The organism is Streptomyces sp. NRRL WC-3605 (assembly GCF_001509795.1).
Lineage (GTDB): Bacteria > Actinomycetota > Actinomycetes > Streptomycetales > Streptomycetaceae > Streptomyces > Streptomyces viridochromogenes.
The window spans coordinates 1-56335 of sequence record NZ_LLZN01000091.1 but is presented as its reverse complement, the minus strand read 5'-3'; the positions used below and the strand labels follow the sequence as shown (position 1 = coordinate 56335).

General features: G+C 71.9%; 53 protein-coding genes (1 of these 53 cut by a window edge). 24 read left to right on the top strand and 29 right to left on the bottom strand.

What is annotated here, in order from left to right:
- Together ADL34_RS28945 and ADL34_RS28940 are read left to right on the top strand one after the other, a co-directional pair.
- Positions 1-811, top strand: partial view of an alanine racemase gene (locus ADL34_RS28945; protein ID WP_062671535.1) — the 3' portion only. Its footprint begins 458 nt before the window's first position; the window shows 811 of its 1269 coding nt (coding positions 459-1269); its start codon lies off the left edge, out of view; it ends in the stop codon at positions 809-811.
- A gap of 13 nt (positions 812-824) precedes the next feature.
- A complete protein-coding gene (locus tag ADL34_RS28940; RefSeq protein ID WP_062671536.1) occupies positions 825-2432 on the top strand; it encodes an N-acyl-D-amino-acid deacylase family protein in 1608 nt (535 codons plus the stop codon).
- A 15-nt stretch (positions 2433-2447) separates the two neighbouring features.
- Here the strand turns inward: ADL34_RS28940 and ADL34_RS28935 are convergent, their stop codons facing one another.
- Positions 2448-3377, bottom strand: a complete 930-nt coding sequence (locus ADL34_RS28935) for a S1 family peptidase (protein ID WP_062671538.1) — start codon at positions 3375-3377, stop codon at positions 2448-2450.
- Positions 3378-3626: 249 nt separating this feature from the next.
- A complete protein-coding gene (locus tag ADL34_RS28930) occupies positions 3627-4334 on the bottom strand; it encodes a hypothetical protein (protein ID WP_159038996.1) in 708 nt (235 codons plus the stop codon).
- A 124-nt stretch (positions 4335-4458) separates the two neighbouring features.
- Between ADL34_RS28930 and ADL34_RS28925 the strand changes: the two genes are divergently transcribed.
- Together ADL34_RS28925 and ADL34_RS28920 are read left to right on the top strand one after the other, a co-directional pair.
- Positions 4459-5670, top strand: coding sequence for a pyridoxal phosphate-dependent aminotransferase (locus ADL34_RS28925; RefSeq protein ID WP_062671542.1), 1212 nt, complete (start codon positions 4459-4461; stop codon positions 5668-5670).
- A gap of 99 nt (positions 5671-5769) precedes the next feature.
- The gene (locus ADL34_RS28920; protein WP_062671544.1) at positions 5770-6183 is read left to right on the top strand and encodes a hypothetical protein; all 414 of its coding nucleotides are present in this window, start codon (positions 5770-5772) and stop codon (positions 6181-6183) included.
- A 226-nt stretch (positions 6184-6409) separates the two neighbouring features.
- On the opposite strand, the gene ADL34_RS28915 is transcribed toward ADL34_RS28920, so the two are convergent.
- Complete coding sequence (locus ADL34_RS28915) at positions 6410-8233, bottom strand: phosphoenolpyruvate carboxykinase (GTP) (RefSeq protein ID WP_062671546.1); 1824 nt, start codon at positions 8231-8233, stop codon at positions 6410-6412.
- Between the two features lie 328 nt (positions 8234-8561).
- On the opposite strand from ADL34_RS28915, the gene trhA reads away from it, so the two are divergent.
- The 3 genes from trhA to ADL34_RS28900 are packed head-to-tail and all read left to right on the top strand — an operon-like array spanning position 8562 to position 10723.
- On the top strand, positions 8562-9308 hold the full coding sequence (gene trhA / locus ADL34_RS28910) for a PAQR family membrane homeostasis protein TrhA (protein WP_062671548.1): 747 nt from the start codon (positions 8562-8564) through the stop codon (positions 9306-9308).
- Positions 9309-9334: 26 nt separating this feature from the next.
- Positions 9335-9985 (top strand): TetR/AcrR family transcriptional regulator, encoded by a 651-nt coding sequence (locus tag ADL34_RS28905; protein WP_062671550.1) that lies wholly within the window; start codon positions 9335-9337, stop codon positions 9983-9985.
- A gap of 12 nt (positions 9986-9997) precedes the next feature.
- On the top strand, positions 9998-10723 hold the full coding sequence (locus ADL34_RS28900; RefSeq protein ID WP_062671552.1) for a Mut7-C RNAse domain-containing protein: 726 nt from the start codon (positions 9998-10000) through the stop codon (positions 10721-10723).
- A gap of 3 nt (positions 10724-10726) precedes the next feature.
- Here the strand turns inward: ADL34_RS28900 and ADL34_RS28895 are convergent, their stop codons facing one another.
- From ADL34_RS28895 to mca, 7 genes are all read right to left on the bottom strand, one after another.
- The gene (locus ADL34_RS28895) at positions 10727-13141 is read right to left on the bottom strand and encodes a galactose oxidase-like domain-containing protein (RefSeq protein ID WP_062671554.1); all 2415 of its coding nucleotides are present in this window, start codon (positions 13139-13141) and stop codon (positions 10727-10729) included.
- Positions 13138-14325 carry a glycosyltransferase gene (locus ADL34_RS28890; protein ID WP_062671557.1) on the bottom strand — a complete coding sequence of 396 codons (1188 nt, stop codon included), beginning with the start codon at positions 14323-14325 and terminating at the stop codon, positions 13138-13140. Before ADL34_RS28890 ends, ADL34_RS28895 begins: the two co-directional genes overlap by 4 nt.
- Positions 14322-15968 (bottom strand): ArnT family glycosyltransferase, encoded by a 1647-nt coding sequence (locus ADL34_RS28885; protein ID WP_062671559.1) that lies wholly within the window; start codon positions 15966-15968, stop codon positions 14322-14324. Before ADL34_RS28885 ends, ADL34_RS28890 begins: the two co-directional genes overlap by 4 nt.
- Positions 15965-17242 carry a glycosyltransferase gene (locus ADL34_RS28880; protein ID WP_062671560.1) on the bottom strand — a complete coding sequence of 426 codons (1278 nt, stop codon included), beginning with the start codon at positions 17240-17242 and terminating at the stop codon, positions 15965-15967. The genes ADL34_RS28885 and ADL34_RS28880 overlap by 4 nt, the downstream gene beginning before the upstream one ends.
- A 191-nt stretch (positions 17243-17433) precedes the next feature.
- A complete protein-coding gene (locus ADL34_RS28875; RefSeq protein ID WP_062671562.1) occupies positions 17434-19467 on the bottom strand; it encodes a thioredoxin domain-containing protein in 2034 nt (677 codons plus the stop codon).
- Between the two features lie 247 nt (positions 19468-19714).
- Entirely contained in the window at positions 19715-19978 is a 264-nt protein-coding gene (locus tag ADL34_RS28870; protein ID WP_062671564.1) for a hypothetical protein, read from the bottom strand.
- Positions 19971-20852: a mycothiol conjugate amidase Mca gene (gene mca, locus ADL34_RS28865; RefSeq protein ID WP_079034350.1), complete on the bottom strand. Its 882-nt coding sequence runs from the start codon at positions 20850-20852 to the stop codon at positions 19971-19973. Before mca ends, ADL34_RS28870 begins: the two co-directional genes overlap by 8 nt.
- A gap of 147 nt (positions 20853-20999) precedes the next feature.
- Between mca and ADL34_RS28860 the strand changes: the two genes are divergently transcribed.
- Both ADL34_RS28860 and greA read left to right on the top strand, forming a co-directional pair.
- The gene (locus ADL34_RS28860; protein WP_062671567.1) at positions 21000-21398 is read left to right on the top strand and encodes a DUF4307 domain-containing protein; all 399 of its coding nucleotides are present in this window, start codon (positions 21000-21002) and stop codon (positions 21396-21398) included.
- 210 nt (positions 21399-21608) lie between these two features.
- Positions 21609-22109 (top strand): transcription elongation factor GreA, encoded by a 501-nt coding sequence (gene greA, locus ADL34_RS28855; protein WP_062671569.1) that lies wholly within the window; start codon positions 21609-21611, stop codon positions 22107-22109.
- Positions 22110-22194: 85 nt separating this feature from the next.
- Here the strand turns inward: greA and ADL34_RS28850 are convergent, their stop codons facing one another.
- The 3 genes from ADL34_RS28850 to ilvA all read right to left on the bottom strand — a co-directional run bounded on the left by ADL34_RS28850 (position 22195) and on the right by ilvA (position 25364).
- Positions 22195-22995 (bottom strand): ABC transporter permease, encoded by an 801-nt coding sequence (locus ADL34_RS28850; protein WP_062671571.1) that lies wholly within the window; start codon positions 22993-22995, stop codon positions 22195-22197.
- Positions 22992-23972 carry an ATP-binding cassette domain-containing protein gene (locus ADL34_RS28845; RefSeq protein WP_062671573.1) on the bottom strand — a complete coding sequence of 327 codons (981 nt, stop codon included), beginning with the start codon at positions 23970-23972 and terminating at the stop codon, positions 22992-22994. The genes ADL34_RS28850 and ADL34_RS28845 overlap by 4 nt, the downstream gene beginning before the upstream one ends.
- A gap of 162 nt (positions 23973-24134) precedes the next feature.
- Positions 24135-25364 (bottom strand): threonine ammonia-lyase, encoded by a 1230-nt coding sequence (ilvA, locus tag ADL34_RS28840; protein WP_062671575.1) that lies wholly within the window; start codon positions 25362-25364, stop codon positions 24135-24137.
- A 163-nt stretch (positions 25365-25527) separates the two neighbouring features.
- Here ilvA and ADL34_RS28835 point away from each other — a divergent pair, with 163 nt between their 5' ends.
- From ADL34_RS28835 to ADL34_RS28825, 3 genes are all read left to right on the top strand, one after another.
- Positions 25528-26037 carry a MarR family winged helix-turn-helix transcriptional regulator gene (locus ADL34_RS28835; protein ID WP_062671577.1) on the top strand — a complete coding sequence of 170 codons (510 nt, stop codon included), beginning with the start codon at positions 25528-25530 and terminating at the stop codon, positions 26035-26037.
- A 197-nt stretch (positions 26038-26234) separates the two neighbouring features.
- The gene (locus ADL34_RS28830; protein ID WP_420714274.1) at positions 26235-26732 is read left to right on the top strand and encodes a sigma factor-like helix-turn-helix DNA-binding protein; all 498 of its coding nucleotides are present in this window, start codon (positions 26235-26237) and stop codon (positions 26730-26732) included.
- Positions 26729-26980, top strand: a complete 252-nt coding sequence (locus tag ADL34_RS28825) for a hypothetical protein (RefSeq protein ID WP_062671581.1) — start codon at positions 26729-26731, stop codon at positions 26978-26980. The genes ADL34_RS28830 and ADL34_RS28825 overlap by 4 nt, the downstream gene beginning before the upstream one ends.
- Positions 26981-26989: 9 nt before the next feature.
- On the opposite strand, the gene ADL34_RS28820 is transcribed toward ADL34_RS28825, so the two are convergent.
- Entirely contained in the window at positions 26990-28147 is a 1158-nt protein-coding gene (locus tag ADL34_RS28820; protein WP_062671583.1) for a cystathionine gamma-synthase, read from the bottom strand.
- A 153-nt stretch (positions 28148-28300) separates the two neighbouring features.
- Between ADL34_RS28820 and ADL34_RS28815 the strand changes: the two genes are divergently transcribed.
- Positions 28301-29419 carry a hypothetical protein gene (locus tag ADL34_RS28815; RefSeq protein WP_062671585.1) on the top strand — a complete coding sequence of 373 codons (1119 nt, stop codon included), beginning with the start codon at positions 28301-28303 and terminating at the stop codon, positions 29417-29419.
- Between the two features lie 53 nt (positions 29420-29472).
- Here the strand turns inward: ADL34_RS28815 and msrA are convergent, their stop codons facing one another.
- The 3 genes from msrA to ADL34_RS28800 form a co-directional block, all read right to left on the bottom strand.
- Complete coding sequence (gene msrA / locus ADL34_RS28810; protein WP_062671587.1) at positions 29473-29985, bottom strand: peptide-methionine (S)-S-oxide reductase MsrA; 513 nt, start codon at positions 29983-29985, stop codon at positions 29473-29475.
- Positions 29986-30302: 317 nt separating this feature from the next.
- A complete protein-coding gene (locus ADL34_RS28805) occupies positions 30303-31460 on the bottom strand; it encodes an RNA polymerase sigma factor (RefSeq protein WP_199835655.1) in 1158 nt (385 codons plus the stop codon).
- Positions 31461-31468: 8 nt separating this feature from the next.
- Complete coding sequence (locus ADL34_RS28800) at positions 31469-31876, bottom strand: YciI family protein (protein WP_062671589.1); 408 nt, start codon at positions 31874-31876, stop codon at positions 31469-31471.
- 156 nt (positions 31877-32032) lie between these two features.
- Between ADL34_RS28800 and ADL34_RS28795 the strand changes: the two genes are divergently transcribed.
- Complete coding sequence (locus ADL34_RS28795) at positions 32033-32983, top strand: DUF5829 family protein (RefSeq protein WP_062671592.1); 951 nt, start codon at positions 32033-32035, stop codon at positions 32981-32983.
- A 106-nt stretch (positions 32984-33089) separates the two neighbouring features.
- Here the strand turns inward: ADL34_RS28795 and ADL34_RS28790 are convergent, their stop codons facing one another.
- Positions 33090-34004, bottom strand: coding sequence for a helix-turn-helix domain-containing protein (locus tag ADL34_RS28790; protein ID WP_062671594.1), 915 nt, complete (start codon positions 34002-34004; stop codon positions 33090-33092).
- A 183-nt stretch (positions 34005-34187) separates the two neighbouring features.
- On the opposite strand from ADL34_RS28790, the gene ADL34_RS28785 reads away from it, so the two are divergent.
- Both ADL34_RS28785 and ADL34_RS28780 read left to right on the top strand, forming a co-directional pair.
- The gene (locus ADL34_RS28785) at positions 34188-35228 is read left to right on the top strand and encodes an NAD(P)-dependent alcohol dehydrogenase (RefSeq protein ID WP_062671596.1); all 1041 of its coding nucleotides are present in this window, start codon (positions 34188-34190) and stop codon (positions 35226-35228) included.
- Between the two features lie 180 nt (positions 35229-35408).
- Entirely contained in the window at positions 35409-35789 is a 381-nt protein-coding gene (locus tag ADL34_RS28780; protein ID WP_062671598.1) for a VOC family protein, read from the top strand.
- A 49-nt stretch (positions 35790-35838) separates the two neighbouring features.
- Here ADL34_RS28780 and ADL34_RS28775 read toward each other — a convergent pair whose 3' ends face one another.
- The 5 genes from ADL34_RS28775 to ADL34_RS28755 form a co-directional block, all read right to left on the bottom strand.
- The gene (locus tag ADL34_RS28775) at positions 35839-39144 is read right to left on the bottom strand and encodes a S8 family peptidase (RefSeq protein ID WP_062671599.1); all 3306 of its coding nucleotides are present in this window, start codon (positions 39142-39144) and stop codon (positions 35839-35841) included.
- Between the two features lie 162 nt (positions 39145-39306).
- Positions 39307-40023, bottom strand: a complete 717-nt coding sequence (locus ADL34_RS28770; RefSeq protein ID WP_062671601.1) for an ABC transporter ATP-binding protein — start codon at positions 40021-40023, stop codon at positions 39307-39309.
- Positions 40024-40070: 47 nt separating this feature from the next.
- On the bottom strand, positions 40071-41534 hold the full coding sequence (locus tag ADL34_RS28765) for an ABC transporter permease (RefSeq protein WP_062671603.1): 1464 nt from the start codon (positions 41532-41534) through the stop codon (positions 40071-40073).
- Positions 41535-41670: 136 nt separating this feature from the next.
- Positions 41671-42930, bottom strand: a complete 1260-nt coding sequence (locus ADL34_RS28760; RefSeq protein WP_062671605.1) for a L,D-transpeptidase — start codon at positions 42928-42930, stop codon at positions 41671-41673.
- A 204-nt stretch (positions 42931-43134) separates the two neighbouring features.
- Complete coding sequence (locus ADL34_RS28755; protein ID WP_062671606.1) at positions 43135-43497, bottom strand: hypothetical protein; 363 nt, start codon at positions 43495-43497, stop codon at positions 43135-43137.
- A 109-nt stretch (positions 43498-43606) separates the two neighbouring features.
- On the opposite strand from ADL34_RS28755, the gene ADL34_RS28750 reads away from it, so the two are divergent.
- Both ADL34_RS28750 and ADL34_RS28745 read left to right on the top strand, forming a co-directional pair.
- Positions 43607-43951, top strand: a complete 345-nt coding sequence (locus ADL34_RS28750) for a hypothetical protein (RefSeq protein ID WP_063892373.1) — start codon at positions 43607-43609, stop codon at positions 43949-43951.
- A 42-nt stretch (positions 43952-43993) separates the two neighbouring features.
- Positions 43994-44797 (top strand): hypothetical protein, encoded by an 804-nt coding sequence (locus tag ADL34_RS28745; protein ID WP_199835650.1) that lies wholly within the window; start codon positions 43994-43996, stop codon positions 44795-44797.
- 71 nt (positions 44798-44868) lie between these two features.
- Here ADL34_RS28745 and hutH read toward each other — a convergent pair whose 3' ends face one another.
- From hutH to ADL34_RS28730, 3 genes are all read right to left on the bottom strand, one after another.
- A complete protein-coding gene (gene hutH, locus ADL34_RS28740) occupies positions 44869-46407 on the bottom strand; it encodes a histidine ammonia-lyase (RefSeq protein WP_062671608.1) in 1539 nt (512 codons plus the stop codon).
- 81 nt (positions 46408-46488) lie between these two features.
- Complete coding sequence (locus ADL34_RS28735) at positions 46489-47637, bottom strand: sensor domain-containing diguanylate cyclase (protein WP_062671609.1); 1149 nt, start codon at positions 47635-47637, stop codon at positions 46489-46491.
- A gap of 81 nt (positions 47638-47718) precedes the next feature.
- The gene (locus tag ADL34_RS28730; RefSeq protein WP_062671611.1) at positions 47719-48519 is read right to left on the bottom strand and encodes an enoyl-CoA hydratase/isomerase family protein; all 801 of its coding nucleotides are present in this window, start codon (positions 48517-48519) and stop codon (positions 47719-47721) included.
- A gap of 1267 nt (positions 48520-49786) precedes the next feature.
- Here ADL34_RS28730 and ADL34_RS28725 point away from each other — a divergent pair.
- The gene (locus ADL34_RS28725) at positions 49787-50302 is read left to right on the top strand and encodes a hypothetical protein (RefSeq protein WP_062671613.1); all 516 of its coding nucleotides are present in this window, start codon (positions 49787-49789) and stop codon (positions 50300-50302) included.
- A 19-nt stretch (positions 50303-50321) separates the two neighbouring features.
- On the opposite strand, the gene ADL34_RS28720 is transcribed toward ADL34_RS28725, so the two are convergent.
- Positions 50322-51446, bottom strand: coding sequence for an adenylate/guanylate cyclase domain-containing protein (locus ADL34_RS28720; RefSeq protein ID WP_062671615.1), 1125 nt, complete (start codon positions 51444-51446; stop codon positions 50322-50324).
- Positions 51447-51670: 224 nt separating this feature from the next.
- Complete coding sequence (locus ADL34_RS28715; protein WP_062671617.1) at positions 51671-52531, bottom strand: biotin--[acetyl-CoA-carboxylase] ligase; 861 nt, start codon at positions 52529-52531, stop codon at positions 51671-51673.
- A gap of 111 nt (positions 52532-52642) precedes the next feature.
- On the opposite strand from ADL34_RS28715, the gene ADL34_RS28710 reads away from it, so the two are divergent.
- The 4 genes from ADL34_RS28710 (at position 52643) to ADL34_RS28700 (ending at position 55381) form a co-directional block, all read left to right on the top strand.
- Positions 52643-54229 carry an acyl-CoA carboxylase subunit beta gene (locus tag ADL34_RS28710; protein ID WP_062671619.1) on the top strand — a complete coding sequence of 529 codons (1587 nt, stop codon included), beginning with the start codon at positions 52643-52645 and terminating at the stop codon, positions 54227-54229.
- A 17-nt stretch (positions 54230-54246) separates the two neighbouring features.
- Positions 54247-54456, top strand: a complete 210-nt coding sequence (locus ADL34_RS28705; RefSeq protein WP_062671621.1) for an acyl-CoA carboxylase epsilon subunit — start codon at positions 54247-54249, stop codon at positions 54454-54456.
- A 144-nt stretch (positions 54457-54600) separates the two neighbouring features.
- The gene (gene mmpB / locus ADL34_RS37075; RefSeq protein ID WP_086869350.1) at positions 54601-54729 is read left to right on the top strand and encodes a morphogenic membrane protein MmpB; all 129 of its coding nucleotides are present in this window, start codon (positions 54601-54603) and stop codon (positions 54727-54729) included.
- 31 nt (positions 54730-54760) lie between these two features.
- Entirely contained in the window at positions 54761-55381 is a 621-nt protein-coding gene (locus ADL34_RS28700; RefSeq protein WP_062671623.1) for a Maf family protein, read from the top strand.
- On the opposite strand, the gene ADL34_RS28695 is transcribed toward ADL34_RS28700, so the two are convergent.
- Positions 55350-55844, bottom strand: coding sequence for a hypothetical protein (locus tag ADL34_RS28695; protein WP_062671631.1), 495 nt, complete (start codon positions 55842-55844; stop codon positions 55350-55352). The genes ADL34_RS28700 and ADL34_RS28695 overlap by 32 nt on opposite strands.
- Positions 55845-56238: 394 nt before the next feature.
- On the opposite strand from ADL34_RS28695, the gene ADL34_RS35240 reads away from it, so the two are divergent.
- Positions 56239-56335: biotin carboxylase N-terminal domain-containing protein (locus tag ADL34_RS35240; protein WP_279617129.1), on the top strand; the 97-nt coding region annotated here is incomplete at its 3' end.

The following is a 56335-nucleotide window of genomic DNA, read 5'->3' as shown; positions in this document are numbered from 1 at the left end:
CGTACGGCTCATGGACGCCGCGCTGCGGGCCGCCGGGGCCGGACGACCGCTGGACGTCGTGGTGGAGCTGGCGGCCGGCGAGGGCGCGCGCACCGGGGTCCGTACGGACGAGGAGTGCGCGGCCGTCGCGGACGCGGTGGCCGCCACGGACACGCTCCGCCTCGTCGGGGTCGCCGGGTACGAGGGCGAGGTCCCGCGGGCGGACCCGGAGCGGGTGCGCGCCTGGCTGCGCCGGCTGGTGGCGCTGGCGGTGTCCTTCGACAAGGCGGGCCGGTTCGCGGGGCTGGACGAGATCGTCGTGAGCGCGGGCGGCAGCGCCTGGTTCGACGCGGTGGCCGACGTGTTCGGCGAGATCCCCGGCCTGTCCGCGCCCGTGCTGAAGCTGCTGCGCTCGGGCGCGTACGTCTCGCACGACGACGGCCACTACCGCGAGCTCACCCCGTTCAACCGGGTCCCCCAGGAGGGCGCCCTGGAGCCCGCGTTCCGGCTGTGGGCGCAGGTCGTCTCCCGCCCCTCCTCCGGGCAGGCCTTCGTCAACGCCGGCAAGCGCGACGCGGCGTACGACCTCGATCTGCCGGTCGCCCAGGTGGTCCGCCGGGACGGCGTGGAACGCCCCGCCACCGGGGTCACCGTGACCGCGCTGTCCGACCAGCACGCCTGGCTGGAGACGACCGGGGAGGCGGACCTGGAGGCCGGGGACTGGCTCGGCCTGGGACTGTCCCACCCGTGCACGGCGTTCGACAAGTGGCAGCTGATCCCGCTCGCCGAGGCGGACGGGACGGTCGTCGACTACATCCGCACGTTCTTCTGAGGAGGGGCCGGTCGTGGAAGAGCTCGTCATCCGGGACGCCGACGTCGTCGACGGCAGCGGGGGTCCGTCCTACCGCGCCGACGTGGTCGTGGACCGCGGCAGGATCGTGTCGATCGTCCAGGAGGCCGCCGCGGCCGGCTGCCAGCGGCCGAAGGCGCGCCGTGAGCTGGACGCGGAGGGGCTGGTCCTCTCCCCCGGCTTCGTCGACATGCACGCCCACAGCGACCTGGCGCTGCTGCGGGACCCCGACCACAGCGCCAAGGCCGCCCAGGGCGTCACCCTGGAGGTGCTCGGCCAGGACGGGCTGTCGTACGCGCCCGTCGACGACCGCACCCTGGGCGAGGTGCGGCGCGCGATCGCCGGCTGGAACGGCCCGGGCGACGACATCGACTTCGACTGGCGGTCCGTCGGCGAGTACCTGGACCGCCTCGACCGGGGCGTCGCGGTGAACGCCGCGTATCTCATCCCGCAGGGCACGGTCCGGGCGCTCGTCGTCGGCTGGGAGGACCGCGAGGCGACACCGGCCGAGCTGGACCGGATGCGCGCCCTGGTCGCCGAGGGCCTGGAGCAGGGCGCGGTCGGCCTGTCGTCGGGGCTGACGTACACGCCGGGCATGTACGCGCGGGACGCCGAACTGACCGAGCTGTGCCGGGTCGTGGCACAGTACGGCGGCTACTACTGCCCGCACCACCGCTCCTACGGGGCCGGGGCGCTCGAGGCGTACGAGGAGATGGTGGCGCTGACCCGGGAGGCGGGCTGCGCGCTGCATCTCGCCCACGCGACCATGAACTTCGGCGTGAACCGGGGCCGCGCCCCGGAGCTGCTGTCCCTGCTGGACAAGGCGCTCGACGAGGGCGCCGACATCAGCCTCGACACCTACCCGTACACCCCCGGCTGCACGACCCTGGTCGCCCTGCTGCCGAGCTGGGCGAGTGAGGGCGGGCCCGAGGCGGTGCTCGCGCGGCTCGCGGACGACGCGACGGCCGAGCGGATCCGGCACCATCTGGAGGTCGTCGGCGCGGACGGCTGCCACGGGGTGCCCGTGGAGTGGGAGACGATCGAGATCTCGGGGGTGGGCGAACCCGCGCTGGCGGACCACGTCGGCCGCACGGTCCGGGAGACGGCGGACGCGCGCGGCGAGGAGCCGTGGACGACCGCGCGCCGGCTGCTCCTGGAGGACCGGCTCGGCACGACGATCCTGCAGCACGTCGGCCACGAGGAGAACGTCCGGGCCATCATGCGGCACCGCGTCCACACGGGCGGTTCCGACGGCATCCTGCAGGGCAGCAAGCCGCATCCGCGTGCGTACGGCACCTTCCCGCACTATCTCGGGCACTACGTGCGGGAGTTGGGGGTGCTGTCGCTGGAGGAGTGCGTGGCGCATCTGACCTCGCGCCCGGCGGCGCGGCTGCGCCTGCCGGACCGGGGCCTGGTCCGCGAGGGCTACCGGGCGGACCTGGTGCTGTTCGACCCGGAGACGGTGGCGGCGGGCTCCACGTTCGAGGAGCCGCGCACGCCACCGACGGGCATCCCGCATGTGCTCGTGGACGGCCGTTTCGTCATCGAGGACGGCCGCCGCACGGACGTTCTGGCGGGACGGGCGGTCCGCAGGACCGGCTAGAGGGCGTACCGCCGGTCACGGCTTGGGCAGGACGCAGCCGCTCGCGCTCAGGTTCAGCTGGTTGCCGGTGCCGAAGCAGGCGGGGATCTGGTACGTCTGCTGGGCGTAGTTGATGCCCTGGCGGACGGTGACCTGGCCGTTCTCGTCGACCTCGCACGGGTTGTTGACCGTGCAGGACCGGCCGTCCTCGTTGCCGGTGTTGTTGACGGCGACGACTTGCTTGGTGGCCTGGTCGATCACCGGGGAGCCGGAGGTGCCGCCGATGGTGTTGCAGGCGGAGGTGTAGCGGACCGAGTCCTTGAAGGTCCAGTCGCCTTCCTTCAGGCGGTACACGAACCCGTCGACGTTGCAGTTGTACAGCCGCTTCCAGTAGCCGGAGGCGACGGTGATGGCGGTGCCGGCGGCCGGACGGGTGTCGGACACCGTCAGCGCGCTGATCCCGGTCGAGCTCTTGATCTGCGCGTAGGTGGAGGTGAGCTGGTAGATCGACACGTCCGTGTCGGTCATGGTGCCGTATGCGATCTTGCTGGCCCGCAGGGTGGCGACCCTGGAGCCGGACGAGTTCAGCAGGCTGAAGGTCCTGCTGGACGCGCGGTTGACGACGACCTGGCCGGGGCCCGGCATGCCGGTCTCCAGGCAGTGGCCGTTCGACATGACGAGCGCCGGGTCGCTGTCCTGCGACTTCGGGAAGCGCACGACGGAGCCGGAACAGTTGCTGAGTGCCACGGTGCCGGCGAAGTCGACGGCCCGGACGGACGGCTTGAGCGCCTGTTCGAGACCGGCGGTGACGGAGGCGACGGTGTCCCGGACCACCGAGGTGACCGAGCCCGTCCCGGCACCCTTGCCGAAGGACTGCGCGGTGTCCGCGGGAGCCGCGGCCACGGGTGCGGCGCCGGCCCCGGCTATCGCCAGGGCGAGGAGGGTGGCGCCGAGAGGTTTTCTCATGTGGGGGTCCCCTCATACGAGGAGGGTGACCGGAGAGATCTCCGGCCACCCGCGCTTTTGTCATGCGCATTCTCATTCAGCAGGGGGGTGCCCACAAGGACCAGGTGACCGGCGAGTAGGGCCGTAGGGCTTTCCCTACCACCGGATCCCGGACGTTTCGGCGGGGCGGCGCAGGACCTCCACGGGAGGGTGGCCGGATCACCACAGGCGGGGCGGCGCACACCGCACCCGGCCGGCGACGGACGACGGCTACCTGGGCCCCTTGGTGATGCCGAGGCCACGCCCGGGGTGGTCGTCGCGTCCGCCCCTCGTCGCGGACGCGGTCGCCGTTGCGGTCGGTGCCGCGGGGGCCGTGCTCGCCGCGGGGGCCGAGGACTCGCCGCCCCCGGTCCCGGTGGCCGGCGCGGAGGGGGACGACGTCACGTCCGGGGTGCTCGTGCGCGGTGTTTCGCCGCTCAGGGGCGTACCGGACGCCGTCGCACTGCCGCCCGTCCCCTCCGTGCTTTGCGCGGGATCCACCGCGGTCGGGCCCGTCCGCTCCCTCCCGCCCCGGGAGTCATCGTCGGACGGCGACCCGGACAGGGAGAAGCCCGCCACGAGCGCCGCGGAGACGACCCCCACCGCCCCGGCCGAGACCAGAACCCGCCGCGAGGGACGCGGGCGCTCCTTGCGGCGCGTCCCCCGGCGCCCGCGCGCGGCCCGCGCTCCCCCGTTCGCAGCAATACCCCCCGGCGTCCGGGGCAGTTCCTCCGTCCGGTCGTACGCGTCCTGCCAGCCGTGTGCGGCGGCGGGATCGGCGTACTCCTCGTAGGACGGGGCGGCGTCGGCCAGCGGGTGGTACACACTCGGCCCGTCCGTCGCCGGACCGCCCTGCTGGGCGGCCACTCGGCCGCCGTAGCCGTCGTGCGCGGCGTCGCCGTCGTTCATCGCCTCGTCGTTCTCCGGTGGCCTGGGCATGAGGGGGCATTTTAGAGAGGTGCGGGCGCACAGGACAGCGGCCCACGACAACCGCCCGCACCACACGTCTCACGTGGCGGAAAACACGGGCCTTCCCTAGGGGCACCGCCGTAAGCTCCCAGACATGCAGGTGATCCAGTCGACCAAGCTCGCCAACGTCTGTTACGAGATCCGGGGCCCGGTGCTCGAGGAGGCGATGCGGCTCGAGTCGGCGGGGCATCGGATCCTCAAGCTGAACACCGGCAACCCGGCGGCGTTCGGCTTCGAGTGCCCGCCCGAGATCCTGGAGGACGTCCTCCGCAACGTGTCGTCGGCCCACGGCTACGGCGACGCGAAGGGCCTGCTGGCCGCCCGCCGGGCCGTCGTCATGCACAACCAGACCCTCGGCATCGAGACCGACGTCGAGCACGTCTTCATCGGCAACGGCGTCTCCGAGCTGATCGTCATGGCGATGCAGGGGCTCCTCGACGACGGGGACGAGGTGCTGGTCCCGGCGCCGGACTATCCCCTGTGGACCGCCGCCGTGTCCCTGTCCGGCGGCACCGCCGTGCACTACCGGTGCGACGAGCAGTCCGACTGGATGCCCGACCTCGCCGACGTCGAGCGCAAGGTCACCGACCGCACCAAGGCGATCGTCATCATCAACCCCAACAACCCGACGGGGGCCGTGTACGACGAGGCCGTCCTGCGCGGGCTGACGGACATCGCGCGGCGGCACAACCTGCTCGTCTGCTCCGACGAGATCTACGACAAGATCCTCTACGACGGCGCCCGGCACACCCCGACCGCCGCCGTCGCCCCCGACCTGCTGACCCTCACCTTCAACGGCATGTCGAAGGCGTACCGGGTGGCCGGCTACCGGGTGGGCTGGATGGCGATCTCGGGCCCCCGGGCGCACGCGGACTCCTACATCGAGGGCCTGACGATCCTGGCGAACATGCGGCTGTGCGCGAACATGCCGGGTCAGCACGGGGTCGTCGCCGCCCTCAGCGGCCGGCAGACCATCAACGACCTGGTGCTGCCCGGCGGGCGGCTCAAGGAGCAGATGGACGTCGCCTACGAGCTGCTGACCGCCATCCCGGGCGTGAGCTGCGTCCGTCCGAAGGGCGCGCTCTACCTCTTCCCGCGCCTGGACCCCAAGGTCTTCAAGATCAAGGACGACCGGCGGATGGTCCTGGACCTGCTGCGCCGCGAGAAGATCATGGTGGTGCAGGGCACCGGCTTCAACTGGCCGGAACCGGACCACTTCCGGGTGGTGACCCTGCCGACGACGACGGACCTGCGGGACGCGATGGGCCGGATCGGCCGCTTCCTCGACGGATACGGCCAGCCGTGACCGTACGTAACTGTACGGTCCACTTTTTGCTTCCAACTCAACTTTAGACGAGATCTAAGCTAGGATGGCTTCCTGTCAGCGCACAGGAGGCCATCCCCCATGTACGAACCGATCCGCACCAAGTCGATCCACAGCACGATGGCCGGCGGCACCGACTTCCCCCACCGCTCGCGCGAGGAGGAGCTGGACATCCAGCTCGCCGGTCACCTCGCCGCGCTGCTCGCGGTCACGGACGAGCTGCGCGCGACGGCGCCCTCGCAGGACCTGGACCTCGCGGCCGAACGGCTCGCCGAGCAGGTGACCCGGCTCCGGGGAGGACGCCCGCCGGCCCGCTCCGCCGTCGCGGCCGGCCCGGAGCGGCTGGCGACCCTGCACCGCCGGGCGCACGCCCTGGCGGGGCGCGCCCTGGTGGTCGCCGCGTCCCGCGCGGACACCGCGGCGGCGATCCTCGCCGCCGAACGCATGGACGCGCATGCCGCGGCCCAGGCGTCGCAGGAACTGACCGGGGTCTGAGACCCCCACCCCCTGGCGCATGCGCGGGCCCTCGCCGTCAGGCGAGGGCCCGCCGCCGCTCGTCGTCCCGTCGGGGCGGACGGGAACCGGCGGCGGCAGGCCCGGGGCCCCGCACGCCGTTGTACGGGGCCTCGCCGGTCCGGGAGGCGGTCACCGCGGCCGGCCGTGACGATGTAGCTGGTCAGGGCACGATCGGAGCCGGCCGCGGCGTCTTCGGGGGCTGCGCTCAGCCCAGGCGCTCCACCAGCGCGTGGTACTCGTCCCACAGCTCCTTGGGCGTGTGGTCGCCGAAGGTGTTCAGGTGCTCGGGGACGAGCGCCGCCTCCTCACGCCAGACGTCCTTGTCGACGGTGAGCAGGAAGTCCAGGTCCGAGTCGGACAGGTCGAGGCCCGCGGTGTCGAGGGCGCCCTTCGCGGGCAGGACGCCGATCGGCGTCTCGACGCCCTCGGCCCTGCCCTCCAGGCGCTCCACGATCCACTTCAGGACGCGGCTGTTCTCGCCGAAGCCGGGCCAGACGAACTTGCCCTCGTCGTTCTTGCGGAACCAGTTGACGTAGTAGATCTTCGGCAGCTTGGACTGGTCCTTGTCCTTCGCCACGTCGACCCAGTGGGCCATGTAGTCGCCCATGTTGTAGCCGCAGAACGGCAGCATGGCGAACGGGTCGCGGCGCAGCTCGCCGACCTTGCCCTCGGCCGCGGCGGTCTTCTCGGAGGCCACGTTGGCGCCGAGGAACACGCCGTGGTTCCAGTCGAAGGACTCCGTCACCAGCGGTACGGCGCTGGCGCGGCGCCCGCCGAAGAGGATCGCGGAGATCGGCACACCCTTGGGGTCCTCCCACTCGGGCGCGATGATCGGGCACTGCGAGGCGGGCGTGGTGAAGCGGGCGTTGGGGTGCGCGGCCGGCGTGCCGGACTCCGGCGTCCAGTCGTTGCCCTTCCAGTCGGTGAGGTGGGCGGGAGTCTCCTCCGTCATGCCCTCCCACCAGACGTCGCCGTCGTCGGTGAGCGCGACGTTGGTGAAGACCGAGTTGCCCCACAGTGTCTTCATCGCGTTGGCGTTGGTGTGCTCACCGGTGCCGGGCGCGACGCCGAAGAAGCCGGCCTCGGGGTTGATCGCGTAGAGGCGGCCGTCCTCGCCGAAGCGCATCCAGGCGATGTCGTCGCCGATCGTCTCCACCGTCCAGCCGGAGATGGTGGGCTCCAGCATGGCGAGGTTGGTCTTGCCGCAGGCGCTCGGGAAGGCGGCGGCGACGTACTTCGACTCGCCCTGCGGCGGGGTCAGCTTGAGGATCAGCATGTGCTCGGCGAGCCAGCCCTCGTCGCGGGCCATGACCGAGGCGATGCGCAGGGCGTAGCACTTCTTGCCGAGCAGGGCGTTGCCGCCGTAGCCGGAGCCGTAGGACCAGATCTCGCGGTCCTCGGGGAAGTGCGAGATGTACTTGGTGGAGTTGCAGGGCCAGGGGACGTCCTCCTGGCCGGGCTCCAGCGGGGCGCCGAGGGAGTGCACGGCCTTGACGAAGAAGCCGTCGGCGCCGAGCTCGTCCAGGACCGCCTGTCCCATGCGGGTCATCGTGCGCATGGACACGGCGACGTAGGCGGAGTCGGTGATCTCGACGCCGATCGCGGACAGCGGCGAGCCGACCGGGCCCATGCAGAAGGGCACGACGTACATGGTGCGGCCGCGCATGGAGCCGCGGAACAGGCCCCGCTCCCCCTGGAAGATCTCCCGCATCTCCGCCGGGGCCTTCCAGTGGTTCGTCGGGCCCGCGTCCTCCTCCTTCTCGGAGCAGATGAACGTCCGGTCCTCGACGCGGGCGACGTCGGTCGGGTCGGAGGCGGCGTAGTACGAGTCGGGGCGCTTGATCGGGTCGAGCTTCTTGAAGGTGCCCTTGGCGACGAGCTCCTCGCACAGGCGCTCGTACTCGGCCTCGGATCCGTCGCACCAGACCACGTTGTCCGGCTGCGTCAGTTCGGCGATCTCGTTCACCCAGCTGACGAGTGCCTGGTGCTGGGTGGGAACGACGGGGGGAGCCGCGTTGTCACGCGCCACGGTTGCTCCTAAGTGAGGGATTTTGTCCTTGATATGCCCTTGTGTGCCCCGTGGGGGCCTCGACCCGGACGCCGCACTGACTGGATCGCGCCGCGCTCATCCGGTGCCGACCGCACTCATTTGATCATCCGACGCGCCCGCGCATATGTCCAGAGGGCATCACAAGTGAGCGGCGTGAGGATCGCCACTCATCCGGATGTTTCCGATCCGTCATCACGGCCTCACCCCGGGTACACACGCTCGAGGGGCCCATGAGACGATGGCCACTTCGGGCCCTCATCAGGCCGCCGCGAGGCATAAGTTACGGTTCCGTAGGTACGATTTCCCCATGACTGCGTCCGCCCCCGACGCGCCCACGGACACGCCGGCCGACGGCCGGGAATCCGGCGCGCCCTCCCTGCCGCACCAGATCGCCCACCACGCCCAGCAGCTCGGCGAGGAGATCAAACCGAGGCTCCGCGGCTGGCTGCACCTGGGCATGTTCCCGGCCGTGCTCGTCGCCGGGCTGGTCCTCACCGCCTTCGCGGACTCCCCGCGCGGCCGGCTCGCCTGCGGGATCTACACCCTCACGGCCTGCCTGCTGTTCGGCGTGAGCGCGCTGTACCACCGGGGCGACTGGAGCCCGCGCATGGACGGCGTCCTGCGCCGGCTCGACCACGCCAACATCTTCCTGATCATCGCGGGCACCTACACCCCGCTGACGATGCTGCTCCTGCCCGGCGCCAAGGGGCGGTGGCTGCTCTGGGGCATCTGGGGCGCCGCCGCGGCCGGCATCGTCTTCCGGGTCTTCTGGGTCGGCGCCCCCCGCTGGCTCTACACGCCCTGTTACATCGCGATGGGCTGGGCCGCCGTCTTCTTCCTGCCGGACTTCATGCGCACCGGCGGCGTCGCGGTACTCGTCCTGGTGATCGTCGGCGGTCTCCTCTACAGCGCCGGCGGCGTGGTCTACGGCATCAAGCGGCCGAACCCGTCACCGCGCTGGTTCGGTTTCCACGAGGTCTTCCACTCCCTCACGCTGGCCGCGTTCATCGCGCACTACATCGGCATCTCCCTCGTCGCCTACCAGCACGCCTGACCGGCGTCCGGCCCGACAATGGGCCCATGACCACGGCACGGATCCCGGCTCCCGCGCGGGCCCGCCCGGCGGGCCTGCGGGAGCGCAAGAAGACGAAGACGCGCCTCGCCATCCGCAGGGCCGCCCACACCCTGATCGCCGAACAGGGCTACGAGGCAACCACGGTCGAGCAGATCGCCGAGCGCGCCGAGGTCTCCCCCAGCACGGTCCTGCGGTACTTCCCCGGCAAGGAGGACATCGTCGGGACCGTCGACACCGGCCCGGCCCTGGTGGCCGCGCTGCGCGACCGCCCCGCCGACGAGCCCTGGACCGACTCCCTGCGGCACGTCCTGCGGCACGCCACCGTCACCGCCCTGGAGGAGGACGCGCAGGCCGTACGGCTGCGGGCGCAGCTGTTCGTACGCGTGCCCGCGGTGCGCTCACGGCTGCTGGAGAGCGTGCGCGGCACCGGCCGGATGCTCGCCGAGGCCGTCACCGAACGCCCCGGCCCGCCGCCGGACCCGCTGACGGCACGGGTCTACGTGACGTCCCTGGCCGCCGGCCTGACGGAGACCTGCCTGTACTGGGCGGAGCGCGGCTTCCGGGACGACCTCCCCGGGCTCCTCGACCGCGCCCTGGACGTCGCCGGGGACGGCGTCCCCGCCGGAAATCCCCGGGGCGCCCGGCCCCTGCCGTGACATCCTGACGAGGTGAACGGTCCCGAGATCCACGTCGAGTTCGCGCCCGAGCTGCACCTGTTCGTCGCCGGTGCCCGGCGGCGCGGCGCCACCGCGCTCACCACCGACGGCGTGTCCACCCTCGGCCATGTCGTGGAGTCCCTGGGCGTCCCGCTCACCGAGGTCGGCACCCTGCTCGTCGACGGCCTCCCCGTCCCCGTCGCGCACGTCCCCCGGGCCGGCGAGTCCGTCACCGTGAAGCCCGTCGAGCGCCCCCAGCGGGTGCCCGGCGCCCCCCTGCGCTTCCTGCTCGACGTCCACCTCGGCACCCTCGCCCGCCGGCTGCGGCTGCTCGGCGTGGACACCGCGTACGAGTCGACCGACATCGGCGACCCGGCCCTCGCCGCCCGCTCCGCCGCCGAGAAACGGGTCATGCTCAGCCGCGACCGGGGCCTGCTGCGCCGCCGCGAGCTGTGGGCCGGCGGCTACGTCTACAGCACCCGCCCCGAGGAGCAGCTGCGGGACGTCCTCGACCGCTTCCGCCCGGACCTGCGCCCCTGGACGCGCTGCACCGCCTGCAACGGCCTGCTCAGGCAGGCCACCAAGGACGAGGTCGCCGACCAGCTGGCGGGCGGCACCCGGCGCACGTACGACGTCTTCGCGCAGTGCACCGCGTGCGGGCGCGCCTACTGGAAGGGCGCGCACCACGAACAGCTGCAGGCCATCGTGGAGCGCGCCCTCACCGAGTACGCGAGCTGACTGCTAGCGCCTGCTCTTCACATCACCCTTGCCGCAGGCCACGCCGTCCCGGTCGGGGTCGAGGCGGAGCGGGTCGTCCTTGCCGTTGACCTTCAGCCGGCCGTAGTCGTTGGCCTTCAGCCAGTCGCAGCGGGCCTTCGTCGTCGCCTTCACGGTCGGCGGGAAGTGGGTCGGCACACAGACGTTGGCGGAGCCGTAGTGCCGGTCGCAGCCGGAGACGGCCGGGCCGACCTTCTGCGCCGTGCGCTTCCTGCCGGGGCCCGTGACCTTGCCCTGCGGGTCGTCGGCGAAGGCGTGGACGTGCGCCGAGGCGTCCTTGGCGCTCAGCGCCCGCGGGCCGTCCAGCCGCACCCACTTCGCCACCGACGGCACGCCGTTCGCGTCCACCGCGAAGAGCATGTACCAGCCGGGCGGCGCCAGGTCGGGGTTGCTCGTGACGTTCAGGTCGACGTTGTTCCCGTCCACCGACAGCGGCAGGTCGACGAACCGCTGGTTGGGGTCGGAGGAGTGGGTGACCGCGGCCGGGCGGATCAGCTCCGCCTTGGCGATGGGCCGGTCGACGGTGATCCGCTGGGTGTCGCCGTACGTCCACTCGGTGTCGATCAGCGAGGTGATCGTGGGGCGTTCGCCCTTGAGCAGATACGGCGGGGTGTAGATCGACACGTCGTGGTTCCAGGACCCGTTGCCCGGGTTGTCGCCGGTCGCCATGACCCGGCCGTCGGGCAGCAGGAACGCCGAGGAGTGGTAGCCGCGCTCCTCCGGGTCGGCCGCCACCGGATCGAAGGTGTCGGTCGCCGGGTCGTAGATCGACGACTCGTACACCGGGTCGGCCCGGTTGTGCAGGGCGCCGCCCGTCTCCAGGACCTTGCCGTCGGGCAGCAGCACCGCGGAGACGTACATCTTGCCCTGGGCGCCGGTCTGCGCGACCTTGCCGGCGCCGAGGTCGACGGTGCCCTGCGGGAGCGGCGGCCCGGCCACGTACGACGGGTTCGGCTGCTTGAGGTCGATCACGTCGGTGAGCCGGTTGGCGTCCGGGTTGGAGTCGATGTTGCCGCCGCCGATGGTGAGGACCTTCTGGTCCTGCGCGGGCGGCAGCAGCACGCTCGCGGACTGGTCGCGCTCGTCCTTGTTCCGCAGGCCCGGGACCTGGGTGACGGTGTTGGCGTCGTAGTCGTAGATCGCCGCGCCCGTGCCCGGGATGTTGTTGCCGAATACATGGCTGCCGGAGTAGAAGAGCCGCCCGTCCTGCATGAGGATCATCGACGGGTACAGGCCCCAGTAGGACCAGGTCTGGTTGACCTTCCAGAGCTCCAGCCACTTCTGCTCGGCGTCCGACCACCGCTCGGCCGTCACCGAGCCGGTCGAGTCCTCCCGCAGCCCGCCGAAGGAGATGACGTCGCCGTTGCCGAGGATCGTCGCCGACGGGTACCAGTGCCCGTCGTTCATGTCGTTCGTCCTGCTGTACGTCTCGGTGACCGGGTCGAAGATGTACGAGTCCTTGTAGCCCTGATAGCCGACCGTGCCGTCGGCCGACGGATAGCCCTTGTTCCCGCTCATGACGAGCACCCGCCCGTCCTTCAGCTGGACGTGCCCGGCGCAGAACATGTCCTTGGGCGTGGGGATCTGCTTGTAGGTGCCGTTCTGCGGGTCGTAGACCGCGCTGGTGAACGTGCCCGCCTCGAACATCTCCTCGCTGTTGCCGGACCCGGCGATCAGCAGCACCTTGCCGTTGTTGAGGACGACGGAGTGCATGGAGCGGACCGGGTTCCGCGTCGGCAGCACGTCCCAGCGGCCGTTCGCGCACTCCTCGGCGGTGCCCGTGCACTCCGGGTCCGGCACGGGCTCGGCGACCTGGTCCATCGTGTAGTCGTCGGTGGTGACCGAGCCGGTGCCGTACACGGAGACGCCCCACGCGATCCGGTCGGTGCCGGCCGGCACCTCGGGCGTGCGGACCGTCGCCTCGGTCCAGCCCGCCGCCGTCTGAAGCGTCTTCAGGTCCGTCCAGTACTGCCAGCCGGCGCTCGCGTCGTGCCGGAACAGGGTGATCGACGTGTCCGGCGTCGTCGACTTGTACCAGAGCCCCAGGTCGTACTGCTTCCCCACCGAGACGACCGGCGCGCACTCGGCGGACTCGGTGATGAGCGCCTTGCGGTCCCCCTCGGTGCGGCGGGTCAGCGTCACCTTCATCGCCTTGGAGCCGGAGTGCGCGTCGGCCACCGTCTCGAAGGAGAAGTCGTTGTCCCCCCACCCGGACCTCTCCCAGCAGTACGGCATGTCCGCGCTCCCTCCCGAGCCCGCGGTCTCGAAGCCCGGGTTCTTCACGAGGTTGGCGGCGGACGCGGGCTGGGGAGCGGTGAGGAGCAGCCCTCCGGTGAGGCCCGTCACGGCCAGCAGGGCCGTTCTGGATCTGGATCTCATGCGGTACTCCTTGCCGTGCGGCGGCGGCTCCTGCGGGGCAGATAGACCAGCGCCTCGGTACCCACGAAGCGCAGGACGAAGGTGATGACCAGGGCCAGCGCCGTCGCGGGCAGCACGGCGAGCCCGAACCGGCCGACGAGCAGCGCGATCAGCGGGATGCGCAGCACCAGGTCGGCGTTGGCGAGCAGCGCGAACCGGACCGTGCGGTCGGCCCAGTGCCGGTGGGCGCGCCGCTCACGGAACAGCAGCTTCTCGATCAGCAGGAAGTTCCACGCCACCCCGAACTGGTTGGCGATGATCTCGGCCGGCAGATAGTGCAGACCGGCCTGGGTCATCGCCCACAGCGCGGCCAGGTTCGGCACGAAGCCGGTCAGCCCGATGAGCCCGAACACCACCATCCGGGCCAGCGGGCTCGCCGTCCGCAGCCCGGCCAGGTGCCGCAGGAAGCGGCGCCCCTCCGCCGCCGTGGACTTGGACTCGCCCGCGAACCGCTCCTGGAAGACGAACGGCACCTCGGTGACCGTCCGGGGACGGCTGCGCACCGCCAGCTCCAGCAGGATCTTGTAGCCCAGCGGCTTGAGCGCCTCGGCGGTGATGTCGCTGCGCCGGATCGCGAAGAAGCCGCTCATCGGGTCGCTGATGCCGTGCAGCCGGCGCGGGAACAGGGCCTTGGTCAGCCAGGTCGCGCCCCGCGACACGGCGATCCGGTAGCCGCCGGCGAGACCGGCGCGGCTGCCGCCCTCGATGTACCGGGAGGCGACGACCAGTCCGGCGTTCGCGCGTTCGCCGGTGGCCACCAACTCCGGCACCAGGGACGGCGGATGCTGGCAGTCGCCGTCCATGACGACGATCCAGTCCGAGCCGGCCGCCTTCATGCCCTCCACGACGGCGCCGCCGAGCCCGCCGACGGGCTCGTCCCGGTGCAGGACGGTGACGGGGAACGGGCAGTCCTTGGCGGCCTCCTCGACGACCCGCGGGGTGTCGTCGGTGGAGTCGTCCACGAAGACGACCTCGCAGGGCAGCCGGGACGGCACCGATTCGGTGATCTGGTGCAGCAACCGCCGTACGTTCGCCGACTCGTTGAACGTCGGGACGACGATGGTGACGGCTCCCGGCTCGGGGACCTCGGCGGCTTCGACGGCCGGAGCGTCCAGCCGGCCGGGGGCGGTGTACTCGTGGGTCATCGAACGCCTCCGGCGGAAGTCTGGATCTGGCGGATCTCGATACGGTCCTCGCCGCTGCCGAACACGGCGACCGGCTCGGAGTGCTCGATGGCCGCCTTGACGTTGGGCAGGTCGACGGCGTCACGCCGGACCGTCGGGGACGCCACGACGTAGTCGAGGTCCTTCCAGCCGCGCGGCATCGTCTTCGTGACGGCCGGGTCGAGATCGGCCTTGTAGAACCAGATGACGCCCCGTCCCGGTTCGTACCCGGCGTGCACCAGGTCGAGCCACAGCGCGTCGTCGACCAGGACGCGGGTGCCGGCCGGGTGCTCCACCTCGGTGGCCAGCCATTTCGAGGCCGCCTGGTAGGGGGCGTTGGCGTCGGCGGTGACGGCGGTGCGGTCACCGTCGTACCAGCGCGGTACGACATGGGCGCAGGCCGCGACGGCCAGCACCGCCGCCAGGGCGTACCGGCCGCCGGTGACGGCGCGGGGCTCTCTCTCCGAGCGCCGGCGCCGCAGCACGGCGTGCGCGACGGAGGCCGTCCCGCCGGCCAGTACCAGGGCGAGGAACGGCAGCGCCTGGATGACGTACATCGCCGGCAGGTAGCCGTTCGGGCGCAGGGCGACCAGGGCGAGGATCACCACGGCTGCCGACGGCCCGGCCAGCGCGCGGGCGGTGACCGACCAGCGCCAGGTCACGAGCAGCAGGAGGGCGCCGGCGAGACCGCCGACGATCAGGACGCGGTCGTAGTACAGCCAGGACTGGAGCACGCCCCAGGAACCCGAGCCCTCGTCGAGGATGAAGCCCGAACCGGGCCGGGTCATCTGGTAGGTGATGCCGTCCCACAGCGAGACGTGCCCGCTGCCCGGCAGCAACTCGCCCTTCAGTAGGGCGAACAGCGGATAGGACAGGCCGATCAGCGCGCACGCGGTGATCGCGCCGGTGAGGGCGAACTTGCGGGTGTCGCGGTGGCTGTGCCGCCACATGGTGACCAGCACCGCCGGGAGCACGAAGAGCATCGTCTCCTTGGTGAGCACGGCGGTGGCGGCCGCGATGCCGGCGCCGAAGTGGTGCCACAGATGACGGCTCGGCGAGGCGGCCAGCGCGAACGCCAGCAGCGTCCACATCACCGCGAGGTTGTCGAGGAAGATCTCCCGCTGGAGCACCACCGACAGCGGCGACAGGCCGAACAGCACCATGCCGAGTCCGGCCGCCCAGCGCGGCAGCGACAGCCGCCGCCCGAGGACGTAGACCAGCACCGCGCTGATCGCGCTGACGAAGAGCATCGCGGCCCGCATGGTGCCCACGGTCATCGACTCGGGGCTGAGCGCGGCCGGGATCCAGGTCAGCACGGCGATCTGGATCCAGCCGAGCGGCGGATGGTCGTACCAGTAGGTGTAGTGGGCCAGGCCGCGGCCCTCCTGGACCGCCCAGGCCTGGGCGAGATAGGTGCCCTCGTCGTCGCTGAGGGTCGGGTAGTCGGCGATGTTCCAGCCCTGGACGACGAGGATCGCCACCAGGAGGACACCGCACAGGAGCAGGTCGGACCGGGACGAACGCAGCCGCGGGGGCGCTGTTCGACGGGTCGGACGTGCCGTGGACGCAGGCCGGCGCTGCGCGGAGACCTTCGGAGTGGTCACCGCGGGAAGGGTGGAGGTCACGCGGGGACGTCCTCTCGGAGGTCGCGGGTCACGCCGGTGGCGTCGAGATGCGCGCCGACATGGCTGGTCAGCTCCCAGTCGTTGCGGCCGCGCTGCTCGCGCCACACGGCGCGCACGGCGGCCCCGGCGAGGAGCACCTGGTAGAAGGGCCCGCCCACGACCAGCTTCAGATAGTGGACGAAGCGCACCCGCAGCCCGTACTGCCGCCCGAAGTCGTGCAGTCCGACGATCTCGAACACGAACGTGACGAGCGCGGTGACGGCCGGCAGGAAGGTGATGAACGCGATGCCCACCGGCACGTCGAGGAACACCGCGACGGCGATGTTCAGCGGGATGACGAGCCCGGTGAACGCCTGCATGAACGGCGTCATCAGCGTGTAGCGGGCGAGCAGCCGCTGCCCGAACGTGGGCAGTTGCTTCCAGTCCTTCTTCCGGTAGACCTGCAGGAAACCCTGGTTCCACCGGGTGCGCTGCTTCAGCAGCGACATCAGGCTGCCGGGCGTCTCCTCCCGGGTCACCATGTCGGAGTCGTAGGCGACGACGACCTTCCTGCCGACGCTGGAGAGCCTGACCCCCAGGTCGCAGTCCTCGGCCAGGCAGTCCGGGTCCCAGCCGCCGGCCTCGCGCAGCACGTCGGTGCGGACGAAGACCGTGTTCCCGCCGAGCGGGATGAACCCTTTCTGCGCGTGCAGGTGCAGCCGCGAGCGGAACCAGAAGAAGTACTCCAGGCAGTTGCGCAGGCTGTACCAGCTGGAGTGGAAGTTGATCAGCTGGACACCGCCCTGGACGACGTCCGCCCCGGTCGTGCGGAACGCGTGGTCCACATGGGCCAGAAGCTCCGGATGGACCTGGTCCTCGGCGTCGAAGACCCCGACGACGTCACCGCGGCAGTGCGGCAGCGCGGTGTTCATCGCCTTCGGTTTGTTCTTCTTCTCGTGCGTGTCGACGACGACACGGACCCGCGGGTCGCGGGACGCGGCCCGCTCGGCCACCTCGGTGGTCTCCGGGTCGTCGTGCCCGACGATGACGATGATCTCGAAGTCGGTGTGCGTGGACTCCAGCAGCCGCCGGATCGTGTGGTCCAGCACGGCCTGTTCGTGCCGGGCCGGCAGGAGCAGCGAGAACGACACGTGGTCGTCCCCGTCCGGTCTGCTGAACCGGGTGGAGGCGAGCACTTCGGGCGTACGCCACGCGTGCATCTGCCACCACAGGGTGAAGGCCGCCATCCAGAACAAGGCCAGCGAGACGACGGCGATTAAGACAGACGTCAGCAACAGATCCCCCCAGATCCCCAATGCCCCCTGTCGCGCCGGTGGGCCACACCGGTCGCGGCACTGTGCAGAGATTAGGAGGGATGTGTGAAGTTCGCAGGTGCTTTCGATGAAGAGCGCGTTTCCTCACAACCGGAGGCGAGAGTGAACAATTCGCACGCCACTCGCGTAACCGCCGCGATACGACCCCTGTTTCAGCTGCTCAGCGTCTCCCGCAGCCGCTCCGGATCCGTGGTCGGCGCGTCGCACGTGAAGTTGCGGCAGACGTACGCGGCCGGCGCACCCTGCTGCAGCGGACGCCCGGCCAGCAGCGGGAACTCGTCACTCTCCGCGGCCCCCGCGGCCACCACCGCGCCCGGCGCCGTCCCCAGAAGTGCCGTACGGTGCAACGCCCTTGTCGCCTCGTCCGACAGCGCGGGACCGACGACCGCGATCTCGCGCGGCCCGTCCAGCAGGGCCTCCGCCACCGCGAGCCCCCACCCGATGAACCGCGGCACCCGCGGACCGAGCGCCTTCACCACACCCAACGCCCGCTCGGCCGCCCGGCGATGAGGCTCCGACCCGGTGTGCGCGGCATAGCCGAGCAGCGCCCCGGCCGCCGCGCTCCACCCGGACGGCACCGCGTTGTCCGTCGGGTCCTGCGGCCGCCGGATCAGCCGCTCGGCGTCCGCGGCCGTGTCGAACAGCGCGCCCGACTCCTCGTCCACGAACTGGGCCAGCACGTGGTCCAGCAGGAACCCGGCGAAGTCCAGCCAGACCCCCTCCCCCGTGACCGACGCAAGCGCCAGGAAGCCCTCGGCGACATCGCCGTAGTCCTCCAGCACCCCGGCGTTGGCCCCCGCCCGGCCGTCCTTGCTGGTCCGGGTCAGCCGCGCCTGCTCGTCCAGGTGCACCCGCACCAGCAGGTCGGCGGCGCAGAGCGCGGCGTCCACCAGGTCCGGGCGGTCGAAGTAGGCACCGGTCTCGGCCAGCGCGGCGATCGCGAGGCCGTTCCACGCGGCGACGACCTTGTCGTCCCGGCCCGGCGCCGGCCGCCCGGCCCGCGCCTCCAGCAGCCGCCCACGCACCGACGCCACCCTTTCGGCGTCGAACACCTCGTCCCGCTGCGGGAGTTGCAGCACCGAGGCGCCCTCCTCGAACGTCCCCTCCTCGGTCACCCCGAAGTACCGCGCGGCCAGCCCGGCGTCGTCGTCCCCGAGCGCCTCGCGCAGCTGCTCCGGCGTCCACACGTAGTACGCGCCCTCGACGTGCCGCCCGGTCCCGTCGTCGCTGTCCGCGTCCAGCGCGGAGGCGAACCCGCCCTGCTCCGTGCGCAGTTCCCGCACCATGAAGTCGGCGGTCTCCAGCGCCACCCGCCGCGCGAGGTCCGACCCGGTGGCCCGCCACAGATGCGCGTAGACCCGGCACAGCAGGGCGTTGTCATAGAGCATCTTCTCGAAGTGCGGGATCACCCAGTCCCGGTCCACCGAGTACCGTGCGAAACCGCCGCCGAGCTGGTCGTAGATGCCGCCCCTGGCCATCCGCTCGCACGTGTCCCGCGCCATCTGCAGCGCTCCCTCGGCGCCCGTGCGCGCGTGGTGGCGCAGCAGGAACTCGATCACCATGGACGGCGGGAACTTGGGCGCGCCCCCGAACCCTCCGCGCTGCGGGTCGTACTCCCGGGTGAGGCCGAGCAGCGCCTGCGCCAGTTCCTGCTCGCCGGGGGCCTCGGTGCCGCCGTAGGAGATCTCCCGGCCGGCCAGGTCCTGCACGATCTTCCCGGCGACCTCGGCGACCTCCTCGCGCCGGTCGGTCCACGCGCCGCGGACACCTTCCAGGACCTGCCGGAAGGACGGCATCCCGTGCCGGGGCGCGGGCGGGAAGTACGTCCCGAAGTAGAAGGGCTCGGCGTCGGGGGTGAGGAACACCGTCATGGGCCAGCCGCCCTGGCCGGTGGCCGCCTGCACGGCCTCCATGTAGACGGCGTCCACGTCGGGGCGTTCCTCGCGGTCCACCTTGACGCTGACGAAGTGGGTGTTGAGGAAGTCGGCCGTCGCCTCGTCCTCGAAGGACTCGTGCGCCATCACGTGGCACCAGTGGCAGCTGCTGTACCCGACGCTCAGCAGAACCGGCCGGCCGCTTCTGCGGGCCTCCTCGAAGGCCTCTTCCGACCACGGCCACCAGTCCACCGGGTTGTCGGCGTGCTGGAGCAGGTAGGGGGACGTCTCGTGAGCCAGTCGGTTCGGCATGTCTCCATCCTGCCCCACCTCCCCCGGCCGGTCCCGGGACGGCCCGCCTCTCCGCCTGTCGCCGGGCGGCTCGGGCATCCGTCCGTGCGCGGGACGTCGGAGGGCCTGGAGGCGTACCGGCCGCTGCCGGAGCCGAAGGCGGGGTGGCGGGCATGGCGGCTCGGCGTGGTGCCGAGCCGCCATGCGCGGGAGGTCATGCGGGTCGCGCCCGCGGCCCCGCGCCGACCGGGCCGCCGGGGCGGCGCCGTCAGCCCTGCTTGCGCCCGTCCGCGCCCGTGGTCGTCCCGGTGGCGTCGGCGGGGGTCTCGGCCTTCGGGTCGGGGTCCTCCGTGAACTCGACCCGGCTCATGTGCCGGTTCATCGACTTCATCAGCGCCCACACCGCCAGGGCCATCACGGCGAAGACGATGAAGCCGAGGACGCCGGGAGTGACCTTGTCCTCGTCCACCTCCTTGGCGAGGGTGGCGAGGTGTGTCATTGCCAGGCTTGCGCTTGCGGTCATGTCAGGCATTGTCCCGGATGCCCGCGAAGAGGTCGTCCTCGGGGAGGGAGGTGGCGACGAGGGACTTCGCCAGCTCGTACTCCTCGGTCGGCCAGACCTCCTTCTGGAGGTCCATGGGGACGCGGAACCAGCCGCCGTCGGGGTCGATCTGGGTGGCGTGGGCGATCAGCGCCTTGTCGCGGATCTCGTAGAAGTCCGCGCACGGGACGTGCGTGGTGAGGGTGCGCTCGACGCGCTCGAACTCGTCCCAGCGCTTGAGCCAGTCCCCGTACGGCGACTCCAGGCCGCGGTCCAGCATGGCCTGGTGCAGGGCCTCGGTGCGGGGGCGGTTGAAGCCCTGGTTGTAGTAGAGCTTCAGCGGCTGGTACGCCGGGCCGAACTCGGCCTCCGGGTACTTCTCGGTGTCCGCGGCGCCCTCGAAGGCCACCATCGAGATCTTGTGGGTCATGATGTGGTCGGGGTGCGGGTAGCCGCCGTTCTCGTCGTAGGTGGTGATCACCTGCGGGCGGAACGAGCGGATCTGCTTCACCAGCTCGCCGGCCGCCTTGTCGACGTCCTCCAGGGCGAAGCAGCCCTCGGGGAGCGGGGGCAGCGGGTCGCCCTCGGGCAGGCCGGAGTCGACGAAGCCGAGCCATTCCTGCTTGACCCCGAGGATCTGGCGGGCCTCGTCCATCTCCTTCCTGCGTACCTCGTGGATGTGCTCCTCGACGTACTTGTCGCCCTGGAGCTTCGGATTGAGGATGGAGCCGCGCTCCCCGCCCGTGCAGGTCACGACCAGCACGTCCACCCCCTCGGACACGTACTTCGCCATGGTCGCCGCGCCCTTGCTCGACTCGTCGTCGGGGTGGGCGTGGACGGCCATCAGTCGCAGCTGGTCAGTCAAGACTCAATCCTCGTAGTCGGCGCCCCGGCGTGCCCCGGTGCGATCGGCGGCTTCTATAGTGACCGAATCGGGGGGCGGATAATTCCGGGGTACGGCCCGGAGGCCCACTTTCGGGACATCCGTTCCGCTCCGGCCGGGAGGACGATCATGAGTACGGTGAGCACGCGACCGCCCGAGGGCCGTTACGGCCGCTCCTCGGACGCGCGCGCCGACCGCACGCTCAAGGTCGTCGGCGGGGTGCTCGGGGCGCTCCTGCTGGCGCTGGTCGGGTACTTCGGCTGGCACTACGTCGGGCAGAACAAGATCAGCGCAGAGGTGATCGAGTTCGACGTCCGCAAGGACGCGGTGGACGTGCACCTGGAGGTCCGCAAGGACGCCGGGGCCTCCGGCTACTGCACGCTGCGGTCGCAGGCGCGGAGCGGCGCCGAGGTGGGCCGGGCGGACTTCCGGTTCGACGGGGACGGCACCCGCATCGACAAGGTCGTCACGCTCCGTACGACGGCCCGGGGGACGACGGCCGAGCTGCTCGGCTGCCACGCCGACTGACGGCGCCGGTGCACCCGGGGTCAACCGCCCGACACCGGCAGGATTCGCCCGGAATACGCATCGCCTGACCTGCGGCGATGTAAATCTGGTGGCTTATGTCCTCCCCCTTCGGGCATCCAATTGTTAGGCTCGTGGTTTCGCCCATCCGTGAAGGAACATTCTTCTGGGTAGGGCGATGCTTTGTATTCCCAGTACCGACGAGGAGCACCTGTGACCCAGACCAGCGAGAACGTCACCTGGCTGACCCAGGAGGCGTACAACCAGCTCAGGGCCGAGCTGGAGTACCTGTCTGGTCCTGCGCGCACGGAGATCGCAGCCAAGATCGCGGCGGCGCGCGAGGAGGGGGACCTGCGTGAGAACGGCGGGTACCACGCGGCCAAGGAGGAGCAGGGCAAGCAGGAGCTCCGCGTGCGCCAGCTGACCCAGCTCCTGGAGAACGCCAAGGTCGGTGAGGCCCCGGCGTCGGCGGACGGCGCGGTGGCGCCCGGGATGGTCGTGACGATCGCCTTCGATGGCGACGAGGACGACACGACGACCTTCCTTCTGGCCTCCCGCGAGTACGCCAGCTCGGACATCGAGACGTACTCGCCGCAGTCCCCGCTGGGCTCCGGCGTGATCGGCCACAAGGTCGGCGAGGACGCGGAGTACGAGCTGCCCAACGGCAAGAAGGCCTCGGTGCGGATCCTGAAGGCCGAGCCCTACAGCGGCTGACCCGGCCCCTTCCAACTTCACGGGAGCCCCCGGTGCCGTACGGCACCGGGGGCTCCGTCGCGTCCGGGACGGTGGCCCGGGTCCGTCAGGCCGTCGCGGAGCGGTACTTGCGGACGGCCAGGGTGCGGAAGAGCGCGATGATCAGGACCGACCAGATCAGCGATGCCCACACGGGGTGCTGCATGGGCCAGGCGTCGGGTGCCTTGAAGCCCGGCGGCAGGTTCCCGAACAGCTCCCGGCAGGCCTGGACCGTGGCGCTGAACGGGTTCCACTCGGCGATGTGCCGCAGGAAGGTGGGCATCTGGTTGGCGTCCACGAAGGCGTTCGAGATGAACGTCAGCGGGAAGAGCCAGATCAGTCCGCCCGAGGTCGCCGCCTCCGGGGTGCGCACGGACAGGCCGATGAGCGCGCCGATCCAGGAGAACGCGTACCCGAGGAGCAGGAGCAGCCCGAAGCCGGCGAGGACCTTCCCCGCGTTCTCGTGGGTGCGCCAGCCGACGATCACGGCGACGACCGCGAGGACGACGAGGGTGAGCGCGGTCTGCACCAGGTCTGCGAGGGTGCGGCCGGTCAGGACCGCGCCGCGGGCCATGGGCAGGGAGCGGAAGCGGTCGATCAGGCCCTTGTGCATGTCGTCCGCGATACCGGCGCCCGCACCGGCGGTCGCGAAGGTGACCGTCTGGGCGAAGATGCCGGCCATCAGGAACTCACGGTAGGCCTGGGTGGAGCTGGACGAGCCGACCTGGATCGAGCCGCCGAACACGTAGGTGAACAGCACCACGAACATGATCGGCTGGATGAGCCCGAAGATCAGCATCTCGGGGATCCGGCCCATGCGGATCAGGTTTCTGCGGGCGATGACCGCGGAATCGTTGATGGCGCTCACTTGGCCGTCTCCTCCTTGCCGTTCTCCTCGCTCTTGGTCTCGGCGACGTGTCCGGTCAGGGACAGGAAGACGTCGTCGAGGGTGGGGCGGCGCAGGCCGATGTCGTCGATCTCGATGCCCCGGGAGTCGAGCTCGCGGATGACCTCGGCGAGGAGCTTGGCGCCGCCGGTCACCGGCACGGTGAGCTTGCGCATGTGGTCCTCGACGGTGGTCTCGCCCTTGCCGAAGCCGCGCAGCACCTCGGAGGCGGGCTGTATGGCCTCGCGCTCGTGCACGACGACCTCGACGCGCTCGCCGCCGGTGCGGGCCTTGAGCTGGTCGGAGGTGCCCTTGGCGATCACCCGGCCGTGGTCGACGACGGCGATCTCGTGCGCGAGGTGGTCGGCCTCCTCCAGGTACTGCGTGGTCAGCAGCAGCGTCGTGCCGCTGGAGACCAGACGCTTGATGACCTCCCAGAGCAGCTGGCGGTTGCGCGGGTCGAGGCCGGTCGTCGGCTCGTCCATGAACATCACGGGTGGGGAGACCACGAGGGCCGCCGCGAGGTCGAGCCGGCGGCGCATGCCGCCCGAGTAGGTCTTGGCGGGCCGGTCGGCGGCGTCGGCGAGGTCGAACTGCTCCAGCAGCTCGATCGCGCGGGCCTTCGCCGGCTTCGCCTTCATCTGGTACAGCTGGCCGACCATCTGGAGGTTCTCCCGGCCGGTCAGGTATTCGTCGACCGCCGCGAACTGGCCGGACAGGCCGATGGAACGGCGTACGGCGTCGGGCTGCCGCAGGACGTCGAGCCCCGCGACGACCGCCTTGCCGCTGTCGGGGCGCAGCAGCGTCGTCAGGCAGCGCACGGTCGTCGTCTTGCCCGCGCCGTTCGGCCCGAGCAGACCGAGGACCGTGCCCTCGGGGACATCGAGGTCGACGCCGTCCAGAGCCTTTACGTCACCGAAGGTCTTCACCAGACCTTCGGCGTAGATGGCGCCTGGCATATGGATCTCCACGTCGTCGGGGAAAATTCGGAAAGCTTAAGGTTTGCACTTTTCACGCCGCTCGGGAGCGGCTTCGCGCGACACACCATAACGCGATGTATCGCGTCTCTCAACGGGATTTTCCGAACGGGTGACACGAGGGGTCCGAGGGGTGCGGCCGGCTCAGCCGATGACGGTGTATCCCGCCGCGCGCAGTGCCTCGCCGACCTCGGCGCAGTGCTCGCGCCCCTTGGTCTCCAGGTGCAGCTCGACCTCCGCCTCCGTGAGCCCGAGCCGTGGATCGGTCCGGACATGGCTCACGTCGAGGACGTTAGCGTCCACCACTGACAACGCCCCGAGCAGCGAGGCGAGCGCGCCCGGCCGGTCGGTCAGCCGCAGCCGTACGGCCAGGTAGCGGCCCTGCGCGGCCATGCCGTGCCGCAGGACGCGCTGGAGCAGCACCGGGTCGACGTTGCCCCCGGAGAGCACCGCGACGACCGGGCCCTCGAAGGCGCCCGGGTCGCTCAGCAGCGCGGCGACCGGGCTCGCCCCGGCCGGCTCCACGACCAGCTTGGCCCGCTCCAGGCACAGCAGCAGGGCGGCGGCCAGCTCGTCCTCGGTGACCGTGCGGACCTCGTCGACCAGCTCGCCGATGATCCGGAACGGCACGTCGCCGGGCCGGCCCACCTTGATGCCGTCCGCCATCGTCGCCGGGTGCTCGACCGCGACCGGGCGTCCCGCCGCCAGCGAGGGCGGGTAGGCCGCCGCGCCCGCCGCCTGCACGCCCACGATCCGCACGTCCGGGCGCAGCGACTTCACCGCCATCGCGATCCCGGCCGCGAGCCCGCCCCCGCCGATACCGACGACGACCGTGCGCACCTCCGGGCACTGCTCCAGGATCTCCAGCCCGACCGTGCCCTGACCGGCGATGATGTCGGGGTGGTCGAAGGGGTGGATGAACACCGCGCCGGTCTCGGCCGCGTACTCCTGCGCGGCGGCCAGCGTCTCGTCGACCACCTGGCCGTGCAGGCGCACCTCGGCGCCGTAGTCACGGGTGGCGCTGATCTTCGGCAGCGGGGCGCTCCTGGGCATGAACACCGTGGACCGCACGCCGAGCAGGGAGGACGCGAGGGCGACGCCCTGGGCGTGGTTGCCGGCGCTGGCGGCCACGACGCCCGCGGCCCGCTCCTCGGGGAGCAGCCCGGCGATCCGCACGTAGGCGCCGCGCAGCTTGAACGATCCGGTCCGCTGGAGGTTCTCGCACTTGAGGTGCACCGGGGCGCCGACCAGCTGCGTCAGGTGCCTGCTGCCCTCCATCGCCGTCACCCGGGCCACGCCGCTCAGCATCTTCTGGGCGCCGCGCACGTCGTCGAGGGTGACCGGGGGCAGCGTGTCGGACGTGCGGTGGTTCATGTCCCAAGTCTCGCAGTTCACAGGCGCTACTTTGCGGTGTGACCAAGCAGCGAGACGGGATTGCGCAGCGTCGGTACACCCCGCGTCCCGGCCGCGTACCCTGTCCCCCAACCCAGCACCCCCTTCATGAAGTGAGCCTCCGGCCATGCCCACAACACCTGACATGTCGACGGACATGACGACCGTCGCTGACAGCGGTCTCCTCGACACGCTGCAGCACGAGGTGGCGTTGTTCGCCCGCCGTGCCGAACAGACCCGCCTCGGTGGGGTCGGCCAGGTGCGCAACTCCATGGACCGCGCCGCGTACCTGCTGCTGAACCGCCTGGACAAGGAAGGGCCCATGGGCGTCAAGGCGCTCGCGGCGAGCATGGGGATCGACTCGTCGACGGTCACCCGGCAGGTCGCCCCGCTGGTCGACACGGGTCTCGTCAAGCGCACCTCGCACCCGGAGGACGGGCGCGCGGTCGTGCTCCAGCTGTCCCCGCGCGGGCAGTCCCGGCTGGAGGAAGTGCGGGCGTCGCGCCGCCAGTTGATGGCGGAGCTGACGCAGGACTGGGCGCCGGAGGAACGCGAGGTGTTCTGCTCGCTGCTCACCCGCTTCAACGTGGCGCTGTCGGCGCGCATGGCGCCCCCGTCGGGGGGCACGGCCCCGGAGGCGCCCGGCGCGTCCTGAGCCGGAGCCGTCGAGGGGGCCCACGCGCGGGCGGGCACCCGCGTGTGCCGGGAGGACGGCTCCCGGCTCTTGACCCCCGGGCCGCCGCAGGCTTCCCATGAGACCGGGCCCTCCCGACGCACGGCAGGCGTGTCGTGCGGCCGGCGGGGCGGTCCTCGGCACGCGGCCTGGCGGGAGGGGCGGTGGAACGACGGCACTTGACCCGCGACGCCCGCCGCAGCCGTGAGTTCGAGGCGTTCGTCGCGGGCGCGGGGGGACGCCTGCTGCACACCGCGACCCTGCTCACCGGCGAGTCGCGGGACGACAATCCGCGCGCGTGTCGCCTGCTGACGCTTTCGCTCGCGCACACGTACGCGTGCTGGGACCGGCTGCGCGGCGAGGACCCCTACGGCGTCGCCCGGCAGGAGCTGGCCACCCGGTTCGCCCGCTCGGTCTGGCACCGGTACGGCGGTCCGGGCGCACTGGGCCGCGGCCGCCCGCACCCGGACGGCCCGCTCGCCCGGCTCTCCCCGAGGGAACGCCTGGTGCTGGTGCTGCGGCTGTACGAGGGGGTCGCCGAGGAGCAGACGGCGGCGCTGCTGGGGCTGCCGAGGGAGCGCGTCGAGGCGATCTGCGCGCGGGCGACGGCGACTCTGCTGGACCGGCCGCGCGAGACGGCGCCCGCCGTGCCGGGTGCGAAGGCGGTGGCGCGGTGAACCGGGTCCGGCGGGAGGTGGCCGCGCGCCAGGTCATGGAGGCCGCGCCACCCCCGAGGGTGCCGCCGGAGCTGTACCCGGAGATCGTGCGGCGCGGTGAGCGCCTGCTGTGGCGCCACCGGGTCGCCGTGCGGCTGATGTGGCTTGTGCTGTGCGCGGCGGCGGTGGCGTTCACGGTGTGGGCGCTCACCGCCCATCCGTGGGTGGAGCCGCCGTCGGAGACGACTCCACCGCTCACGGGCTGGTGAGGCGCCGCCTCACTGGCCGAGCGCCTGCTTGAGGTCCTCGACCAGGTCGTCGGCGTTCTCGATGCCGACCGAGAGGCGGACCAGGTCGCCCGGGACCTCCAGGGCGGAGCCGACCACGGACGCGTGGGTCATCCGGCCGGGGTGCTCGATCAGGGACTCGACGCCGCCGAGGGACTCGCCCAGCGTGAAGACCTGCGCGCGGTTGCAGACCTCGACGGCCGCCTGCTCGCCGCCCTCCACGCGGAAGGAGATCATGCCGCCGAAGGCCCGCATCTGCTTGGCGGCGACCTCGTGGCCGGGGTGCTCGGGCAGCCCCGGGTACAGGACGCTCGTCACGCGCGGGTGCCGGGTGAGCATGTCGGCGATCTTCGTGGCGTTCTCGCTGTGCCGGTCCATGCGCACCGACAGGGTCTTGGTGCCGCGCAGCACCAGCCACGCGTCGAAGGGCCCGGCGACGGCGCCCATCGCGTTCTGGTGGAACGCCAGTTCCTCGCCCAGCTCGGCGTCGGCCGCGACCAGCGCGCCGCCGACGACGTCGGAGTGTCCGCCCATGTACTTGGTCAGGGAGTGCACGACGACGTCCGCGCCGAGGGACAGCGGCTGCTGGAGGTAGGGCGTCGCGAAAGTGTTGTCGACGACGAGCCGGGCGCCCGCGTCCCGCGCGACCTGCGCGACGGCGGCGATGTCGGTGATGCCGAGCAGCGGGTTGGAGGGGGTCTCCACCCAGATCACCTTGGTCTTCGGGGTGATCGCGGCCCGTACGGCGGCCGGGTCGGAGGTGTCGGCCACCGACCACTCCACGCCCCAGCGGGCGACGACCTTCGCGAACAGCCGGAAGGTGCCGCCGTAGGCGTCGTTCGGGATGACCACGTGGTCGCCGGGGCTGAGCAGCGTACGCAACAGGCAGTCCTCGGCCGCCAGTCCGGACGCGAACGCGAGGCCGCGGCGGCCGCCCTCCAGGGCGGCGAGGTTCTCCTCGAGGGCGGTGCGGGTCGGGTTGGCGCTGCGGCTGTACTCGTAGCCGCCGCGCAGGCCGCCCACGCCGTCCTGCTTGTAGGTCGAGACCTGGTAGATCGGCGGGACGACCGCGCCGGTCAGGGGATCGGCGGTGTTGCCCGCGTGGATCGCGAGGGTCTCGAAGTGCTGACTGATGTGCCTGTCGCTCATGGGGACCGAGGGTAGTGCTCCCGCGCCCGGGATGCCGTGCGGGCGGGACACGGCGGTCTCGCGACCGCCCGGACGCGACGTCCGCCGGACCGTTTCTCCACAGGTGCGGGACCTCGTTGGCCAAGTGTCGGCGTCGTCTGGAACGCTGGAGGCATGGAGATTCTCTGGGTCCTGATCGCCGCCGCCATGATCGGCTTCGTGCTGGTGCCGTTCATGCGGCGCAGGAGGGGCATGATCGAGCAGGTCTCGCCGGGCCACCCGGACGCCGCGGACCCGGCGAACTACGGCTTCGTCCTCCAGGAGGAGCTGGACATCCGGATGCCGGGCCCCGACCAGGACCTGCTGGACGTCCTGGACCTGGTGCAGCGCACCCAGGACTACCGGGCGGCCGCGCAGCTGCTGGCCGGCACCGAGGCCGAGGGGGAGCGCCGCTGGCAGCGGGTGCAGGCGTTCGCGGGCGCGGCGGCGCTGGAGCTCCAGCAGCGGCCCGGCGGCGTCAGCGAGGCGCCCGGCGGGCAGTGGCTGCGGGTGTGGCGCACCGAGCAGCCGAAGGACGCGGGCGGCGCGGCCGTGCAGGCGGAGTTCCTGGTGCAGCAGGCGTGGCGGACCGCGACGCCGGGCACGGACGAGTTCCGGATCATCATGGAGGAGGCGAAGGCCGCCTGCGGCCAGGCCGCGCTCCTCGCCCCCGGTGACCCGGTCCCGTACATCGTCGAGCTGTCGGTCGCGCGCGGACTGGCCTACTCGCGCGCCGAGTTCGAGCAGCTGTGGTTGAAGATCCTGGACCGCGCCCCGGCCCACATGGGCGCGCATCTGGCCGCCCTGCACTACTGGTGCGAGAAGTGGCACGGCTCGCGGCAGCTGGCGTACGAGTTCGCCGAGGCCGCGGCGGCCCGCGCGCCCCGGGGCTCGCTGCTCGCCGCGATGCCGCTCTTCGCCGTCTTCGAGCACCTGCCCGAGGTGACCCTGGTCGCCGGCTTCTGGCAGAGCGAGGTCGTCACCAAGGCGGTCCACGGCGCGCTGTACGCGGTCGGCGCGGCGCGGCCCGACGACCCGATGCTGGCGCATGTACGCCATCTGCTGGTGTTCTTCCTGGTCCGCGGGGAGCGCTGGGCGGAGGCCATGGACCAGCTGGTGCACGTCGACGGGCATGTCGGTGCCCTGCCGTGGACACTGTCGGCCGACCCGGCGGCGGAGTTCGCGGTGTTCCGGGCGCTGGCGGTGGCGGGCTACGAGGCGAACGGCGGCAGCCCGGCGACACTGCCCCACTGAACACACGGCGGCCCCGCCGCGCGTCGCGCGCGGCGGGGCCGGAAGGCTCGCGGTCAGCTCTCCGTGCGGGCGGGCAGGCGCCAGCCCGGGCGGGGGAAGTGGCAGGTGTAGCCGTCGGGGTAGCGCTCCAGGTAGTCCTGGTGCTCCGGCTCGGCCTCCCAGAACGGGCCGACCGGCTCGACCTCGGTGACGACCTTGCCCGGCCACAGGCCCGAGGCGTCCACGTCCGCGATCGTGTCCTCGGCGATCCGCTTCTGCTCGTCGTCCACGTAGTAGATCGCCGAGCGGTAGCTCATGCCGATGTCGTTGCCCTGGCGGTTCTTGGTGCTCGGGTCGTGGATCTGGAAGAAGAACTCCAGGATCGCGCGGTAGTCCGTCTGCTCGGGGTCGAAGAGGATCTCGATGGCCTCCGCGTGCGTGCCGTGGTTGCGGTAGGTCGCGTTCGGCACGTCACCCCCGGTGTATCCGACCCGGGTCGCCGTCACCCCGGGGAGCCGGCGGATCAGGTCCTGCATCCCCCAGAAACATCCGCCCGCCAGCACGGCCCTCTGCGTCTGCGCAGCCATTGCGGCCTCCATCCTTGTCGCTTCACACACTCGGGCTCCTCGACTGGCATGTCCACCGGCATCGATGCCCACCAGCGACAACACACGGGGGGCCGCCGCGATTCCGGGGCGGCCCCCGAGCCGCCTAGCGGGTGTCTTGTCGATCGGGCCGGGTCGGCTCCGCCGTGCATCGCAAGGCGGAGGAGGGAGTCGATGCGGCGCATCGGCGACCGACGACAACGCGGCGAGGCGCGGTGCCAGACACCGGGAGCCCGGCCTGACCGGCAAGACACCCGCTAGGCCCCGGTCCGGCTCCGCGGGGAGGAGCCGGCTGCCCCCTACCCGTCACCCCCGGTGTTGAGCCGGGCCGCCTGGCGGGTCAGGTGGACGCGTTCCGGGAGGTTCGGGGCCTTGAGCGCGGCCTCCGTGTAGAGGCGGGCCGCCGTGGAGAGGTCTCCGGCGCGTTCGTGGAGGTGCGCGGCCACGGCGCTGTGGCGGGGCAGGGCGGGGTCGAGTTCCGCGAGGGCGGCCAGTCCCGCCTGTGGGCCGTCGGCCTCGCCCACGGCGACCGCGCGGTTGAGGCGGGCGACGGGGCTGCCGGTGAGGCGGACCAGTTCGTCGTACCACTCGACGATCTGCACCCAGTCGGTCTCCTCCGCCGTGGGCGCGTCGGCGTGCAGCGCGGCGACGGCGGCCTGGGCCTGGAACTCGCCGAGCCGGTCGCGGGCGAGGGCCGCCTGAAGGATGCCGATGCCCTCGGCGATCGACCGGGTGTCCCAGCGGGAGCGGTCCTGCTCGGCGAGCGGCACGAGAGTGCCGTCGGGCCCGGTCCGGGCGTCGCGCCGGGCGTGGTGCAGCAGCATCAGCGCGAGCAGCCCGGAGACCTCGGGATGGTCGACGGCCGCCGCGAGCTGACGGGTGAGCCGGATGGCCTCGGCGGCGAGGTCGACGTCGCCGGAGTAGCCCTCGTTGAAGACGAGGTAGAGGACGCGCAGCACGGTGGCGACGTCACCGGGCCGGTCGAGCCGGACACCGGACACCGTGCGCTTGGCCCGGCTGATCCGCTGCGCCATGGTCGCCTCGGGGACCAGGTAGGCCTGGGCGATCTGGCGGGTGGTGAGCCCTCCGACGGCGCGCAGGGTGAGCGCGACCGCGGAGGACGGGCTCAGCGACGGGTGGGCGCACAGGAAGTAGAGCCAGAGCGTGTCGTCCGCGGACGGCACGGGCCCGGGCGCCGGTTCCTCGTCGGCGCGGTCCTCGCGCCGGCGGCGCGCGGTGTCGGAGCGCGCCGCGTCGAGGAACCTGCGCCAGGCCACGGTGATCAGCCAGCCCTTGGGGTCCTTCGGAGGGTCGGTGGGCCAGGCCCGGACGGCCTCGGCCAGCGCGTCCTGCACGGCGTCCTCGGCCGCCGCGAAGTCGGCTCCGCGGCGGACGAGGACGGCGAGGACGCGTGGGGTGAGGCTTCTGACCAGGGCCTCGTCCAGCGACGGGGTCATCGGCTCGGTCACTCCGTGATGGTGGGCGCCGCGTACAGGAAGGGACGGAGCTCCAGCCACTCGTGGATCGGCTTACCGCCCGCGCCGGGGGCGGCGGACAGCTCGCCGGCGAGTTCGACGGCGCGGTCGTAGCTGTCGACGTCGATCACCATCCAGCCGGCGATGAGGTCCTTGGTCTCCGCGAACGGCCCGTCGGTGACCGGCGGGCGCCCCTCCCCGTCGTAGCGGACCCAGGTGCCCTCGGGGGCGAGCGCCTGTCCGTCGACGAACTCGCCGGTCTTCTCCAGCCGCGCCGCGAAGTCGTTCATGTACTGGATGTGCGCGGAGACCTCCTCGGGGGTCCAGCGGTCCATCGGCACGTTGTTCACCGCGTCGGGGGCGCCGCGGTAGTGCTTGAGAAGCAGGTACTTGGCCATGACGGTCTCCTCGGTACGGACACGAACCATTGTGGTCGCGTTCATACCGGGGACGGAGCCGGTCACGGGTTCTCGACATCCCGGGACAGGTTTTCCGGAGAATCTTTCGTTCGAAAATCTCTGCGATTTCGGCCGGACCGTGCCTACTCTCTCCTCATGCCTCTTCACCGAGCGTTACGAACGGTCCTGGTCCTCGTCGTCGCCCTCACCGGCGCGCTGGGCGCCGGCACGGGCACCGCGCTGGCCGGGGACAGCCGGGCCCCCGCCGATCAGCGCCCCCGGCACGACGGACAGCTGCTCTTCTTCAACCATGCCTATGGCGTGCTCGACCGGGAGACCGCCGACGCCATCGAACACTCCGCGTATCTGCGCCGGTTCGCGAACTTCCAGGTCCGCACCACCACCGGCGCCGACGGTCAGGTCTGGACGGGCCGTTACCTGATGGGCCGCGAGACCTACCTCGAACTGTTCGGCGTGGGCGACGTGCCCGGCCAGGACGGCGAGCTGGGCGCGGGCGGCCTCGGGATCTCAGCGGAGCGGTCCGGCGACCTGAACCGCGCGGCCGGACGGCTGCCGGGCCTGGGCGTCCCGGAGCCGATCACGTTCCGGCAGACCCGGGACTTCGGCGACGGGGTCCCGGTGCCGTGGTTCGACGCGGTCCTCACCACCGGGGAGTACGACGGCTTCGGCGCCTGGGGGATGGAGTACCGCCCGGAGTACTTCGCCGACCCTCGCGGCAACACCGAACCGGCCTCGTACCCCGGCGACGTGGGCCGGGAGCGCTATCTCCCCGACGCCTACCGCGACCATCCCATGCGGGACGTCACCTCGATCCGGCTGGCGGTCACCCCGCGCGACCTCGGCAGCACGGTGCCGCTGCTGCGGGCCGGCGGCTTCACCGTCCACCCGGCACCGGGCGGCGGGATCGTCGCGCGTGGCGGCGGCACGACGATCCGGTTCGACGCGGTGCCGCGTGAGGAGGCGGGCCTGCGCGAGGTGACGTTCGCGCTGAACGGCTCCCAGGCGTCCCGGCACGTGGAGCGCGTCGGCCGCTCGGTCCTCACCGTGGGCCCGGGCCCGCGCGCCGTGTGGACGTTCGGCCACTGAACGGGGCGGCCCGGCGGGGCAGTGATCACCGGCCCGCCGGGCACCTCACGAAGCCGTCCCCCGGCCCGCCGTGCCCCTCACGAAGCCGCCCCCGGCCCCCGGCATCTCAGGAAGCCGTCCCCCGGCCCGCCCTGGTCGCGTCCGCGCCCCAGCTGGCCAGCAGGCGCAGCGCCTCGGCCGACGGTGAGCCGGGCTCCGCGTAGTACGTGGTCAGATGCTGCTCGGTGCCGTCGGACAGCCGGAACGAGTCGAAGCTCAGGGTCAGCTCGCCGACGAGCGGATGCCGCAGGCGCTTGACGCCGTAGGTCTTCTCCTTGACGTCGTGGACGGCCCACAGCCGCCGGAACTCCGCGCTCTTCACGGAGAGTTCGCCGATCAGCGCGGACAGCCTCGGGTCGTCCGGATGGCGGCCGGCGTCCATGCGCAGATGGCCGACCATGTCCGACGCCTTCTGGTCCCACTCCACGAACAGCTCGCGGTAGTCGGGCCGCAGGAACACCATCCGGGCCCAGTTCCGCTCCTGCGCCGGCAGCTCCCCCCAGTCGCCGAGGACGGCCGCGGCCATCCCGTTCCAGGCGAGGATGTCGGAGCGGCGGCCGGTGATGTAGGCGGGGACGGAGTCCATCGACTCCAGCAGATGCCGCAGTGCCGGCCGCACCTGCTCGGTGCGGGGGGACGGCCTCCTCTTGTGCTGCTTCGGCTTGGTCAGGTGCATGAGGTGCGCGTGCTCGGCGTCGCTGAGCCGCAGGGCCCGCGCGATCGCGTCGAGGACCTCGGCGGAGACGTTGCGTCCGTTGCCCTGTTCCAGGCGTGTGTAGTACGCCACGGACACCCCGGCCAGCTGGGCCAGCTCCTCGCGCCGCAGCCCCGGCACCCGCCGGTGCCGCCCGAAGTCCGGCAGCCCCACGTCCTGCGGCTTCAGGCGGGCGCGCCGGGTGCGCAGGAACTCGCTCAGCTCGGCACGCGGATCCAGCCCCGCGCCGGCGGAGGTCCCTGTCTCGGATACGGGCTGCTCGTCCATGCTTCGAGTATTCCTGGTCGTACGCACGGGAGCCTGACCCCGCCGGTGGTAGGACCGGCGGACGTACGTACACCCGGGGGCTGGGTGGCCGCGGCCTCTCCGGGCAGGCTGGACGCCGTGCCCGGACACAGCACCACCATGTAGGCACCGGGCGCGCCGACCACTCGCTAGGAGATCCCCGGCATGACCACCGTCGCCGCGTACGCCGCACCCGCCGCCAAGGCTCCCCTGGAGCGCACCACCATCGAGCGCCGCGAGGTCGGCGCGCACGACGTCCTGATCGACATCAGGTTCGCCGGTATCTGCCACTCCGACATCCACCAGGCCCGCGAGGGCTGGGGCGAGGCGATCTTCCCCATGGTGCCCGGCCACGAGATCGCGGGCGTCGTCTCCGAGGTCGGCTCCGAGGTGACGAAGTTCCAGGTCGGCGACCGGGTGGGCGTCGGCTGCATGGTCGACTCCTGCCGGGAGTGCGAGAACTGCGCGGCGGGCCTGGAGCAGTACTGCCTCCAGGGCAACACCGGCACGTACAACGCGATCGGCCGGGACGGCGAGCCGACCTACGGCGGCTACTCGGAGAAGATCGTCGTCGACGAGAACTTCGTCCTCCGCGTCCCCGACGGCCTGTCCCTGGACGTCGCCGCGCCCCTGCTGTGCGCCGGCATCACCACCTACTCCCCGCTGCGCCACTGGAACGCCGGTCCGGGCAAGAAGGTCGCGATCCTCGGCATGGGCGGCCTCGGCCACATGGGCGTGAAGATCGCGCACGCGCTCGGCGCCGAGGTGACGGTCCTGTCGCAGTCCCTGCGCAAGCGGGAGGACGGCCTGCGGCTGGGCGCCGACCACTACTACGCCACCAGCGACGACGCCACGTTCAAGGAGCTGCGCGGCACCTTCGACCTCATCCTGTCCACGGTGTCGGCGCCGCTGGACCTGGACCGGTTCCTGTCCCTGCTGCGGACGGACGGCGCCTTCGTGAACGTCGGCGCGCCCGAGGAGCCCGTCGCGCTGAACCTGTTCTCGGTGATAGGCGGCCGCAAGACGCTCGCGGGCTCCGGCATCGGCGGCATCCGCGAGACCCAGGAGATGCTCGACTTCTGCGCGGCGCACGGCATCGGCGCCGAGATCGAGCTGATCGGCGCCGCCGAGATCAACGAGGCGTACGAACGCGTGCTCGGCAGCGACGTGCGGTACCGGTTCGTGATCGACACGGCGACGATCTGAGCCGTACACGGCCTGGGGCCCCGTGGCGTGCGCGCCGCGGGGCCCCGGCGCACCGGTCGCGGGACGCAGGACCCTGGGAGGAGGGCCGTCCCCGTCCGGGGACCGATGTGCCCGGGCCGGGGGGCGGCCTAGCGTGGCTCGCGGAGCCCGACCGAACCGTGCCCACGAGGAGGCAGCCCGATGACCGTCCGGCTCGACCACACCATCGTCGCCGCGCACGACCAGCAGGCGTCCGCCCGGTTTCTCGCCGACATCCTCGGCCTGGAGGTGGGCCCGCGCTACGGGCCCTTCATCCCGGTCCGGATCCCGAACGGGGTGACCCTCGACTTCCTGGACTCCCCCGGCAGCGTCACACCGCAGCACTACGCGTTCCTGGTGTCGGAGGACGAGTTCGACGCGATCTTCGGCCGGATACGGCGAGCCGGGCTGACCTACTGGGCCGACCCGCACCACCGCCGCCCCGGCGAGATCAACCGCAACGACGGTGGCCGGGGCGCCTACTTCGAGGACCCGAACGGCCACAGCCTGGAGGTCCTGACGGTCCCCTACGGCGGCGGCTGAACGGAACGGGGACCGCCCACCGGAGGCGGTCCCCGTTCTGCCGCGCGTGCTACTTGCCGTAGTAGGCGTTGTAGATCGAGATCGTCGCCTTGTTGCCCTTCTTGTCGGCGACCTTGCCGTGGAAGGAGATCCCCTTGCCCTTCGCGGGGTTCTTCACGGTGATCTTCCCGTTCTTCACGTCGAGCTTCTTCCAGGTCTGCCCGTAGTCGTACGACACGTACACGTGCAGCGACTTCAGGTTGCGGCCCGCCGCGGCGCCGACCACGGTGACCGGGAAGGTGACCTTCTTTCCGGCCTCGGCCCGGCTGTCCAGCCCGGTCTTCGCGCCGAACCGCACGGTGGAGGCCGGGAGGGACACCTGGTCACCGGACGGCTTCTTGGACCGGAAGGTCCAGCTCGCGTCGATCCGGGTGGAGGCGGCGGCGACCTTGACGCTCCGCTTCACCGAGGTCGTCAGGCGGTACTCGGCGTCCGCCGAGGGCACCTTGAACGCCTCGCCGAGCAGCGGGTCGGCGTTGGTGCCGATCTTGCTGCCGTTGCGGTAGAGGTTCGTGGTGACCGAGGTGACGTCGGACGACCCTGCGTGCTTGTTGGCGTCGGCGAACAGCGGCAGGAAGCCGTAGATGTCGTTGCCGTCGCGGAAGAGGCCGTAGTCCTTGTTGATGTGCGGTCCGAAGACGGCCGTGTTGAACGTCTTCGTGTAGCTCTTGCCCGCCGCGAAGGTCTGCGGGTCGCCCAGCGTGTAGAAGGCGTCCACGACCAGGAGGCCGTCGGCGTCCCGGCCGGAGTACTGCTCCATGTCGAACGTCCACTGGATCTTGTCGGACGTGGACACGTACAGCGTCCGGGTGCCGGGCAGCTTCTGCTCGACCGGCGTCGCGAACACGACGTCGTCGGGGAGGAAGCCGACCGGCAGCAGGGCTCCGGTCTTGCCGGGGGCGGCGGCGCCGAGGCCGCTCGACACCTTGGCGAGCTCGCCCGCCGTGAAGTGGCGGACCTTGTGCCCCTGGATCTTCTTCACCTTCGCCGAGGTGGCGACGTCGTACTCGGCCGCCGCGCCCCTGGTGTACTGGGCGTTCCAGGTCTGCGTCAGACCGCTCGCGATCTCCGGGCCGAGGTGGGCCATGCGCAGGTCGGCGAAGGAGCCGAGGCCGGCGGCGATGCCGATGCCCGCCGCGTCGTAGAAGTAGCCGGAGGCGGCGAAGACCGGCTCGGCCCGCGGGTCCGGCACGGTGATGTCGGCCGACCTCGTGGTGCGCGCGTCGATGGTCAGGGTGGTGTTCCGGGTGACGTTCAGCTTGGGCTGGACCACCCAGTCGAGGCCGCCCTCCATGGTCACCCAGTCCTTGGCGATCCAGGCGTCCATCAGGTAAGTGCCCTTGGGCACGCGCAGCCTGACCGTCCCGGAGGGGGTCGTGGGCACCTGGTAGAAGCGCTCGTCGGCCAGGCCGGAGAAGCCGATCAGGGCCGTGTTGTACTCGGGCGCGGGCTTGCCGTCACGGCCGATGTGCTTGACGGTGACGTCGTACGACTCCACCTCGCGCTGGACCGCGGCGGCCGTACGGACGCTCTGCCCGCCGCCCGTCGCCGTGACGTACGCGGAGTAGGCGCCGTCCAGGGTGCCGCCCAGCCGGGTGTCGACGGTGAAGTCGACGGAGGCCGTGCCACCCGCCGGGACCGTCACCTCGGTCGCGCCGAGCTTGAAGAAGCCCGCCGGGGCGGCGTGGCCCTCGGGGTCGGTGGCCTTCACGGCGAGCCGGAGCGTGACGTCCTTCGTGCCGAGGTTGCGGTACGTCAGCTTCCGGGCGTCCGGCTTGTCGTCGGTGTGCGGCCACTGCTGGGTGCCGAAGCTCACCGACACCGGCTCGGCGATCACGTTCTGCTTGATGGCCTTGTCGACCTGGACGCGGCCGGCGCCCTGCTGGAACGGCGTGTACGCGCCGCCCTTCGCGGAGGCGGTCAGCGCGCCCTTCAGCTCGGTGTACGTCCAGTCCGGGTGCTGCTGCTTGAGGATCGCCGCCGCGCCGGCGACGTGCGGGGTCGCCATCGAGGTGCCCTCGATGGTCACGTAGCCGGGCGGGTTCTCCCCGACCTCCTGCGCGATGACGCTGCCCTTGGCGGAGGCGGCCGTGATGTCCACGCCGGGCGCGGTCACGTCCGGCTTGACCGCCCCGTCGCCGGCCCGGGGGCCGGTGCTGGACCAGGGGGCGAGGGCGTCCTTGTCGTCGACGGCGCCGACGGTGAGCGCGGCGTCCGCGCTGCCGGGCGATCCGACGGACTCCGGGCCCGCGTTGCCCGCCGCGATGGTGAACAGGACGCCCTTCTCGGCGGACAGCTTGTCGACCGCCGCCTCCAGCGGGTCGACCTCGGGGGTGTCGGTGCCGCCCAGGCTCATGTTGACGATCTGTGCGCCCTGTTCGGCGGCCCACTCCATGCCGGCGAGGATGCTCGAGTCGTCGCCGTAGCCCTCGTCGTCGAGGACCTTGCCGTTGAGGATGGCGGCGCCGGGCGCGACGCCCTTGTACTTTCCGCCGGACTTGGCGCCGGTGCCCGCCGCGATGGACGCGACATGGGTGCCGTGCCCGACCTTGTCGGTGGTGCCGGGTGCCGGGCTGAAGTTCTTGGCGGCGACCACCTGGCCCTCGAGGTCCGGGTGGGTCGCGTCGACCCCGGTGTCCAGGACGGCGATCTTCACGCCCTTGCCGTCGTAGCCGGCCGCCCACGCCTTGGGGGCGCCGATCTGCGCGACGGACTTGTCGAGGCTGGCCCTGCGCACGCCGTCGAGCCAGACGTGCGCGACGCCGGAGGCGGTGCGGTCGCCGTCGGTGAGCGCGTCCCACAGGCCGGGGGCTCCCCGGTCCGTGGTCTGCACGGCGTCCGCGTTGAGGGACTTCAGGGTGCGCCGCAGGGTGCCGGCGTCGCGGACGTCCGCCTTGGCGCCGGTGGCGGCCCCCCGGTAGCCGACGATGACCTTCGGGCCCTTGGCGCCGGAGGCGCCGGTGCGCGACCTCGTCAGTTCGGTGACGTCGAACAGGCGCCGGTCGAGCGTGCCGTCGGCGACCAGCCCGGCCGCGTCGGCCGGTATCACGAGGGTGTGCCCGTCGATCCTGCGTATCTGGACGGGTATGCGGGTGCGTCCCTTCGCCCGCTCCAGGCCGACGACCCGGCCCTTGGAGTCGACGGAGACCCGGTCGCCCGTGATCAGGGTGACGCGGTGCGGGGACGGGTCGGAGGCGGCACCCGAGGGTCGCCGCTCGGGCTGGGCGGACGCGGGGCCGGTCGTTCCCGCGGTGAGAGCGAGGGCGGCCGCCGAGGCGACGGCGGCCGCGCATGCTCGTCTGACGTGTCTGCGCAAGTTTCCCCCTTGCAGAAGAACCGGGTGAGCTCCCGGCTCACCCGTCCGGGGGTGGTCCCGTACGCATGCGCGTCGCCCCCCGGATCACGCAGTATGCCGAGGGGTGATCTCACGCCTCAAGGGAGCGGCGCGAGTTGGCGGGCACGCCGGGCGACTGTTACCTCACCTGCCCAACTCCGTTACACAGTCGCGGGGTTGAGTCTTGGCGTTCTCCTTGACGGTGATGCGTCCCTTGCGGATGGTCGCCACCCGCGGGGCCTTCCGCGCGATCGCCGAGTCGTGGGTGACCATGATGAAGGTCAACCCCAGCTCCTGCCACATGCGTTCGAGCACGTCCATGATCTCGTCGCGCGTCGACTCGTCGAGGTTGCCGGTGGGTTCGTCCGCGAGGAGCACCTTGGGCCGCTTGACGAGGGCGCGGGCGACGGCCACCCGCTGCTGCTGGCCGCCGGACATCTCGGACGGCAGATGGCCGAGCCGCTCGCCCAGGCCCACGGAGTCGAGCGCCTCGGCGGCCCGCTCCCGGCGCTCGCGGGCCTTCAGGCCGAGCGGGACCAGCGCGGTCTCCACGTTCTCCTGGGCGGTGAGGGTGGGGATGAGGTTGAAGGACTGGAAGACGAAGCCGATGTTCTCGCTGCGGACCCGGGTCAGCCGGGCCTCGGGCAGCCCCGTCAGGTCGGTGCCGTCGAGGGCGACCTCGCCGGAGGTCGGCCGGTCCAGGCCGCCCAGCATCTGCAGCAGCGTCGACTTGCCGCCGCCGGTGGGGCCCTGGATGACGAGCCGGTCTCCGTCCGGGACGGTGAGATCGATCGCGTCGAGGGCGAGGACGGTGTCCTTGCCGCGGGTGTAGCGCTTGGTGACGTTCCTGAGTTCGTACATGGTGGCTCCTGGGTCGGGTTCGGGGTGGTGGGCGTCGTTCCCGGCCGCTACTCGACGCGGCGTAGTGCGTCCGCGGGGCGCAGCCGTGAGGCCCGCCAGCCGCCGAACGCGCCCGCGATCAGGCCGCCCGCCACCGCGAGGCCGACCGCCAGGCCCACCGTGGTGAGGCTGACCGGCGCGGTCAGGGCGACCTCCAGCGTCCGGGCCGCGCTCTCCCGCGCGGGGCCGCCGAAGCCGCCCCCTCCGGCGGGTCCGCTCATGCCGCCTCCCCCGGGGCCGCCGCCGCCCAGCTCCGCCTGGAGCGTCGGGCTGACGGCGGTCACCGCGTAGGCGCCGGCCAGGCCGACCGCGATGCCCAGGACGCCGCCGAGCAGGCCGTTGACGACCGCCTCGCCGACGACCTGCCGGGTCACCCGGCCCGACTTCCAGCCGAGCGCCTTGAGGGTGCCGAACTCCCGCACCCGGCGCGAGACCGCCGAGGAGGTCAGCAGCCCGGCCACCAGGAACGCGGCCACGAGCACCGCGACGGACAGCCAGGTGCCGACGCGGGTGGCGAGCGAGGACGCCGTGGACAGGGAGCCGGACACCGTGTCCGCGAGGTCGGCGGAGGTCGTCACCGTCGTACCGGAGACGTGCGTCTGGATGGCCGACTTCACGGCGTCGATGTGCTGGGAGCCGGTGGCCCGCACATAGATGGTGGTGACCTCGTCCTCGGCGTCGGCGAGGGTCTGCGCCCGCTTCAGCGGCATGTACAGGTTGGCCGCCGCGTCCCCGCTGTCGGGGGTGGCGATGCCGATGACCGTGAACTTCGTGCCCTTGACCGTGACGGTCGAGCCGGTCCTGAGCTTCTTCTCCTTGGCGTAGGAGGTGTCGGCGATCACGACCTTCGCGTCGGTCTCCGTCGCCTTGAACGTGCGGCCGCTGGTGATCTTCGAGGTGGTCAGGGGGCCGAGGCCGGTCCTGGTGACGTCGGCGCCGTAGACGGAGTAGCTGTTGACGTCGAAGTCGGCGCCGCCGCCGCGCACTTCGCCCTGCGGCTGCCCGGTGCCGCCCTGTCCGGGAGCGCGCTGCCCGCCGTTCCCGTCCTGCTGGAACCGGCCGCGGGTGAACTCGCCGCTGACCTTGAGGACGTGCAGACTGAGCCCGCCGACCGCGTCGGCGACACCCTCCTGCCTGCCGACCTTCGTGACGGTGGAGGCGGGCAGCGTCTGGAAGCCCTGGACCATGACGAGGTCGCTGGACTGCTCGTCGCCGGAGTCGTCGTCCCGGGCGTCGAACCGGAAGCGCGGGCGCTCCGACGCGCTCGGCGCGGGCTCGGCGGCCTTGGTGACGGTCATGTCCGTGCCCAGGCCGTACAGGGACTGCAGGACCTTGTCCTGGGCCCTGCTCATGCCGGAGGACACCGAGGTGACCACGATGACCAGCGCGATGCCCAGCGCGAGCCCGGAAGCGACGACGAGGGCCGCCTTTCGGCGGCGGCGCAGCTCGCGCCTCAGGTAGGTGAAGAACATGCGCCGCAAGCTATGGGCGGCGCCTGATGACGCGATAAGGCCGCGATAAGAGGGGGATGAGAAGGCCCGTACGGTCCCGGAAACGCCGATGCCGCCCCTGGGGGCGGCATCGGGTCGTGCGGGGGACGGGGGTGGCTCAGACGGCCGAGCCGGCCTTCCACTGGGCCCAGTCGAGGTTCCAGCCGTTGAGGCCGTTGTCCGGGGCGATGGTCTTGTCGCCGGTGTTCTGGACGACGACGACGTCACCGACCATGGAGTTGTTGAAGAACCAGTACCCGGCGGTGCCCTTGTCGTTGGCGCCCTTGGTGTCGGACAGGCCGACACAGCCGTGGCTGGTGTTCACGCTGCCGAAGATCGACTTGGCGCCCCAGTAGTTGCCGTGGATGAAGGTGCCCGAGGTGGACAGGCGGATGGCATGCGGCACGTCCTTGATGTCGTACTCGCCCTTGCCGTCGTCGTCCGTGAAGCCCACGGTCGCGCCGTTCATGCGCGTCTCCTTGAACTTCTCCGACATCACCATGACGCCTTCGTACGTCTTGTTGTCCGGGGAGCCGGCCGAGATCGGAATGGTCTTGACGACCTTGCCGTTCTGCGTGACGCGCATCTGCTTGGTCTTCGCGTCGACGTAGGAGACCTGGTTGCGGCCGATCTTGAAGTTGACCGTCTTCTGCTGGACGCCGTAGACGCCGTCGGCGCCCTCGACGCCGTCCAGGGCCATCTTCAGGGTGACCGTGGAGCCTTCCTTCCAGTAGTCCTGGGGGCGGCAGTCCATGCGCTTGTCGTTGAACCAGTGGCAGACGACTTCCTGGCCGCTGGTGGAGTTGACGGAGACGGCCTTCTGCACGGCGGCCTTGTTGGTGATCGCCTTGTCGAAGTTGATCGACACGGGCATCCCGACACCGACGGTGGAGCCGTCCTCCGGCGTGAAGTAGCCGAGGAAGCTGTTGTCCGGGGAGACGGTGGTGAAGGAGCCGTTCTCGTGGGCCTCCAGGCCCTTGGCGTCCTTGGCGGTCACCTGGATCTTGTAGGTCGTCGAGCGCTTCAGCGGGCCGCTGGGCTTCCAGCTCGTCTTGTCCGCGGATATCTGACCCTCGACGGCGGCACCGTCGGCGGTCGTCATCTTGACCTCCGTGAGCGATCCCTTGCTCACGGTGACGGCGGCGGAGTTGTTGATGGAGGCGTTGTCGGTACCGTCCTTCGGCGTGATCTTGATCTGCGCCTCGGAGGTCTTCTTGGCTGCGGCCTCGTCGACCTTGGCCTGCGAGGTGTCGCCGCCGCCCGAGGCGCCGTCGTCACCGCCCGAGCAGGCCGAGAGCACCAGGACACCGCCGAGCAGAGCGGACGCGGCCGCCAGGCCCTTGCGCCGCTTGCTTTTCGTCATCACACGCTTCTCCATCGTTCCCGAATCCCCATACGCCCGAGAGCCCCGTCAAGGATCTTCAACGCTACGACCGGTCCGTCCCGTTCCACATCCCTGTCATGTGTGGGGCACACCACCTCGGTCGTGTCCGGTGGTGCTGGTCTCGGTGCGTGCGCCCCATGAGACGACGGAACCCCGGGCGGCGGTTGCCGTCCGGGGTCACGATTTCCCCAAGACGCCTCAGCCGGCCCGCGTGGGCTCTTCGTCGTCGAAGTCCTCCTCGCCATCATCCTCGCCGAGGTCCCACTCGGGCGAATCCGGGTCGTAGTCGATGGACTCGGTCGACCAGGAGGCCTGGGTGAGCTCGATCCCCGGCACCTCACTGACCAGGTCGAACGGATCCACGAGATAGGCCAGCGCCTCCGCAGTGTCTTCCGTCACAGCGGTCTCGGCGTGCGCCCGCTCGTCCTCGGGCAGACCACCCTCGGCGGCCTCGCCCTCGATGCGCCCCAGCGCGGCGTCCCGCACGGCCCCCTCGTCGTCCACCTCCACGACGAGCTCCAGACGAAGACGTACAAAACGCGTGTTTTCCGGTGTACTCATACCCGGAGCGTACGGCTCATTTCTCCCGTGACTTTCCCGTGACCCGCGACTTTCACTACCATCGGCCCACACGGCCAATTCGCCGCTAGCGCAAGGGGATCGATATTCCGTGTCCGCCGCTCACCGATCGTCGTCCACCGCACGCCGATCGCTGCTGACCGCCACCGCCGCGGGAGCCCTGCTGGGCGCCCTGTGGTTCGTGCCCTCCGCCAACGCCACAGGTGGGGAACCGGCGAGAACGGAACCCACGGCGACCCCCTCCGTCCAGGTGACCCAGCAGGCGCGCGCCGCCTCCACCAGCACGGACGGCACCGCCGAGAGTGCACAGGACACCCGGCTCGCCGATACCGGAAGCTTCGACACCACCCCGTACATCGTGGGCGGGACGGCCTTCCTCGCGCTCGGCGCGGGGTTCGTCGCCTACTCGGTGCGTCGCGAACATCTCGGTTTCTGAAATATCTTGACGATTCTTTGACGCGGCCTTCATAGTCCGATCATGAAGAGATCATCGGGCGTGCGTGTAGCCGCCACGGTTGCCGTGAGCGCGCTGTCGCTCGCCCTTGTCACGGGTTGCGGTGGGGGGTCTGACGACGCGTCGAACGCGTCGGACGGGCAGGCCGCGAAGGACACGAAGGCCGCGAAGGCGCTCAGCGCCGCGGAATTGAAGAAGGCGATCATCGCCGACGGCGATGTCGAGGGCTACAAGGTGGACGCCTCCGGCAAGCAACTGCCGAAGTCCAAGGACCAGATCAAGAGCGCCGACGAGAAGTGCGCGCCGATCGCCTACGCCATGGGCGGCATGGCGCCGGGCGACTCGGCCTCGAACGCGGCCGTCATGGTCCAGCAGGACAAGCAGAAGCCCACCGACAACGCCTCCAAGTCCCTGGAGGACCTGACGGAGGGTGAGATCGAGGACTCGCTCACCGACGCGATGAGCCTGGACATGACCGTCGTCGGCCTGTCCTCGTACGACGGTGACGGTGCCGAGCAGACCTTCAAGTCCGTGTCGGACGCGGTGGACGGCTGCGCGGGCGGCTTCACCCTGACCATCCAGGGCACGGACCAGAAGCTCACCAAGCTCACCTCCGAGAAGGCGTCCGGCGCGGGCGACGAGTCGGTCGCGTTCACGGTGTCGAGCGACGCCGAGGACGGTGACGTCGCCACGACCCACGTCGAGGTGGTGCGGCACGGCGCGACGATCGCGACGTACTACACGATGAACATCGGCCTGATGATGACGGACAAGACGTACAGCGTCCCCGCCGCCGTCATCGATGCGCAGGCGGCCAAGCTGAAGTAACGTCCGCACGCCACAAAGGGGCCCTGTCGCACGACGGGGCCCCTTTTGCCGTCACGGGGACGGCCGCCGGCTCACAGCAGCGGACCGGTGACCTTCTCCACCGCCGCGACCAGCTGCCCGGTACGCACGAAGGCGTCCGCCGCTTCGAGGTCGGGGGCGAGGAACCGGTCGGGCCCGGCGCCCTGGACGCCCGCCGTCCGCGCGGCGTCGATGACCTGGCGGGAGGCCGGCGCCGGGGTGAGCCCGTCGCGCAGCTCTATCGCGCGGGTGGCCGCGTACAGCTCGACGGCGAGGACACGCGCAAGGTTGCCGACGGCGGTGCGCAGCTTGCGGGCCGCCGACCAGCCCATCGAGACGTGGTCCTCCTGCATGGCGGACGACGGGATCGAGTCCGCCGAGGCGGGCACGGCCAGCCGCTTCATCTCGCTGACCAGGGCGGCCTGCGTGTACTGGGCGATCATCAGGCCCGAGTCGACACCGGCGTCGTCGGCGAGGAACGGCGGCAGCCCGTGGCTGCGGTTCTTGTCCAGCAGCCGGTCGGTGCGGCGCTCGGCGATGGACGCGAGGTCGGCGGCGGCGATGGCGAGGAAGTCGAGCACGTAGGCGACGGGCGCCCCGTGGAAGTTGCCGTTGGACTCCACGCGGCCGTCGGGCAGCACCACGGGGTTGTCGACGGCCGAGGCCAGTTCGCGCTCGGCGACCAGCCGGGCGTGCGCGATCGTGTCCCGCCCGGCGCCGGCGACCTGCGGGGCGCAGCGCACGGAGTAGGCGTCCTGGACGCGGGGCGCGTCGTCCTGGTGGTGCCCGGTGAGCTCCGAACCCTTCAGCACGGCGGCCATGTTGGCGGCGGAGGCACCCTGCCCCGGGTGCGGGCGGATGGCGTGCAGCTCGGGCGCCAGCACCCGGTCGGTGCCGAGGAGGGCCTCCAGCGAGAGGGCGGCGGTGACGTCGGCGGACTTGTAGAGGGTGTCGAGGTCGGCGAGGGCCATGACCAGCATGCCGAGCATGCCGTCGGTGCCGTTGAGGAGGGCGAGGCCCTCCTTCTCGCGCAGTTCGACGGGCTCGATGCCGTGCGCGGCGAGGAGGTCGCGGGCGGGCCGCACGACACCGTCGGGGCCCTCGGCGTCGCCCTCGCCCATCAGCGCGAGGGCGCAGTGCGACAGCGGGGCGAGGTCGCCGGAGCAGCCGAGGGAGCCGTACTCGTGGACGACGGGCGTGATCCCGGCGTTGAGGACGTCGGCCATGGTCTGCGCGACCTCCGGCCGTACGCCCGTGTGGCCCGAGCAGACGGTCTTCAGACGCAGGAACATCAGCGCCCGGACGACCTCCCGCTCCACCCGGGGGCCCATGCCCGCGGCGTGCGAGCGGACGATGTTGCGCTGCAGCTGGGCCCGCAGCTCCGGGCTGATGTGCCGGGTCGCGAGGGCGCCGAAACCGGTGGAGACGCCGTAGACGGGCTCGGGCTTGGCCGCCAGCGCGTCCACGATCTCGCGGGCGGCGGCGAGGGCCTCGATCGCCTGCGACGACAGCTCGACGCGGGCTCCGCCGCGTGCCACGGCGAGGACGTCGGACGCGGTGACCCCGGACGTCCCCACCACCACAGTGTGCATATCCATATTCAGGAGCGTACGCAGTGAAGACGAAGATGTCACTAGTGGGTGGCCGCTCCACCCCTTACCGGGCCGCCCCGGTCACGGCACCCGCCCGCGGAACCGCCGCCGCTCCACGGCCCCCTCCCCGGAGGGCTCCGCGTCGGCGAGCCGTACCACCGGATCGTCCGGCCCCTCGCGCCCCGCGACCACGGGCCGCTCGGCCCGCAGCGCCTTGGCACGGTACTGGGCCGCGTCCGCCAGCCGGAACAGCCGCCGCGCGCTGCGCACCGGTCCGATCGGGTCCTCGGTGGACGCGACCCCGCACGCCACCCCCTCCCCCAGCTCCAACTCTGCCGCCCGGCGACACAGTTCGTCGGCCGCCTTGACCACGTCGTCCGCCGGGGAACCGACCACCAGCAGGCAGAACTCGTCCCCGCCGAGCCGGGCGGCGAGCGCGCCCGGCAGCATGGCCCCGCACAGCGACAGCACCGACCCGAACCGCTCCAGCAGCCGGTCGCCGACGGCGTGCCCCTGGGTGTCGTTGACCCGCTTGAGCCCGTTCAGGTCGCACACGACGAGGGAGACGACGACCCCGTCGACGCGATGCCGCTCCACGGCCTCCTCCAGCCGGACGTCCACGGCGCGGCGGTTGGCCAGTCCGGTGAGGGAGTCGGTGAACGCCAGCCGCCGGGCCTCCTCCAGCCGCTCGGTCTGCGCGAGCCCGGCGGCCACCACCGAGGCCAGCACGGTCGCGAAGTCGGCGTCGCCGCGCCCGAAGACGGGCACCCCGGCGGGGCGCGCCACATACAGCTCCCCCCAGGCCCGCCCGTGCAGCACGATCGGAGCGACCACACAGCAGCCACGGCCGCGCCGGCGCAGCGCGGCGACCCGCTGGTGGCAGTACCCGGGGTCGCCCGCGGAGGGACCCTCGGCCGTCTCCACCCAGGCGTCGGGCTCACCGCCGGCCGCCCACCGCTCGTGCAGGAACTCGGTGATCTCCGGGAACTGATGGACGGGATACGTCTCCTCGGCCGGGAACTCCTCCTCGCCCTGGGTGCGGTCCCCCACATTCACGAGGACGCGCAACCGCCCGAGCTCGCGCTCCCACACCGACAGCGCGGCGAAACTCCCCGCCAGCGCCCGGCACGCCCCGAGTGCGGCCGCCCGCCAGGACTCGCGCGGGGTGTGCGCCGCCGCCATCCCCTGGGCCAACGCGACCACGGCCGCGAGCCGTCTGTCCTCACCCATCACCCCAGGCTAGGGAGCTTTGCCCTTCTTTGGGAGATTGGTGTGGCGAACGGGGCGCTCACCGGGACACGACCGCGCCCGTCACTCCCCGGGCCACTGGGGTCTGCGCTTCTCATTGAAGGCGGCCACACCCTCCGCGCGATCCCCCGAGAACGCCACCGACCGCCAGGCCGCGTCCTCGACCTCCAGCCCGGCCCGCAGATCCATCCCGAAGCCGAGGCGCAGCGCCTTCTTCGCGGCCCGCAGTCCCACCGGCGAGTTGGCCGCCATCCGCCCGCCCAGCGCCAGGGCCTCCTCGCGGTCGCGCCCCTCCTCGACGAGCACGTCGACGAGGCCCAGCTCACGGGCCTCCGGGGCCTCGACCCGGCGCGCGGTGAAGATCAGCTCGGCCGCGCGGGCCGCCCCGACCCGGCGCGGCAGCAGCTGCGTACCGCCGCCCCCGGGGATCACGCCGACCGACACCTCGGGCAGGCCCACCACGGCCGTCGGGTCGGCGACGATCACGTCGCAGGACAGCGCCAGCTCGAAGCCGCCGCCCAGCGCGAAGCCGTGCACGGCGGCGACGGTCGGCACGGGCAGCTCCAGCACGCCCGTGTACGCGCCGCGCGCCACCGGGCGCTGCCGCACCAGGTCGGCGTCGCTGAAGGAGTTGCGCTCCTTCAGGTCCGCCCCGACGCAGAACGCCCGCTCGTGCGTGGAGGTGACCACCACGACCCGTACGTCACGGTCGGCGCCCAGCGCGGCGCACGCAGCCGCGATCGACCGGGCCATCTCCGTCGAGACGGCGTTCATGGCCTTGGGCCGGTCGAGGGCCAGCTCCGCGACATGCCCGTCCCCGTGCCGCCGCACCAGGACGAACTCCCCGAACCGCTCCTCACTCATGACACCCTCCGGTTAACGCGGGTTAACAACACTCGCCCCGATCATCGCAGCCCGGCCTCTCCGGGGAAAGGCCCACCACGCGCGGGTCCCGCACCACGCCCCGACACCCGTTCGAGTGACATCCCGCCCAAGTCCCGCTCCGCCTCCCACAGCACCGCATAACGTGCCGACACCACGGCGCCTCGGGGGCACAGGCGCGATGGGAGGGGACGCGATGGGCAACACGGCAGACAGACCGAAGGAACGGGCACCGGGCCGGATACCGGGGGCGCGGGAGGCGGACGCGGGCAGCCCGCAGCCGGTCCAGCCCACGACGTACGGAACGGGGTCACCGCAGACCCCGGACACCAGCCCGTCCGGCACCCCGAAACCGGTGCCCCTGGCAACGAGGGCCCACCCCGCGACGCCAGCCGCTCCCTCGACGCCGGCCGCACCCACGACGGCAGCCGCTCCAACGACACCGGCCGCTCCGTCGACGGCAGTCGCTCCCTCGACACCGGCCGCTGCGGGTACGGCCGCCCAGGCTCCGGCGAAGACCACGGATCCGAAGCCGACCCCGGGGCCGGCCAAGCCTGTACGGGCGTCGGACATGAGCCCGACCGCCGAGCCACCTCGGCCCTCGAAGCCGGCCGCTGCCGCCGGGGCCGGCCACGATCCGCAGCCCACCAAGGCCAAGGCATCGAAGCCGACCGCGCACCCGGCACACGCCCCGAAGCCACCCACGGCCGAGGCCAGGCCTCCGCAGCCGCCAGGGAACACGGGCGCCACACCCGGATCACCCCGACCCACGAAGCGAGCCACCGCCGACCCCAGCCGGGACGGGTCCCCGGCGAAGGCCCCGGGCCTGCCCACAGCCGCCGCCAAGCCTGCGCAGCCGCCGGCGAACAAGGGGGCCGCCCCCATCCCGGACCGGCCCCCGGCCAAAGCCCCGACCCTGCCCGCAGCCGCAGCCGCAGCCGCAGCCAAGCCTCCGCAGCCGTCACACGAAGCGGACGCAGCCCCCGAGTCGCCCCGGCCCACGAAGACAACCGCCGCACCCAGCCCGGACCGACCCCCGGCCAAGACACCGGGGTCGCCCGCTGCCGCAGCCTCGCAGGCGCAGGAGCCGAGCGCGCCCGGAGCCACCCCCGACGAAGCCATCCCCGACGAAGCCGACACGGCCGCCCACCCCCGGCTCGGGCGTCGGGGCCGGCATCGGCGGCGGCCGCACCGCAAGGCCCTGCTCGCGGCCGGGGGGCTGGCGCTGGCCGCCGGGGCGCTGAGTCTCGTGCGGCTGGCGCCCGAGACGGGGATTCCCGGGCTGGGGCCGGCGGACCCCGCCGACACGCCGGACCTCGCCATCGACGCCGGCGCCCCCGGCACCGGCACGGGCGGCGGCACCGGCACGGACCGCTCCACGGAGGCCGCCGCCACGCTCGCCCCGTCCGAACGCACCCGCCCCAGCCCGTCCGCCACCTCGGCCATGGGCGGCCTGGGCACCACGCCCACCGCCGGCTCGATCCTCGTGCCGACCGCGACGGCGAGCGGGGCGGGGTCCCCCGCGCCCGGCGCGACGGGTGACGCCTCGACGCCGGTGCGTCCTCCTCAGGCGCCGCCGGCCGCCACCGAGCCGTCCCGGCCCGCGCCCACGACGCCGCAGCACCCCTCGGCGCCGGGCCGCCCCACGGCGTCCCCGAGGCCGACACCGGCTCCGCAACCGTCGGAGCCCGACGACCGCGGCGTCTGCGTGCCGGTCATCGGGCTCTGCATCGATCTGTTCGGTTCCCGCGGCGGCCAGGACTGACAGGCCGCGGACCGAGGGCTCACTCCTCCCCGGCGGGTGCCCTCCGGGTCAGCAGCCAGGGTTCGACGACCCCGAGGCCACGCACGGGGCGCTGCCACATCGGCTGGAGCGCGAACCGGTACGCCGGCGGCTCCTCGCCCTCCTTCTCGGCGGTGGCGGCCGCCTCCGCCGCCTCGGCCTCCGAGGCGGGGGCCTCGGCGGTCCGGATCAGCTCCTCCGCGAACGCGCTGTCCACGAGGACGGCGTCGCGGGGGGCTATGGAGGTCAGCCGGGACGCGAGGTTCACCGTCGTGCCGAAGACATCGCCCATCCGGGTGGTCACGGTTCCGAAGGCGATGCCGACCCGCAGCTCCGGCATGGTCTCGTCGTGGGCCATCGTCTCGATGAGCCGCAGCGCGATCTCGGCCGCGACGCCCGCGTCGTCGGCCGCGTACAGCACCTCGTCGCCGAGCGTCTTGATCAGCCGTCCGCCGTTCGCGGCGACCAGGTCGGCCGCCGTGGTCTCGAAGGCCTCGACGAGCTCGCCGAGCTCCTCCTCCTCCATCCGGCGGGTCAGCCGCGTGAAGCCGACCAGGTCGGCGAAGCCCACGGCCAGCCGCCGGTCCACCATCTCCTCGTCGTCGGCTGCCTGTACGACCCGGCCGGTCGCGGCGGCCAGCTGGCGCCGCCAGACGTAGACGAGGAACTCCTCCAGTTCGGGCAGCAGCAGCTCGACCAGCGGATACGTGACCTCGGTACGGGTCATGCCGGGTTCCGGCGGCTCGGTCAGGCCCTCCAGGAACGAGTCGATCTGCCACTCCGCGAGCCGGGCCGTGGTCTGCCCGGTGGAGCGGGCCACCTGCACGGCCATGGCCTCGCTGAGCAGCCCCGCCTCGACCAGACCGGCCAGGCGCCGCAGCGCCAGCACGTCGGCCTCGGTGAGCGCCTTGGCCTGCCCGATGTCGGCGAAGCCCATGGCCCGCCAGAAGCGGGACGCCAGTTCCATGGAGACCCCGGCGCTGCGGGCGGCCTGGAACGGGGTGTAGCGCCGCTCGGCGCCGAGGATGAGCTGTTCCAGGCGCAGGGCGAGGGGGTCCTCGCCCGGTTCGGCGGCGTGGGGGTCCACGCGGCCGTCCCCGCCGGAGCCCGTGTCGTCGACGGTCACGCCTGCTGCCCTTCCGATCTGCCGCGGTCGAGTAAGCGACCGGCCTTCACTTTACGGCAGGTGTGCGCCAGCTCACTCCGTCGGGGAAAGCCGGCCCTGCCGTACCGCCGCTGGTGGGGTACCCGGGCGGCCGCGGTCCGATCCGGTCCACACCGGCCCGGCCGGGCCTCCGCTTCGCGCCCGGTTTCACGCCTGCCGCACCCGATGCGCCCGTACGGCCGCCGTCACGCCCGGCGCAGGTGCACGATGTCGCCGGCGCCCACCGGCTCCTGCACGCCCTCCCCGGTCGCGATCACGAGCCGCCCGTCGCCGTCGAGCGCGACGGCCTCCCCGGTGATCGCCCGGTCGCCCGGCAGTTCGGCCCGTACCTGCTTGCCCAACGTCGCACACCCGGCCGCGTACGTCTCCTGGAGTCCGCTGGCCACCGGGTCGCCGGTCGCGGCCAGCCACCGTCCGTACCACTCCTCCAGGGACCGCAGCACGGCCCGCAGCAGGGGGTCCCGGTCGGTGCTGACGGCGCCCGCGAGCGCCAGCGAGCCCGCCTGGGGCACCGGGAGCTCGTCCGCCCGCAAGGTCACGTTGATGCCGACGCCGATGACCACGCCGTCGTCACCGGCCCGCTCGGCCAGGATGCCGCCGGCCTTGCGCTCCTCGCCGCCGATGGTCACCAGCAGGTCGTTGGGCCACTTGAGTGCCGTGTCCACGCCCGCCGCACGCGACAGCCCGGTCGCCACGGCGACACCGGTCAGCAGCGGCAGCCACCCCCAGCGGGTCACCGGCACCCCGGCCGGGTTCAGCAGGACGGAGAAGAACAGCCCGGAGCGGGCCGGTGCCGTCCAGTCGCGGTCGAGGCGGCCCTTGCCGGCCGTCTGCTCCTCGGCGATCAGGACCGTGCCCTCCCCGGCCTCGCCCTTGGTGGCCAGGTCCACCAGGTCGGTGTTGGTGGAGCCGGTGCGCGCCACGATCCGCACGTCGCGCCAGAGTCCGCCCTCACGGACGAGTCCCCGGCGCAGCGCGGCGGCGTTGAGCGGCGGACGGTCCAGGTCCGACCAACGGCTGTCGTCTGATGCATCTCGCGGCGTCATGCAAGCCACCCTAGGTGTGTGAAACGCCGCACTGCTGATCCCGAGACCCCCCACTACTCTACGGATGAGTAACCGTCCCCCCTTTTGAGCAGGCAGGGAGCCGCGATCCCGATGTCCGAGCCGGAAGAGCAGATCGACATCCACACCACCGCGGGCAAGCTCGCGGATCTCCAGCGCCGCATCGAGGAAGCGACGCACGCCGGCTCCGCACGTGCCGTCGAGAAGCAGCACGCCAAGGGCAAGCTGACGGCCCGTGAGCGCATCGAACTCCTCCTCGACGAGGATTCGTTCGTCGAGCTCGACGAGTTCGCCCGGCACCGCTCCACCAACTTCGGGCTCGAGAAGAACCGCCCGTACGGCGACGGCGTGGTGACCGGCTACGGCACGGTCGACGGGCGCCCGGTGGCCGTGTTCTCGCAGGACTTCACCGTCTTCGGCGGCGCGCTCGGCGAGGTCTACGGCCAGAAGATCGTCAAGGTCATGGACTTCGCGCTGAAGACGGGCTGCCCGGTCATCGGCATCAACGACTCCGGCGGTGCCCGCATCCAGGAGGGTGTGGCCTCGCTGGGCGCGTACGGCGAGATCTTCCGCCGCAACACGCACGCCTCCGGCGTCATCCCGCAGATCAGCCTGGTCGTCGGCCCGTGTGCGGGCGGCGCGGTCTACTCCCCGGCGATCACCGACTTCACGGTGATGGTCGACCAGACCTCGCACATGTTCATCACCGGCCCGGACGTCATCAAGACCGTCACCGGCGAGGACGTCGGCTTCGAGGAGCTGGGCGGCGCCCGCACCCACAACTCCGCGTCCGGCGTGGCCCATCACATGGCGGGTGACGAGAAGGACGCCATCGAGTACGTCAAGCAGCTGCTGTCGTACCTGCCGTCCAACAACCTGTCCGAGCCCCCGGCGTTCCCGGAGGAGGCGGACCTGTCGGTCACGGACGAGGACCGCGAGCTGGACACGATCGTGCCGGACAGCGCGAACCAGCCGTACGACATGCACGCGGTGATCGAGCACGTCCTGGACGACGGCGAGTTCTTCGAGACGCAGGCGCTGTTCGCCCCGAACATCGTCACCGGTTTCGGCCGGGTCGAGGGCCGTCCCGTCGGGATCGTCGCCAACCAGCCGATGCAGTTCGCCGGCTGCCTGGACATCGCCGCCTCGGAGAAGGCCGCGCGGTTCGTGCGGACCTGCGACGCCTTCAACGTGCCGGTGCTGACCTTCGTCGACGTCCCCGGCTTCCTGCCGGGCGTGGACCAGGAGCACGACGGCATCATCCGCCGCGGCGCCAAGCTGATCTACGCGTACGCCGAGGCGACCGTCCCGCTGATCACGGTCATCACCCGCAAGGCGTTCGGCGGCGCCTACGACGTCATGGGCTCCAAGCACCTGGGCGCCGACCTCAACCTGGCCTGGCCGACGGCCCAGATCGCCGTGATGGGCGCGCAGGGCGCCGTCAACATCCTGCACCGCCGCACCATCGCCGAGTCGGACGACCCGGAGGCGACCCGCGCGCGGCTCATGCGGGAGTACGAGGACGCCCTGCTCAACCCGTACGTCGCGGCCGAACGCGGGTACGTCGACGCGGTGATCATGCCGTCCGACACCCGTCTGCACATCGTGCGCGGCCTGCGTCAGCTGCGGACGAAGCGGGAATCCCTGCCTCCGAAGAAGCACGGCAACATCCCCCTCTAGTCCCGCTGGGAGCCGTCATGAACATCAAGGTGGTCCGGGGCAACCCGACACCGGAGGAGCTGGCCGCCGCACTGGCGGTGGTCCGCGCCCGCGCCGCGGCGGCGGCAGCCGTGCCGCCCGGCGCACCCGAGCCGCGGGACGGGTGGTCGGACCCGTCCCGCATCGCCGCACACCGGCTGCCGCAGCCGGGCCCGGCCACATGGGCCCGTACGTACTGGCCCGGCTAGTGCTGGAAGGCGGCCCCGACGGCTTCGGCCATCACCTCGCACCCGGCGTCGTCCGGGTGCGGGTGATCGCCGAAGCCGCGGCGGGCCGAACCTGAGTACGCGTACTCAGGCGCCGGGCGCGGCGGCCGACCGACGATGGAAGGCATGCTGTGGTCCGACCCCGAGAACGAGCCGCCCGAGGAACTGCGCGAGATGCAGGACAGGTTGCGACGGCTGGGCGTTCTCATGGCACTGGCCATGGTCCTGACGATGATCGTGATCGGGCTGAGGTGAGCACGGCCCGCCCCGCCGATACGCTGACGGCATGACTGATCAGCCGCGCCGCCGACTCGTCCTCGCCTCCCAGTCCCCCGCCCGGCTCAATCTCCTGCGCCAGGCCGGACTGGCCCCGGAGGTCATCGTGAGCGGCGTCGACGAGGACGCCGTCACCGCCCCCACCCCCGCGGAGCTGGCCCTCGCGCTGGCCGAGGCGAAGGCGTCCGTCGTGGCGGCACGACCCGACGTCCAGGGCGCCCTCGTCATCGGCTGCGACTCGGTCCTCGACCTCGACGGGGAGCCCCTCGGCAAGCCGGCCGACGCCGAGGAGGCCACCGCCCGCTGGAAGGCCATGCGCGGCCGCGCGGGCACGCTCCAGACCGGTCACTGCGTCTACGACACCGCCACCGGCCGCTACGCGTCGGCGACCGCCTCCACGGTCGTCCGCTTCGGCGAGCCGACCGACGAGGAGATCGCCGCGTACGTGGCCTCCGGCGAACCGCTGCACGTGGCGGGCGCCTTCACCCTGGACGGCCGCTCCGCCCCGTTCATCGACGGCATCGAGGGCGACCACGGCAACGTCATCGGCATCAGCCTGCCCCTGGTCCGGCGGCTGCTCGGCCGGCTGGGCGTCGGGATCACGGAGTTGTGGGCGCCGGCGGAGGCGTGACCGGCGAGCCGCCGTCCGCGGAGCCGTCGCCGTCCCCCGCGGACGGGGCTTCGGCCGGCTTCGCGGGCGCGCCCTGACCGTCGTACGTCATCAGCACCAGCACGATCAGGGCGAACACGACGACCATGAAGAGGAACGCCGTCCAGCCCACCAGGCCCCACGCGAACGCGCCCAGCAGCGCGTGCACCACGGCGGCGCTGATCAGCAGGACACGCCCGAAGCCGGCCGGCGCGCGGTCGCGCAGGGCCACGAGCAGAGCCACCAGACCGCACAGAGCGAAGTAGGCGCCGAAGACGACTCCGCCCACCTTCGACGACACCGACATCACGTCAGGATCCAGACCGGCCAGGGACATGTCCTGGCGGTCGACGACGATCCCGAGGAACCAGTTCAGCGCCCCGACGCCGAGCGCCTCCACGAAGAGCACGACCGCCACGACCCACGCCACCGGCCTGCGCACCACCGGTCCCACCCACTTCCGAGCTCACCGAGCGCCGCCCCGGCCCATCCGGGCGCGGCCGCTGTTACCCCAAGTACGTTTCGAGACATCGCGAACGCTACTAACGGGTAAACCTTGGGACAAGGGTTCGGGCGGGGGCAAAGAATCATTGGGCCATTCGTAGGGATTCCACAAAGAAACCGAGTGGCCCGCAGCACGTGATGACAGAGACCTTGACCACAGCGGAGGGCTAGGGTTTCCCAGGAGAGACCTGCGTGCCGAGGCGCGACATGGGATTTCGCAGGGTGGACCGACCCGGAATCACGCTCCGTGTGGGCAAGGTCACCACTGGGGACGGGTCGAAGTGCCGTGTCGGCAGTCCCTAAACTCGGCTTGTTTCAAGGAGGGAGCCTCAATCGTGCGCAAGGTGCTCATCGCCAACCGTGGCGAAATCGCTGTCCGCGTGGCCCGGGCCTGCCGGGACGCCGGGATCGCGAGCGTGGCCGTCTACGCGG

Excerpts from the sequence above, each read along its gene's own strand:
- ADL34_RS28745 (WP_199835650.1), top strand. The coding sequence starts at position 43,994 with ATGAAGAGATCATCGGGCGTGCGTGTAGCCGCCACGGTTGCCGTGAGC.
- ADL34_RS28795 (WP_062671592.1), top strand. The coding sequence starts at position 32,033 with ATGCCTCTTCACCGAGCGTTACGAACGGTCCTGGTCCTCGTCGTCGCC.
- ADL34_RS28930 (WP_159038996.1), bottom strand. The coding sequence starts at position 4,334 with ATGCCCAGGCCACCGGAGAACGACGAGGCGATGAACGACGGCGACGCC.
- ADL34_RS28800 (WP_062671589.1), bottom strand. The coding sequence starts at position 31,876 with ATGGCCAAGTACCTGCTTCTCAAGCACTACCGCGGCGCCCCCGACGCG.
- ADL34_RS28785 (WP_062671596.1), top strand. The coding sequence starts at position 34,188 with ATGACCACCGTCGCCGCGTACGCCGCACCCGCCGCCAAGGCTCCCCTG.
- ADL34_RS28860 (WP_062671567.1), top strand. The coding sequence starts at position 21,000 with ATGAGTACGGTGAGCACGCGACCGCCCGAGGGCCGTTACGGCCGCTCC.
- ADL34_RS28835 (WP_062671577.1), top strand. The coding sequence starts at position 25,528 with ATGTCGACGGACATGACGACCGTCGCTGACAGCGGTCTCCTCGACACG.
- ADL34_RS28875 (WP_062671562.1), bottom strand. The coding sequence starts at position 19,467 with ATGCCGAACCGACTGGCTCACGAGACGTCCCCCTACCTGCTCCAGCAC.
- ADL34_RS28920 (WP_062671544.1), top strand. The coding sequence starts at position 5,770 with ATGTACGAACCGATCCGCACCAAGTCGATCCACAGCACGATGGCCGGC.
- ilvA (WP_062671575.1), bottom strand. The coding sequence starts at position 25,364 with ATGAACCACCGCACGTCCGACACGCTGCCCCCGGTCACCCTCGACGAC.
- ADL34_RS28760 (WP_062671605.1), bottom strand. The coding sequence starts at position 42,930 with ATGGAGAAGCGTGTGATGACGAAAAGCAAGCGGCGCAAGGGCCTGGCG.
- ADL34_RS28700 (WP_062671623.1), top strand. The coding sequence starts at position 54,761 with ATGACTGATCAGCCGCGCCGCCGACTCGTCCTCGCCTCCCAGTCCCCC.
- ADL34_RS28710 (WP_062671619.1), top strand. The coding sequence starts at position 52,643 with ATGTCCGAGCCGGAAGAGCAGATCGACATCCACACCACCGCGGGCAAG.
- ADL34_RS28820 (WP_062671583.1), bottom strand. The coding sequence starts at position 28,147 with ATGAGCGACAGGCACATCAGTCAGCACTTCGAGACCCTCGCGATCCAC.
- ADL34_RS28935 (WP_062671538.1), bottom strand. The coding sequence starts at position 3,377 with ATGAGAAAACCTCTCGGCGCCACCCTCCTCGCCCTGGCGATAGCCGGG.
- hutH (WP_062671608.1), bottom strand. The coding sequence starts at position 46,407 with ATGCACACTGTGGTGGTGGGGACGTCCGGGGTCACCGCGTCCGACGTC.
- ADL34_RS28815 (WP_062671585.1), top strand. The coding sequence starts at position 28,301 with ATGGAGATTCTCTGGGTCCTGATCGCCGCCGCCATGATCGGCTTCGTG.
- ADL34_RS28780 (WP_062671598.1), top strand. The coding sequence starts at position 35,409 with ATGACCGTCCGGCTCGACCACACCATCGTCGCCGCGCACGACCAGCAG.
- ADL34_RS28925 (WP_062671542.1), top strand. The coding sequence starts at position 4,459 with ATGCAGGTGATCCAGTCGACCAAGCTCGCCAACGTCTGTTACGAGATC.
- ADL34_RS28805 (WP_199835655.1), bottom strand. The coding sequence starts at position 31,460 with ATGACCCCGTCGCTGGACGAGGCCCTGGTCAGAAGCCTCACCCCACGC.
- ADL34_RS28770 (WP_062671601.1), bottom strand. The coding sequence starts at position 40,023 with ATGTACGAACTCAGGAACGTCACCAAGCGCTACACCCGCGGCAAGGAC.
- ADL34_RS28715 (WP_062671617.1), bottom strand. The coding sequence starts at position 52,531 with ATGACGCCGCGAGATGCATCAGACGACAGCCGTTGGTCGGACCTGGAC.
- ADL34_RS28870 (WP_062671564.1), bottom strand. The coding sequence starts at position 19,978 with ATGCCTGACATGACCGCAAGCGCAAGCCTGGCAATGACACACCTCGCC.
- ADL34_RS28890 (WP_062671557.1), bottom strand. The coding sequence starts at position 14,325 with ATGACCCACGAGTACACCGCCCCCGGCCGGCTGGACGCTCCGGCCGTC.
- ADL34_RS28845 (WP_062671573.1), bottom strand. The coding sequence starts at position 23,972 with ATGCCAGGCGCCATCTACGCCGAAGGTCTGGTGAAGACCTTCGGTGAC.
- ADL34_RS28765 (WP_062671603.1), bottom strand. The coding sequence starts at position 41,534 with ATGTTCTTCACCTACCTGAGGCGCGAGCTGCGCCGCCGCCGAAAGGCG.
- ADL34_RS28755 (WP_062671606.1), bottom strand. The coding sequence starts at position 43,497 with ATGAGTACACCGGAAAACACGCGTTTTGTACGTCTTCGTCTGGAGCTC.
- ADL34_RS28735 (WP_062671609.1), bottom strand. The coding sequence starts at position 47,637 with ATGGGTGAGGACAGACGGCTCGCGGCCGTGGTCGCGTTGGCCCAGGGG.
- mmpB (WP_086869350.1), top strand. The coding sequence starts at position 54,601 with ATGCTGTGGTCCGACCCCGAGAACGAGCCGCCCGAGGAACTGCGCGAG.
- msrA (WP_062671587.1), bottom strand. The coding sequence starts at position 29,985 with ATGGCTGCGCAGACGCAGAGGGCCGTGCTGGCGGGCGGATGTTTCTGG.
- ADL34_RS28705 (WP_062671621.1), top strand. The coding sequence starts at position 54,247 with ATGAACATCAAGGTGGTCCGGGGCAACCCGACACCGGAGGAGCTGGCC.
- ADL34_RS28730 (WP_062671611.1), bottom strand. The coding sequence starts at position 48,519 with ATGAGTGAGGAGCGGTTCGGGGAGTTCGTCCTGGTGCGGCGGCACGGG.
- trhA (WP_062671548.1), top strand. The coding sequence starts at position 8,562 with ATGACTGCGTCCGCCCCCGACGCGCCCACGGACACGCCGGCCGACGGC.
- ADL34_RS28790 (WP_062671594.1), bottom strand. The coding sequence starts at position 34,004 with ATGGACGAGCAGCCCGTATCCGAGACAGGGACCTCCGCCGGCGCGGGG.
- ADL34_RS28905 (WP_062671550.1), top strand. The coding sequence starts at position 9,335 with ATGACCACGGCACGGATCCCGGCTCCCGCGCGGGCCCGCCCGGCGGGC.
- ADL34_RS28895 (WP_062671554.1), bottom strand. The coding sequence starts at position 13,141 with ATGAGATCCAGATCCAGAACGGCCCTGCTGGCCGTGACGGGCCTCACC.